Genomic DNA, 56,212 nt, shown 5'->3' on the forward strand with positions numbered 1-56,212 from the left:
TCCCGCGCCGTCGCCCGCGATCCAGACGTGCGGCACGCTGCTGCGGCCGCGCGCGTCGCATTGCGGCCGCCAGCATGCCGACCGTCCGTCCCATTCGTGTGCGCACCCGAGCGCGCGCGCGAGCTGCGTCGACGGAACGACGCCCTGATGCAGCAGCACGAGCGACGTGTCGAGCATGTGCACGACGCCTCGAGCATCGCGAAAGCGAATGCGTTCGGCGCGCTCGTCGCCGTCGATGCCGATATCGGTCGCACCGCGATAGACGGGAATCCCGGCGTGGCGTACCGCGCGCAGCATGCGCCAGCCCTTGAGCAGATAGTCGGCGCCGCGCAGCGCCGGCAGCGCATGCGGGAGCGCACGACGCCAGGCGTCGCGCGGTGTCGTGTCGATCAGCGCACGCACGCGCCGCCCCGCATTCAGCAATTGCGCGGCGAACAGCCACAGCAGCGGGCCGCTGCCCGCGAGCACGGCGTCGGCCGACGGCGCGAGGCCCGACGATTTCAGCAGCGTCTGCGCGGCGCCGACGCCCATCACGCCGGGCAGCGTCCAGCCGCGCACCGGCCACGGGCGCTCCTGCGCGCCGGTCGCGATCAGCACGGCGCGCGCGCCGACTTCGAGCGTGCCGCCGGACGGGCCGCCTTGCGTGAGCATCGCGACGGGTTCAGGTTCGAACGCGACCTGCCAGACGACGCTGCGCGGCAGGTAGTGCGCGCCGCTCGCGAGCAGGTCGTCGACGAGCGGCCGGCCGGCCGTGTAGTCGGTGCCGAGCCATTGCGCGAGCGGCGCCGGCGCATCGGCCACGTTGCGGTAGATCTGGCCGCCGGGCGCGCGGCCTTCGTCCGCGACGACGACCGACAGTCCGGCCGAGCGCGCGGCGGCAGCCGCCGCCATCCCGGCCGGCCCGGCGCCGACGATCAGCAGGTCGCACTGGCGGCGCGTCATGCGAGCCTCGCCTTGCCGTGCATCGCGCGCACCTGCATGCCGTCGGAAACGGGTGTCATGCAGCCTTGCACGTTGGGTACGCCATCGACTTCGACGAGACAGTCGAAGCACACGCCCATCATGCAGAACGGGCCGCGCGGCGCGCCGCTCACGGCGCTCGCGCGGCACGCGGCCGGACCGGTGGCGAGCAGCGCGGCCGCGACGCTGTAGTGCGCAGGCACCTCGTGCGGCGTGCCGTCGATATGGATGCGCACGCGTTCGACCGTCGCGGCGGCGGGAATGAGGGATTCAAACATGCCGGACTTCCGTGGGCGCGGCGAAGCGCGCGGTGGTAAAGGCGGACAGGTCGGCCGGCGCGGCGCCGCCCGCGATCCACGGCGCGACGAGATCGGCGTGGGCCGCCGCGAGCGTCACGCCGCTGTGGCAGATCGCGATGAACGCGCCGGGATGCGTGGCCGACGCCTCGTAGACGGGCAGCCCGTCGGGCGTCATGATGCGCAGCGCGCCCCACGCGCGCACGATGCGCGCATGCACGAGCGCCGGGAACGCGGTGCGCGCGCGGCGTGCGATGTCGACCATCGCGGGGCGCGTCTGGCCGTCGTCGAAGCCGACGTCTTCGGCCGAGTCACCGAGCAGCACCGTGCCTTCCGGCGTTTGACGGACGACGAGCGTCGGGTAGTCGAGAAACGGGGCGAGGCGCTCAGTGACCATGATCTGGCCGCGCAACGGCGCGATCGGCGCGAGCAGGTCGACCATCGGCGCGAGCCGTGCATTGTCGAGGCCGGCCGCGAGCACCACGCGCCCGGCGTCGAGCCGCGCGTCGCGCGTGTCGATCTCGAAACGCCCGGCGCGCGGGCGGATCTCGGTGACTTCGCTGCGCGGCAGATAGACGCCGCCGCACTGCTGGAATGCCTGCAGCATCGCGCGCAGCGTGTAGAGCGGATTCGCGTGGCCGTCGTTCGGCGACCACAGCGCGCCGGCCAGCGCTCGCGATGCCGATGGGATGCGCCGGCGCAGCGCCGCCGGATCGAGCACTTCGTACGACAGCGCCGCTTCCTGCCGGTGCAGCGATTCGAGCAGAGTCGTTGCGCTGTCGAGCTCGGCGCGATGCTCGAACAGCTCGATGCCGCCAGGGCGTTCGAAACCGCAGTTCACGCCCGTTGCGCGCTGCAACTGCGCGGCGAACGCGTGCCAGCGCTCGGACGATTCGCGCGACCAGCGCGCATACGGCAGGCAACGGCCGCCTTTGCCCTGTACCCACACGAGCCCGAAATTGCCGCGCGACGCGCGAAACGCGATGTCGTCGCCGTCGCAGACCGCGACGCGCTTGCCGAGACGCGCGACGCCCCACGCGATGGCCATGCCGACGAGGCCGCCGCCGGCCACCACGACGTCGAAGCGGCGCACGGTCATGCGCGGCTCCGGTGTCGTGGGCAAGACGGTTCCGTGTTATATCCCATGACGGCGCGGCTCCCTGCGTTCAATACGTTGTGGAACCGATGTTCGGGCAGGCAAAATGCACTGTCCAATACAGCTTGATCAATGCTCCATAATCCAGTGTTATGACCACGCCATCGCTGAGAATCCGTCAGATCGAAGCGTTCCGTGCGGTGATGCAGCGCCATACCGTCACGCGCGCCGCACGCGATCTCCATATCTCGCAGCCGGCCGTGAGCCGGCTGATCGCCGATCTCGAGGACCGGATCGGCTTCGTGTTGTTCGAGCGGCAGCAGGGGCGGTTCACGCCGACCGCGCAGGCGCGCGTGCTGTACGAGGAGGTCGAGCGCGCGTTCGTCGGGCTCGATCGCGTCGCGCAGGCCGCCGAACAGATCCGCGCGATGCGGCGCGGCACGCTGCGCGTGGCGGGCTCGCCGGCCGTCGCGCTCGACCTGCTGCCGGCGCTCGTCACGCGTTTCTCGCACGCGCATCCGGGCGTCGACGTCACGCTGCTCGCGCACAGCGCATCCACGGTCGTCGACAAGGTTGCGTCAGGGCAGTGCGATGTCGGGCTGATCGCCGAACCCGTCCCGCATCCGGCCGTGCGCGGCGAGCGGCTCGCGGAAAGCGCGATGTGCTGCATCGTGCCGCGCGGGCACCGGCTCGCGCGCAAGCGCATCGTGCAGCCGGCCGACCTGCGCGACGAATCGTTCATCTCGTTTCCGCCGAGCTTCGAGGCGCGCAGCGCGATCGACCGCGTGTTCGTCGAGGCCGGCGTGCCGCGCGTGCTGTCGATCGAGGCGCAACTGTCGCAGACGATCGTCGCGTTCGTCGCGAACGGCGCGGGCGTCGCGCTGATCGATCCGGTGACGGCCGCGTACGCGGGCCGGCGCGTGGCGGTCAAGCCGTTCGAGCCGGCCGTGCCCGATCACTTCTATCTGGTGACGTCTGCGTCGCAGCCGCTGTCGATGGTCGGCGACGCGTTCTGCGCGGATCTGCGCGACGCGTTCGTCAGGATGCGGGAGCGGGGCGGAGGATGATCCGTCACGACCGCGCCGGGTACCCCGGGGCACCGCGGCGCGTGATCGTTCAAGCGATTGCCGTGTCGGTGGCTTCCGCCGCGGCGCGAGCCGGGGCGGCGGCGCCCGCCAGCCGCCGGTAACGCGCGAGGGCCCACAGCGGGAAGTACGCGGTATAGCCGTGATACTTCAGGTAGAAGATGCGCGGGAAACCCGGCGCATTGTGCGAGCGGTGCCACCAGAAGCCGTCGTCCTGTTGCACCGACAGTAGGTACGCGATGCCGCGTTTCACCGAATCGGATTCGTGGTCGCCGAACGCCATCTGCGCGAGCAGCGCCCACGCGGTGAAGTTCGACGTGCTTTCGCCGCCGTTCGTGCCGCCCAGCTTCGGGTCGAGATAGCTGTCGTTGGTCTCGCCCCAGCCGCCGTCCGCATGCTGCCGGGCGCGCAGCCAGTCGATCGCGCGTGCGATATACGGCTGCGACTTGTCCTCGCCGGCGAGCGCGAGGCCGGCCAGCACGCTCCACGTGCCGTAGATGTAGTTCGTGCCCCAGCGGCCCCACCAGCTGCCGTCGGGTTGCTGCGTGCGCTTCACGTAGTCGATGCAGCGCGCGCGCGACGCGCGTTCTTCCGGGCGGTTCGTCACGCCGAAGCACAGCAGCACGCGGCCCGACACGTCCTCGGTCGGCGGATCGAGCAGCGCGCCGTGATCGGCGAACGGGATCGCGTTCAGGTACATGCGGTCGCAGTCGGCGTCGAATGCCGCGAAGCCGCCGTTGCGCGATTGCAGCCCGCGCATCCAGTCGAGCGCGCGTGCGACGCGCGGCGCGTGCGGGTTCGTGCCGTCCGCGTTGCGGTGCGTGCGGCCGCGGCGATCGAGCATCGCGGTGACGACCGCCGTGTCGTCGATGTCGGGGTAGTACGGGTTCGCGTACTGGAATGCCCAGCCGCCCGGTTCGACATCGGCCGGCGCGTTCTCGATCCAGTCGCCGCGCAGGTCGTCGACCTGACGCTCGGCCAGCCAGTCGTACGCGCGTGCGATGCGTGCGTCGAGTTCGCGCAGCGCGCCCGACGCCGTCTCGCCGGCGTCCGGCACGGCGACGCCGCGTGCCTGTTCGAGCGCCATCGTGCTCCACGCGGTGTCCCACACCGGCGACAGGCACGGCTGGCAATACATGCTGCCGTCCGGCCGCGTGACCAGCAGCTTTTCCAGCGCGTGTTCGCAATCGCGCCGCAGCGGATGGTCGTCCGGGTAGCCGAGCACCTGCATCATCTGGTAGCTGTACACGATCGGCGGGAAGATGCCGCCGAGCCCGTCCTCGCCGTTCATCCGTTCCGCGCACCAGGCTTCCGCGTGCCGGATCGCGCGCTGCCGCAGGCGCTTCGGCATCAGCGGCTCGACATGGCGGACCGTGCGGTCGAGCGCGAGGAATACCTTGCGCATGCCGCTCGCGGGCGGGAAGTACCGGCGCTCCTCGTCCGGCGGCGTGACGAACAGCTCGCGGATCGAGATGTTGCGCGGATTGCGCGCGCGGGCCTTCAGCGAGCACAGCACGAGCAGCGGCACCATCGTCGTGCGCGCCCAGTATGCGACCTTGTACATCGAGATCGGCACCCACTTCGGGAACAGCACGAATTCGATCGGCATGAACGGCGCCGCGCGCCACGGCACCTGGCCGAACGTCGCGAGCAGGATGCGCGTGAACACGTTCGCGCGCGCCGCGCCGCCGAGCGTCAGGATTGCCTCGCGCGCACGGATCATGTGCGGTGCGTGTTCGCTGTCGCCGGCCGCCTTCAGCGCGAAATACGCCTTCACGCTGCACGACACGTCCGGCGCGCCGTCGACGTACAGTGCCCAGGCGCCATGCGTGTCGAGCCGCTGGTTCGCGCGCAGGTAACGCGCCATCCTCTCCTGGCGGTCGTCGTCGATCTTGTCCATGAAATGCATCATCAGGATGTATTCCGCGGTGATCGTCGCGTCGGATTCGAGTTCGAAACACCAGCTGCCGTCGGGCTGCTGAAGGCGCGCGAGCGCATCGCGTCCACGGGCGATCGCGGTGTCGAGCGCGGACCAGGAAGAGGGGGCGGTTTTGTTCATGCGGCGGATCATACCATCCAGCCGGAATGTTTATATCGAGACACCCGGGTGCTACCATCCGCACCATGAAAAAACGTCTCGAACCCGCGCCGCACGATGTGTCCGCGCCCGTCGAACCGGCTGGAACGGCCGGTGCGCGGGCGTCTGAAGGATCGTCAGCGCCCGCCGCCGTCGCCGCCGGCGTGCGGCGAAAAAAAGCGCCGGATCAGGTGCGCGCGCAATTGCTGGCGGCCGCATCGGAAATCGCGACACATCACGGCGTGGCCGCGTTGACGCTCGATGCGGTGGCCGAGCGTGCCGGCGTGACGAAAGGCGCGTTGCAATATCACTTCGCGAACAAGCAGGGGCTGCTCGATGCGTTGTTCGGCCAGGCGACCGCGCGGTTCGGCGCGCAGATGGACGCGCGCATGGCGGCGGATCCGAGCGGCGACGGCGCGGCGGCGCGCGCTTATCTGCATGCGGTGCTCGATGCGGCCAATCCGGCCGCGAGTACCGACGTGCTGCGCGTGCTGGTCGCGTCGATGATTACCGAGCAGGACACGCGCGAACGATGGTCGGTGCCGATGCGCGAATGGACACGGCCCGATCCGGTGCCGCTCGAGCAGGCTGCGACACTGATGATCTGCCGGCTCGCGGCCGACGGGCTGTGGATTTCGGAATTGCTGGACAGCGTCGAGGTATCGGCCGAACTGCGCGCGGAGATCGTGCGCCAGCTCGATGCGATGAGCAGGGGCGTGTTTCCCAACGGCGGCTGAAGCAACCTGTATCACACCGGCTTGCCCGCGCCCGGACATGCCGCTCCAACGGCAAGCGGGCGTGGCCTGCGTTGCCGCGCAAGCGGGCGCGCGTCGCCCGTTCTTGCCGCCGCTGGAAAAACGAAAGCCCGGCGCGAAGCCGGGGTGACCGGCACGCGCCGATGCAATCGCTGTCAGGCCGACGATGCCGCCGACGCGTTGCCGTCCGCGCGGCGACGGTACAGCCCGAGCGTCGCGCACAAGCCGCAGAGCGCGGCGAAGCTCAGCCAGTAGCCGGGTGCGGCCTTGTCGTGCAGGACCTGAATCAGATACGTCGATACCGCCGGCGTAGCGCCGCCGAACAGCGCCGTCGCGAGACTGAACGCCAGCGAGAAACCCGCGACGCGCACTTCGACCGGCATCACTTCGGTGAGCGCGGCGACCATCGCGCCGTTATACATGCCGAAGAAGAACGAGAACCACAGCAGCACGATCAGCATGCGCGCAAAGCTCGGCGCATCGGCAAGCCAGGACAACGCCGGATAAGCCGTGAGGATCGCCAGCACGGAAATGGCGAGCAGCACCGGCTTGCGGCCGATGCGGTCGGAGATCGTGCCGCCGATCGGAAGCCAGATGAAATTCGATGCAGCCACGAGCAGCGTCACCATCAAGCTGTCGGAGGTGGACAGCTTCAGTACCGACTTGCCGAAGGTCGGCGTATAGACCGTGATGAGATAGAAGGTGGTGGTGGTCATGGCGGTCAGCAGCATGCCGCCGATCACGGTGCGCCAGTTGGCGAGCAGCATCGCGAAAATGTCGCGTGCCTGCGGATGATGCCGCCGCGCTTCGAACGCCGCGGTCTCCTGCAGCGAGCGGCGCAACACGAACAGGAACGGCACGATCGCGCAACCGATAAAGAACGGCACGCGCCAGCCCCATGCGGCGATCTGCTGTGCGGACAACCACGCGTTCAGGCTGTAACCGATGGCCGCCGCCACGACGATGGCCACCTGCTGGCTCGCCGACTGCCAGCTCGTGTAGAACCCTTTGTTGCCGGGCGTCGCCATTTCCGCGAGATAGACGGATACGCCGCCGAGTTCGGCGCCTGCCGAAAAGCCCTGCAACAGACGCCCGAGCAGCACGAGCGCCGGCGCGAGCAGGCCGATGGTCGCGTACCCGGGCACGCAGGCGATCAGAATGGTGCCGCTCGCCATGATCGACAGCGTAACGATCAGCCCGGTGCGCCGTCCGACCTTGTCGATGTACGCGCCGAGAAAGATCGCACCGAGCGGACGCATCAGAAAGCCCGCGCCGAACACCGCGAAGGTGAGCATCAGCGACGCGAACTCGCTGGTGGACGGGAAGAAGATCTTCGAGATCGACGTCGCGTAGAAGCCGAACAGAAAGAAATCGAACTGTTCGATGAAATTGCCGCTCGTCACACGCAACACGGCGGCGGCCCTTGTCGTGGGCGAAACGCCGGGTGTCGCGGCGATCGGTTCGGTACGGTTCATTGCGTCTCCTGCTTCTTGTCTGTAGTGATGGGCGCCCAACGGGCGCCCGGGTGACTGGCTAATCCGAACCGAGGCTCAGTGTGCTGCGTTGACGCTTCTCGATCGACGATTTGAGCAGCGCCGCCGAGCGGAAGATGCCGTGCGCGAACTTGCCGTAAGGCAGCGTGGCGAACAGCGCCATCACGATGCCGAGATGAATCGCGAGCAGCGACGGCATCGCCGAGGTCGTGCGGAGTGCGAGCAGCGCGAGACCGGACGTGCTCGTCAGAAGCAGGAGCGCGATGAAGCCGCGGTCCATCGGACGCTGACGGGCGTCGCCGCGCGCCGGAGCGCGTTTCAGGTTCAGCCACAGCAGTCCCGCCGGTCCGGCGATCAGTCCGATGCCGCCCGCGGTTCCCAGCAGCACCGGCACGCTCAGAAACGGATACGGCGCTTCCAGCCCGAAGGCGTAGTGATAGAGCGTCGCGACGGCGGTCGCCGCGAAGCACAGCATGAAGCCGTAGAACGTCAGGTGATGGAACCGGCGCCGCGCCAGCGTGAACGTATCGTTCTCCTCGTTGCAGCCGTCGCCGTGGCCGCCGTCCAGGTACTTGAGCGTCAGCGCGTTCCGGGCCGCTTCCGCGACGGCCGGCGCGCTCGCGCTCGCCGTTCCTGCCGACACGTCGCGCCAGAAGCGCGTGACGCCGATACCGAGCGCGAGCATGGCGAACAGGAAAACGATGCCGAACATCGCCGCGAGCAGGTTGTGCGGGAAGATCGCGTAGAAGTTCGCGGGCGCGACATCGCCGGGCAAGCCGCCGTGCAATGCCGTACCGAGCAGCAGAAACAGCGCGAGTCCGGCCGCCAGCGCGACCGACAGGGTCAGGCCGTTGCGCTTGTACAGCGCGCCGAACGACGCGGGAAACGCGTATTCGGTGTAGGTTTCGAGCCGGACTTCGGCCATCGCTTTCGGCACGTTCACGCCGAACTCGTGCGGCGGCGCATATTGGCACGCGTGATAGCACGCACCGCAGTTGTGGCAGAGATTCGCCAGATAGTTGACGTCCGCCTTGCCGAATTCCAGGCGGCGCGTCATGGCCGGGAACACGGCACAGAAGCCCTCGCAGTAGCGGCAGGCGTTGCAGATCTGCATCTGCCGGGCGACTTCGGTTTCGCCGGCGCTCATCGGCACAATGGGAATCACGCGCGCCGTGCTGTCGCGTGGCGTTTTTTTCGTCTCGACCGAAAAGGCCGTGCGCGTGTGTTCGGGCGCGAGCGGGTCAGACTGCTGCACGGGTTGCCTCCGTTGTTTTGAGTGCGGCGCGCGCGGCCTGCGTCCCGGCAATGCGCCCGAAGGCCGTGCCGATCGACATGCCGACGCCCGCTGTATAGCCCTTGCCGAGCACGTTGCCAGCCATCATTTCGCCGGCCACGAACAGGTTCTCGCTGGCGGTGCCGCCGAAGTGAACCTGCGCGTGGTCGTTGGTCTTCAGTCCGAGGTACGTGAACGTGATGCCCGGCCGCAGCGCATAACCGTAGAACGGCGGCGTCTCGATGCGGCGCGCCCAATGCGTCTTGGGCGGCGCGAGCCCTTCGGTGTGGCAGTCGTCGAGTGCGGTGTGATCGAAGGTGCCGTCGCGGCACGCATCGTTATAGCGCGTGAGCGTTTCCGTGAAGCGTGCTTCCGGCAGCCCGAGCTTGCGCGCGAGTTCCGGCAGCGTGTCGGCCTTTTCGCCCGGAAACACCGGCGGCATGAAGCGGCCGATGGCTTTCGAATCGATGATCGAATAGCCGATCTGCCCCGGCTGATGCGCAACGAGCCGTCCCCAGATTGCATAGCGCTTCGGCCAGAAATCCTCGCCTTCGTCGTAGAAGCGCTGGGCGTCGCGATTCACCACGACGCCCAGCGACACGCAGTCGATGCGCGTACAGATGCCGCCATCATATAGCGGAGCGCGTGCATCGATCGCGACGCAATGCGACTGCGACGGGTCGCCGATCATGTCGGCACCGGCGTCGGCCATATGCTTGATGAGCACGCCCTGGTTGAAGCGCGTGCCGCGAATCAGGAAGTTGTCGGCGGGCCATTCGCCGCGCGCGTTTTGCCCCCACGCTTCGCGCAGCCATTCGCGATTGGATTCGAAACCGCCGGCCGCCAGCACGCAGGCGCGTGCCTCGAAGCGCTGGCTGCCGCTGCGCGCCGCGATGAAGCGGCTGCCGTCGAGTTCGAGCGAATCGACGGGCGTTTCATAGCGGATATCGACGCCGAGCGCTTCGGCGCTGCGGTAATACGCGTTGACGAGCGCCTTGCCGCCACCCATGAAGAACGCATTGGTGCGGGCCACGTGCAGCGCACCGGACAGCGGCGGCTGGAACCGTACGCCGTGCTTCCGCATCCACGGCCGGCACGACGACGACGCGCGGATCGTCAGCCGCGCGAGATGCTCGTTCGTGATGCCGCCCGTGACTTTCAACAGGTCCTGCCAGAATTCCTCTTCCGGATAGGCATCGACGAGAACGTCCTGGGGGGCATCGTGCATGCAGCGCAGATTGCGCGTGTGTTGCGAGTTGCCGCCGCGCCATGCGCGCGGCGCGGATTCGAGAAGCAGGACCGAGGCGCCCGCTTCGCGCGCCATCAATGCGGCACACAGCGCGGCATTGCCTCCTCCGATTACGAGCACATCGACCATCAGACTTGCCTCCTTTTGGGCAAATCGTAAAGGCCTCGTGCACGCGCCGCTACCAGCCAGCCGTCAACGGGTGTTCACTTTTCGTGAAGGCTGAGGTTCCCGCAGCCGTGCGCCGGGCCAACGGCCTTCCCGCACCAGTTGACGGGCGACATCGGCGAGCACCACGCGCGCGGCGAGACCGGCGGGAGACAGTTCGTCATCGGAGATGCTGGCGAGCATGTTGGGCCGCGTGGCGTATTTCTCGGCGACGGGCACGCTCGTGAGTATCACGTTCTCGGGCCTTGCGAGCGCCGCGCCCGGCTGTATCGTCGCGCCGATGCCGGCGCGGACGAAGTCCATCAGGAGCGCGAGGCCGTCGACTTCGGCGACGATGTTCGGCTCGTACTCGGCGCGCCTGAATGCGGACAGCAGCAGCGAACGCAGCCCGTGCGTGCCGCTGGGGAGAATCAGCGGAAGCCTGCCGAGATGCTTGAGCCGGACGGATGCGCTCGTCGGCATGCCATCGAGATCGCCCGCGCCGATCAGGAACAGCCGCTCGTCCAGCAGCGGCAGCACGCTCCAGCGTTGCGCGGACTCCTCGCGGAACAGCACCGCGAGGTCGATCTGACGCGCGCTCAACATGGACGCCAGATAGCCGGAGAGACTTTCGACCATGTGCAACCGGACATCGGGATAGCGCGCGCGCATGGCCTGCATGAACGCGACACCCATCACGCTCGCCGTGCTCGGCGCCATGCCGACGCTGACGTGGCCCGACAGACGGGCTGAGCGTGCAGCTAGCGCGGCATCGTCGATGTGACGCAGCGCGAGTTGCGCCTGACGCCAGAACGCCAAACCTGCGTCGGTCGGGACGACGCCCGCCGAGGTGCGTTGCAGCAGACGCGTGGACAGCTCGCCTTCGAGGCGGCTGATCTGCTGACTCAATGCCGAGGTCACCACGCCGAGCTCCAGCGCTGCCTTGCCCATGCTTCCGTGTTCCACGACGCTGAGAAAATAGCGCAGTTGTCTGAGTTCCATTCCGCGATTGGTCAGAAGGATTAGGCGGATATTTTGACAGAAGGTCGTCGGACCATCCTCCGCTTCGAGGTCGGATGGTCATGGTCCGGCGCCGGCGACCGCTCCCGCGAAGAGTGCGGGCTTGCGCATGTCATGGCGCGCCACGCCCGCGTCACACGCTCCGCTATCGCGCGCTGAAAAACGTGGCAAGGATGTCGTTTTCCGGCGCCCCTTGCCGCGACACGGTGCGCTTTTCCGGCCGCCCGCGCGATCGAAGCGGACCCGAGCCGGCATGCGTTTCGCTTGACCGCACTCCCGTATAAACCGCGCGAGGCCTGATCAGGTCGGGATGTTCGCGCTGTTCGAGCCCGTGCGCGATCCAGCCGATCGAACGGCCCAGCGCGAACAGGCCGAACGCGGCGCCGACAGGCAGCCGCAAATGCCGGCGTAGCGCGACGAGCGCGAAATCCACCGAAGGCTTCTGGCCAACCAGCGAACTGCCCGCCTCGATCATCGTTTTCCATTGCGGATGGCGCGGCAGCATGCGCGACAACAGGGCCGCCGCCCGCACGTCGCCACCCGGATACAGCGAATGTCCGAACCCCGGCAGGTCGTCACCGCGGTGCAGGCGCTCGCGCATCGTGCGCGCGACGTCCCGGTTGCCGATTTCATCCCACATCGCCTCGACCCGCGCGGTGGTGGCGCCGTGCCGCCCGCCGGACAGAGCGGCGAGGCCGCCGATCACGACCGCTCGCAGGCTCGCATTCGTCGATGCCACGCATCGGCCCGTGAAACTCGATGCGTTGAGTTCGTGATCCGCGCACAGGACGAGCGCGATCCGGATGAGTTCCGCGCCCGCCGGCCCCACGCCCCATGCGCGCGCGCATTGCACGTGAACGGGCGCCGCATCGAACCCGGTGCGCAACAGGCACGCGGCGAGGATCCGTACCAGATCGCCGCAACCCTGCGCCCGGCTGTCGGCCGCTTGCTGCCACACCGCCGTCGGTGCGTCGTCGGTGGCGACGGCGAACAGCGGCAGGAGCGCTTGCTCCGCGCGTTGATCGCCGTAGTGCTTGAAGAGGGTGCGCAACACCGCGGGTGCGCGGGGAACGCGAGGACCGAACGCGGTGCGCTGGTCGCATTGCCAGAGCAGCGCGGCGACTTCCTCGAGACTCGCGTGGCCGGCGAGATCGAGCGCGTTCGCGCCGCGATAGAAAAGCTGGCCGCCCTCGATCAACGTGATGCTCGATTCGAGCACGGGCGCCCCCCAGTTCAGCGCGGCTTTCGCGACTTCCTTCGGTTTGCGGCCGCGCGCACGTTCGGCCGCGAGCCGGTCGACGTCCGCCGCGAAGTAGCGGCTTTCGCGCGGATTGCCCGAGGGCTCCGCGCGCAGCAGGCCGCGGCTGACGTAGGCGTAAAGCGTCTGCCGCGAGACGCCCAGCTTTGCGGCCGCTTCGATCGAATTCAGGTAGGGCGACATGGCATCAGGCTCGAATCGTTCGACAGGTTGATCAGGATAATCAACGTTGACAACAAATGCGAGCGAGCCGATCGTTGCGTCACCGAAACGATTCGAGACGAACATGCGTGCCGATCAAATTTCCCGTGTTGCGACGACGGCCGGCGAGGGGCCGATATCGCATCATCTGCAGGCGCTCTGGGCCGCGCTGGGCGGCGCGCCGCACCTTATCGAGCGTTGCCGCTTCAGCGGGTCGGGCGAACTGCCGTCCGCGTTTCGCGTGACCGACCTGGCCAGTGCGGCGATTGGCGCGGCAGGTGCGGCCGTTGCCGAACTGGTGTGCGAATCGACCGGCACATCGCCGGCCGTTCACGTCGACCGGCGCATGGCGTCGCTGTGGTTCGGCACGTCGCTGCGCCCGTCGGGATGGACGCTGCCGCCTCAGTGGGATCCGGTGGCCGGCAACTATCGGGCGCGCGATCGCTGGATCCGTCTGCACACCAACGCACCGCATCACCGGCAAGCCGCGTTGACGGTGCTCGGCTGCGCGGCGGATGCACAGGCAGTTGCCCGGGCGGTCGGCCGCTGGGACGCCGAGGCGCTCGAAGACGCGATCGTCGGGCGCGGCGGTTGCGCGGCGGTGATGTACTCGCGGGAGGAATGGGCCGCGCATCCGCAAGGCAAGGCCGTTGCTGCCGAACCGTTGCTGCACGTTCACGCCACGCAGGCGGTAGCGTCGCGCGACTGGCAGCCGGCGCGAGACCGGCCGTTGCGCGGCATTCGCGTGCTCGACCTGACGCGCATTCTCGCCGGTCCCGTCGCGACGCGATTTCTGGCAGGGCTCGGCGCCGACGTGCTGCGCATCGATCCGTATGGCTGGGAAGAGCCGGGCACGGTGCCCGACGTCGTTCTGGGCAAGCGCTGCGCCCGGCTTGACCTGAAGCAGCCCGCGGATCTCGCTACGCTCAAGCGGCTGCTGCGCGGCGCGGATATCGTCGTCCACGGCTACCGCTCCGACGCGCTCGCGCGTCTTGGTCTCGATGCCGCGCGACGGCGCGAGCTCAATCCCGCGCTCGTCGACGTATCGCTCGATGCATACGGCTGGAGTGGCGCCTGGCGTTGCCGGCGCGGCTTCGACAGCCTTATCCAGATGAGCACGGGAATCGCCGACGCTGGCATGCGCGCGGCGGGAAGCGACGCGCCGGTGAATCTGCCCGTCCAGGCGATCGACCATGCGACGGGTTACCTGATGGCGGCGTCGGCCGTACGCGGCCTGACGGCGCGACTGAAGGACGGTGCGGGCACCGAGGTTCGCGCTTCGCTGGCGCGTACGTCGGCCGTGTTGCAGCTGCGTTCCGAGCCGATGAGCGACGTGGTCGCGTTGGTTCCCGAGACGGAGCACGATCGCGCGAATCACGTCGAAGCGACGTCGTGGGGCCCCGCAACAAGGCTGCTCCCGCCGTTGCGGATCGAGGGGGTGCCGCTCGCGTGGTTCCATCCGGCACGCGCGTTGGGCGCGTATGAACCGCGGTGGCTGGATTCGAACGTCGGCCTTTGACGAGCGGAGAAGGGGGCGGACGGTATCTGATCAACCCTTCGGATTCCTTTGCAGGCTGCCGGTGCGCGGAGGACAATACCGCTGACGCACGCATCGGAGGTTGCGCACCATGGCCACATTCCAGCCCGGCGGATGGCATACCGTCACGCCACGGATCGTCGTACCGGATCCGGAAAACCTGATCGCATTCGTCCGGACGGTGTTCGACGCCCGCGGCGAATACCGTGCCGGCTTGCCGGCCGACATCCGCATCGGCGATTCGGTCGTGATGATCAGCGGCGGCGACGGTCTGCGCGATCCGATGCCGGCGTTCCTGTACGTGTACGTCGAGGATACCGACGCGATCCATCGGCGAGCGGTCGCGGCGCACGCGATTTCGCTGGAAGCGCCCGCCGACATGCCGTACGGCGACCGGCGCGCGATGGTGAAGGATCCGTGGGGAAACCTCTGGCAGATCGCCACGCATCGGCGCGACCTGTCGGCCGACGTGATCCGCGCAACGCTCGCCGGCGGGGAATAGCCGCAATTTTTGCTGCCTAGTCTGTCGCAATCGTCAAGATTCATGTCGCGTCCAGGTAAAACCTTCCCGTTCCCCACGCCGTTATCCGGTTCGTAGCCCCGCGCCGCGTGCTCACGAGCCGTGACGCGGCGCTCGTCGTTCGTGATCCGGAATCCACATCCGCCGCGGCCCGCACCCGGCCCGCGCAAGGGAACGTCATGCGAAAACAACTCACCATCCGCGGTGGACTCGTCGCGACCATCGCCGGTTATACCGTGCTGCTCGTGCTGGTGGTCGGCGCCTGTATCGCGGCCCTTTATATGGGCAACGATTCGCTCGAGGCGATGTACCGCGACGACACCGCTTCGCTGCTGCACCTGAAGACCAGCTCCGAGCGGATGCTCGTGTTGCGCGAACGCATGAGCGACGTGGCGCAGATCATCAGCGCGGGTCAATCGGGCAAGGAGGGCACCGCGCAGCTTCACACGCTCCTCAAGCAGAGCAATGACGAACTGGAGGCGTACACGCGCCTGCATGCGCGCGACGCGAACGAGCAGGCATTGTTCGACGCGCTGCAGAGCCGCCGGCGCGCGCTGCTCGATCGGGTGTTCCTGAAAGCGCTGTCGCAGCTCGACGGCGACGACGCGTTCAACTTCCTCGACACGCAGCGCACCGCGCCGCCGGCGCTGTTCGCCGCCTACCAGGATGCGATCGACGCGCTCGAATCGTTCCAGGTCGCGCGCCAGAAGGCCCGCTACGAGGCGGCCGGCGTGCGTTTCCACCGGATCGTGTGGGGGATGGCGGCGGTCGCCGGGCTGGCCCTCGTCGTCGGCTTTTTCGCGCAACGCCTGCTCGCGAAGGCGATCATCGAACCGATCCATCTCGCGGTCGGCCAGTTCGAGAAAATTTCGAAAGGCGACCTGACGGGCACCGTCGTCGTCGCGGGCGAAAACGAAATGGCCTACCTGCTGAATGCGCTGAAGCGGATGCAGGACGGTCTGGTCGACACCGTGAACCAGGTGCGCGCGAGCACCGAGACGATCGTCGGCGACGTCCGCACGATCGCGAGCGGCAACGTCGACCTGTCCGCGCGCACCGAGCAACAGGCCGTGTCGCTGCAGCAGGCGGCCGCGAGCGTCGAACAACTGACGGCGGCCGTGCGCCAGAATGCGGACAACGCGCGCGATGCGCGGACTTACGTCGAAGGGGCGGCCGGCATCGCGTCGCGCGGCGGCGAGGCGATGCAGCGCGTCGTCGAGACGATGTCCGCGATTTCGACCAGCTCCGCGCGGATTTCCGGCATCGTCGGCACGATCGAAAGCATCGCGTTCCAGACCAACATCCTCGCGTTGAACGCGGCGGTCGAAGCCGCGCGCGCGGGCGAGCAGGGGCGCGGGTTCGCGGTCGTCGCGACGGAGGTGCGCGGGCTCGCGCAGCGCTGCGCGTCGGCGGCCAAGGAAATTCGCGACCTGATCGGCAGTGCCGCGCGGCGGGTCGAAGACGGCAGCGGCCTCGTCACGCTGGCCGGCTCGGCGATGAGCGAGCTCGTCGCCGCGGTCGAGCGTGTCAACGCGATCATGGGGGAGACCAGCAATGCGTTCGAAGAGCAGTCGGCGGGGATCGAGCAGGTGAACGCCGCGGTCATCCAGATGGAGCAGACGATGCAGCGCAATGCGGCGCTGGTCGAGGAGGCCGCCGCCGCGGCGCTGTCGCTCGATGAACAGGGTTCGCGGCTGAGCGCGGCGGTCGCGCAATTCCGTCTGCGCGACGAGGCCGTCGCGTGAGGCGGGATCGTGTGGCGGTATCGCCGTGAGCGCCACACTGCGCGTTGCCGGGTAATGCATGACGGAAGCGGTACGCATGCCGGCCGTTGCCGATGGAGGCAGTTGTTTGCCTGATGCGCGGGCAGCGAGGCAACAGGATTCGACGTCGGGTCGTGAACGTGCCGAGCATGGGGGATAATCGGCGTCCCCTCTTCGACCCTCCGCGCCCGTGACGACTTCTGCGTTCGCCCCCTTTCAGGATCTGGCTCATACCTTGCTCGCTCAGTGGCCCGACGCTCATGGCGACGGCGCCCACGACACGTCGCATCTGCAGCGCGTGTGGAAGAATGCCGCCGCGATTCATGCCGAGGAGGGCGGCGACGCCGAAGTGCTGTGTGCGGCAACGCTGTTGCACGACTGCGTCGCGGTCGAGAAAGATTCCCCGTTGCGCGCACAGGCGTCGCGGCTGTCGGCGGAAAAGGCGCGGCGGGTGCTGAAGTCGCTTGGCTGGCCGGATGCGAAGATCGACGCCGTCGCGCACGCGGTCGAAGCGCACAGTTACTCTGCCCGTATCGCGCCGAGGACACTGGAAGCCAAGGTGCTGCAGGATGCCGACCGGCTCGATGCGATCGGCATGGTGGGCGTCGCGCGCTGCTTTTATGTCGCGGGCCGGATGGGCAGCGCGTTGTATGACCCGGCCGATCCGCATGCCGCGAATCGGGCGCTCGACGACACGCGATTCGCGATCGACCACTTCCGCACGAAGCTGCTGAAGCTGGCAACCGGTTTCCAGACCGTCACCGGTACGCGCATGGCGAACGTTCGTCGCGAGCGGTTGCAACGCTTTCTCGACGCGTTCTCCGACGAGATCTGAGGGCGCCGCTTCAATCGCCGACGGATCGATACAGCGCGTTCAGCTGCGACAACTCGTCGAGGAACCGGTCCTTGAGCGCCTGCGGCCCGAGGATCTTCACGTGCGCGCCGAAGCCCAGCAACTTGCGCGCGCCGTGCTCGATCGATTCGATGGGCATCAGGAATGCGTTCCATCCCGGCGGTACGTCCGCGTTGCCGGCCTCATGCCCGGCCGGCGCGGCCTCGATCCGCGCATTGGCCAGCCAGGTTGCGCCGCGCGGCGATAGGGCGACATGGGCGGTGAGCCGGTGGAGATCGGCTTCGACCCGGTTCATCGCGTCACGCCAGTGCGCGGCCAGGTCGAATCGCGCGGGGCGCCTGAAACGGCGGCGCGTCGTGTTGAATTCGCGGATGTTCGCGAGCCGGAAAGTGAGCGCGGCGGGTTTGCCGACTACCCTCGCGATCAGATACCAGGCCCCGCCCTTGAGCACGAGGCCGAGCGGTTCGAGCGCGCGGCGGGACACGCCGCGCCAGCTCTGGTACGTCACGTCGATGCAATATGCACCCCACACCGCATCGGCGGCTTCACGCAGGAACGCGGGCGTTTCCTGCGCGCGGTACCAGTCCACGGTGTCGACGTGCAGCCGGCTCGCGACGCGATCGGCCTGCTCGCGCGAGGCCGGCGGCAGGCTGGCGATCATCTTCAGCCGCGCGGAAGCCGCCATGCCGTCGAGCCCTAGTTCACTCGCCGGCCCGGGCAAGCCCGCGAGGATCAGCGCGCGCGCTTCGTGTTCGGTGAGCCCCGTCAGATCGGTGCGCCAGCCGTCGCGCAACTGAAATCCGCCGTTGCGGCCGCGCTCGCCCCAGATCGGCACACCGGCCGTCGAGAGCTGGTCGATATCGCGCAGGATCGTGCGCTCGGACACTTCCAGCGCTTCGGCAAGCGCCGGCGCGGTCATTCGGCCGCGCGCTTGCAGCATCATCATGATCGACAACAGGCGGCTCGCTTTCATACGCGACACGTTACCTCAAATACCTGACATGGGATGTCATGTTTTCAAGCATATGCTTCGTCGCATCACTGAACCCGTTCCACTGTAGCGGAGACGAACCATGAAGATCATTTCAGGACCGCTGAGCATGTTCGGCGCCAAGGTCGAGATTGCGGCGCACGAGAAAGGCATCGATTTCGAGCGGGTGATGGTGCCGTTCAGTCAACAGCGCGGCTACGAACCGAAGCATCCGGACGTCTTGCGTATCAACCCGAAGCGCCAGGTGCCCGTGCTGATCGACGGCAATCTGGAGATCTTCGATTCCACGCAAATCTTCGAGTATCTCGAGGACCTGAAGCCGCAGCCCGCGTTGTGGCCCGCGCAACCGGCGGCGCGCGCCGGGGCGCGTCAACTCGAACACGGCAGCGATGAAGTCTATTTCCCGCACGTCGTCCGGCTGATGGGGCTCGAGCGCACGCCGGACGACCCGGCGGCGCAGGCCGCGCGTGCCGAGGCGGCGCAATACTATCGACGCATGGAGCGCGTGCTCGCGGATCGGGATTTTCTGGCCGGCGCCTACTCCTATGCCGACATCGCGTTCTACATGGCGCAATTGTTCGGCGCACGCAAGGGCGCGCCGATGACCGACGACACGCCAAACCTGCTCGCGTGGCGCGAACGGATGACGGCTCGCCCCGCCGTGCGCAAGGTGGCCGGTGCGATGGCGGCGTATCTTGCGTCGATCGGGGAAGCCGTTCCCGGGTTTCTGCGCGAACTTTGGTAGCGGCTTTCGCACGACGGCCGCATGATCGCCCGGCGCGGCGCCGAGCGCCGGAGCGCCGCACGAACGAAGTCTGACGTGTTCCTCTATTCCGTGCCTTGACCTTGAAGTCGACTTAAAGCTTAGAGTGCTTGCTGACGACAGTGAATCAGCAGCGTCGGGTGTCGACTGCCGCGGTCGATCATCGACGAGAGGCGACGAGCATGGACAGGCGATTGACGCAGGTCGGGCTCGGTGCGTCGACGGTCATGCGGCTCGACGTGGTCAAGGATGCGCAACGGGTCCTGAACCTACAGACGCCCCTGAAAACCTTCGATGCCCCCGGAATGCCACGCTGACGATAGGGATGCGCGACGCGCGCGCACGCACCGGAGGAGCCACTCATGCAGCAACCCGCCTACGATCTCGTCGTATTTGGCGCCACCAGTTTTGTCGGGCAGATCCTGTCCCGCTATCTGTCCGACTACCTGCCGGACGCCGGCGAGACGCTGCGCTGGGCGATCGCCGGCCGCTCGGAGGCGAAGCTCACGCAAGTCAGGGAGGCGCTCGGCGCGGCCGGGCAGTCGGTGCCGATCATCGTTGCGGACGCGGCCGACGAAGCGCAGCTTCGGGCGCTGTGCGCGCAAACGCGGGTGGTCGTGTCGACCGTCGGGCCGTACGCCCTTTACGGGGAACCGCTCGTCAGGGTCTGTGCGCAAACCGGCACCGACTACTGCGACCTCACCGGCGAGACGCAGTGGATCAGGCGGATGATCGACCGGTACGAGCCCGCGGCCCGGCAATCGGGCGCGCGCATCGTGCATTGCTGCGGCTTCGATTCGGTGCCGTCGGACATGGGCGTTTTCTTCCTGCAGCAACACGCGCGGCGGCAGTGGGGCATGCCGGCCGGGCAGGTGAAGATGCGCGTCCGCACGCTGAAGGGCGGCGCGTCGGGCGGCACCGTGGCGAGCGTGATCAACGTCGTGCGGGAAGCGGCGGCCGATCCCGCGTTGCGCCGCGAATTGCTCGATCCTTATTCGCTGTGCCCGAAAGGGCATGGCTTTACGGCGCGGCAGCATGCGGTTCGGTCCGCCGAATTCGATCGCGATTGCGATGCGTGGATCGCCCCGCTCGTGATGGCGGCGATCAACGAGCGCGTCGTGCATCGCTCCAATGCGCTGGCCGGCAATGCGTACGGCAGCCGCTTCACCTATGACGAAGCCGTGATGACGGGCGCGGGCCTCAGGGGCCGCCTGACCGCACTGACGATCGTCGCGGGACTCGGCGCGTTCATGGTGGGCGTCCTCGTCAAGCCGGTGCGCAGCCTGATGGAGCGCTTCCTGCTGCCGAAGCCCGGCGAGGGACCGAGCGTCGAGGCCCAGCAGGCCGGCCGCTACGACTTGCGTTTCTTCGGTCGGGCCGACGACGGGCGGATCTTGCGCGTGAAAGTCACCGGCGATCGCGATCCGGGTTACGGGTCGACCGGCAAGATGCTCGGGCAGGCGGCCCTCAGCCTCGCGCTGGATGGCAGCGCCGACGGTGTCAAGCGCGGGCGCGGCGGCGGCTTCTGGACGCCCGCGACGATGTTCGACGAGCGCTATATCGAGCGCCTGGTTCGCCATGCCGGGTTGCGCTTCGAGGTGATCTGAGCGTAATCCACCTGCGATTGAAGAAGCAGGGTAAAGATCGCGCCGCTCACGACGCCCGGTCGCGTTTGCCGGCGCTCGTGCGGGCGGTCGTCTCGTCCAGGATCGTCGCGGCGAATTCGGCGGCGGCCGGCATCCGGGCGTCATGCATCATCACGAATGCCATGTCCGGCAGTGCCGGCAAACCCTCGGCCACGCCCAGCTCGCGGAGCGTGTCGTCGATCGCGCTGCGCGGCACCGGGGCGATCGCGACACCCGCTCGCGCGAAGGCCCGGATGCCGGTCACGCTCGGGCTTTCGCACGCGATCCGGTAGTCCATGCCGGCCAGCGCGAGTGCCTTGATCGCGGCGCCGCGGTAAGGGCACGGATCGGGGAAACATGCGAGCGGCACGTCGCCTTCCGGAAGCGGCTCGTGGCGCGCAAACGCCCAGGCCAGCGGCTCCTGCCACAACGTCGCGCCCTGACCGGCATGCGAGCACCGGCTGCCGATCACGAGATCGAACTCGCCGTTTGCGTACCGTTGGAACAAGCTGTCGCCGATGTCGACCACCAGATCCATCCGCAGGCCGCGCCGCGCGGCGCCATGGCGTCGCATCAGGTCCGGCAGCCAGCCTTCCGCGACATCCTCCGACACGCCGATCCGCAACTTGATGTCGACGGCGTCGCCTTTTCCCAGTTTCGCCCGCGCTTCCTCGCTCAGATTGAGCATCGCGCGTGCATAGCCGAGCAGTGTCTCGCCATGCGCGGTGGGCGTGACGCTGCGCGTATTGCGGACGAACAGGGCGCGGCCGACCTGCTCCTCGAGCCGAACGATCTGCGCGCTGACCGCGGACTGGCTGAGGTTCAGCCGATGACCGGCACCGGTAAAGCTTCGTATGTCGGCGACCGCAACAAACGTATGAAGCAATGCCGTGTCGAGGGGAGGATTCATTGATCATCAATCCAGGTTAATTTGATCAATTAATATCGTTTCCGGATTATAAGCCGACCCGATACGCTGCGAGTCGCAGTGGGCGATCGCGCATCCCGCGCGTCGCCGTCACTCGTCGCAAGGATTGGCTCCATGACACGCGTGCTCTATATCGAAGGCTCCCCCAACAAGGCATATTCGGCGTCCATCGACGTATGCAACGCATTTCTCGATGCGTACCGGCATGCGCATCCCGATCATGACATCCAGAAACTCGATATCTGGGACGTGGCGTTGCCCGAATTCGATGCGGCCGCGCTGGCCGCGAAGTATGCCGGACTGAGCGGCACGGCGCTGACGCCGGAACAGGCGGCGGCGTGGCAGCAGATCGAACGGCTCGCGGCGCCGTTCCACGAAGCGGACAAGTTCCTGTTCGGCGTGCCGCTGTGGAATTTCAGCATTCCGTACAAGCTCAAGCACCTGATCGACGTGATCTCGCAGAAAGACGTGCTGTTCACGTTCGACGGCACGGGTTTCAGCGGCAAGCTGGCCGGCAAGAAGGCGGCGGTCGTGTATGCGCGCGGGCTCAGCTATGAGGCGCCGGGTTCGTTTACGCCGGCCGCCGCGTTCGACCTGCAGCGTCCGTACATGGAAACGTGGCTCAAGTTCGTGGGCGTGACCGACCTCACCGGGATTGTCGTGGAGCGCACGTTGTTTGGCCCGGACGGGAAGATCGATCGCAGTCGCGCGCTCGACGAAGCCCGGACGATCGCGCGCACGTTCTGACGTTGCCGCATGGTCGGCGGTCAGGTCAGCGCCCGCCGCGCGCGATGGCGAGCGCGGCGCCGAATCCCACGAGCAGGCAACCGAAGGTGCGGTCGATCCAGTGGCGCAAGGACAGCAGGCGATCGCGGACGGTCGTCGCCGAAAAGCAGACGGCCACCAGGCTGAACCAGCCGGCATGCGCGACCGCGATGAACGCGCCATAGCCGATCTGTACGATCAGCGGCGTGTCGGGCCGCACGGCCTGCATGAACAGGCTGACGATGAACACCGTGGTTTTGGGGTTCAGCGCGTTGGTCAGGAAACCAGTGCGTAATGCGGCGAGATCGGACAGCGGGGCCGCCGGCGTGTCGGGTTGCCTGGCGTGGGCCTTGGCCATGAGCATCTTGACGCCCAGGTAGACCAGGTAGATCGCGCCGATCAGCTTGATGGCGTTGAAGAGCCACAGCGATTGACGGATCAGCAGCCCGATGCCCAGCAGCGTGTAGCTCACGTGAACCGTGACGCCCAGCCCGATTCCGAGCGCGGTGAGCACGCCGGCGCGGCGCGACAGCATGAGGCTGTTGCGCGTGACCATCGCGAAGTCCGGGCCCGGGCTGATGACGGCCAGCAACGTGATGGTGACTACAACTATCAATTCGGTCATCGCTTTTCCTTTCGGTTGGAGTCTTGATGGCACAATCGTAGCCACCGTATTCCATCAGGAAAAACGATGATTTCTGACGACGATCGTGAGTTTGACTCACAATCGACCCGTGCGAACCTGCCGTCGCTGATGGCGCTGCGCTGTTTCGAGGCGGCGGCGCGTCACGAGAATTTCAGCCGTGCGGCGGACGAGCTGTGCGTGACCCACGGCGCGGTCAGCCGCGCGGTGCGTCTGCTCGAGGAGGATCTCGGCGTGGCGCTTTTTCTGCGGCGCAGTCGTCGCGTATTCCTGACCGATGCAGGACGCAAGCTGGCGCAGGCCGTTCACGACGGCCTCGGCCTGATGCGTCGTGCCACGCAGGAATTGCGTAGCGAGGCTGAGCGTGCCCGGCGGTGGGTACTGTCGTGCGAGCCGACGCTGCTGATGCGCTGGCTGATCCCGCGCTGGCCGGATTTCCAGGCGCGACAGGCGGATGTCGATATCCACCTGGTTGCCGCGGGCGGGCCGTTTTCGTTCGACAGCGGGATCGACATGGCGATTCGCCGCAACGATTTCACGTGGCCGGCGGGGTATCACGCGGAGCCGTTGTTCGCCGAGCAGGTGGGACCGGTTTGTCGACCGGACAAAGCCGGTGCGTGGTTTGCCGCGCGCCGCGGCCAGCGTTCGTTGAAGCAGGAGGCGCCGCTCCTGCATACGCGGACCCGGCCGAATGCGTGGAAGGAGTGGGCGGTGGCGGCCGGTCTGCCGGCCGCGAGCAGGCGCGGGCAGACGTTCGATCATTTCTATTTCAGCCTGCAGGCGGCCGTTGCGGGGCTGGGGGTGGCGATCGGGCCGTGGCATCTCGTGCGCGACGACATCGAAAGCGGTGTGCTGGTCGCGCCGATGGGATTCGTCGAGGATGGCTCGCATTATTGCCTGCTGACGCCGGCGCCGGTGGTGGACGGGAGCGTACCGGGGGCGTTGTTGAGGTGGTTGCGGGCGGTAGTGTGATGGGGGGAGTTGGGGAGCGGAAATGGGCCGTGCGTGGCGAACTCGATCGGGGGTGTCGATCCATTCCGGCCCTGACGGCAGGGTCCGAGGTCAAACGGTCGTTCCGTCTCGTCCCGGAACGCCGGCTGCTCGGCGGGGCTCCAGCGTGCGCGGAAGTGCGACTTCATGCGGAGCAGCCCACCGCACGCGCCAGCCGTCGGGATCGGCCGACATCGATTCGGCTACGCGTATTTGTCGCCGACCGTACTGCGAATCGGATGGGTGTCGTAGACGATGATCATCCGTTCGATGCGCCCCGCGGTGTCGAACTCGAACACGTCGACGCACTCGAAGTGCGCCACCGAGCCGTCTTTCAGCGCCCAGTCGTAGATGAAGTAGCCTGTCGCACGTCGCGCCCCGCTCGTGCTGACGCAGATATCGATCGGTGTAATCTTGCTTGCTCCCGACGCGGCGGCAACCTTGGAAAAGAAGCGCTCTGGGTGCATCCAGCCGAGAAATGGCGAGAAAATCTGCGCGTCCGGCGTAAAGAGCGCGCAGATGGCATCGACATCGCCTCGCTCCAGTTCCCGAAGGTAAGCGCGAACCTGTTCCGTATATAGTGAGGCCGACGTTGAGTCCAAGATTATCCTCCGATCATTCGTTGACAACCCCGTTCATTCGCGTGAACGGGGCATCCGGTAGACGCACGATAGCGACGCACCGATGACTGGACAATCGAAAAATTTGCAAGCCGGGTATGCGGCGCATGCATACCCGCTGGCCGACCTGACGCGGCCCCTGCCGCCGTTGGCGGCGATTCAGTCGTTCGTCGCCGCGGCGCAGCTCGGCAGCGTCAGCAAGGCCGCGGATCACCTGTGCCGTACGCAAGGCGCGGTGAGCCGCCAGATACAGCAACTGGAAACGCATTATCGATGCGCACTCTTCGTGCGCCATGTATCGGGCCTCACGTTGACGGCGGAAGGAAGCGAGCTGCTGACGGTCGCGGTCAACGTGCTCACGCAACTGGTTCAGCACGCGGACGTGCATGCACGGGCGACCTCGGTGCTCACGTTGAAGTTGCCGTCCACGTTCGCCATTCGCTGGCTGCTCCCGCGGCTGCCGGACATTCATCGCGCGATGAGCGGTACGGAACTTCGTATTTCGACATCCGCGGACGATACGCCGGATTTCACGACGCCCGACGTCGATGCCGTCATTGTGCGCGGCACGGGGCAGTGGACCGGCATGGAAGCGGTACCGCTCTTTTCCGAGATGCTCACGCCGATGTGCGCGCCCGCATTGGCCGCATCGCTTCAATCCGTTGCCGACCTTGCGCAGGTCGATTTGCTTCATCCCGGGCCCAGCCACGCGGAGTGGCGATGCTGGCTCGATCATGTCGGGGCGCGCCAGATCGATGCGGGACGCGGACTGGTATTCGATACCCTCGAATTGACGCTCGCGGCATCGGTGGAAGGGCACGGCGTGGCCATCGGCGACCCGCGAATGGCACGAGACCGACTCCGTGCCGGATCGCTGGTGACGCCGTTTGCGGACGTGGTTCCGGACGGCCTGTCCTACTTCCTCGTCTATCCGCCTCAACGTGCGGCACAACCGAAAATTCGCGCCCTCGCCGACACCTTGCTGCGACTTGCGCGAGAAGACTGATTGACAGGCGAGCGTCCGATGCGGCGCGGTAACGGCTGGACTGCAGTGAACATTTCGCGGCGCCTTTCAACCCGCTTCCTTCATCGGAAGGACAATCACGAGGTCGAGCGATGCAACTTCAAACCGGTAACCTGTTCAGTGTCGAAGGGCAACGCGGCGGCGACGAGCGGATCGATCTCCTCGTCAGGGCACAGCACCTGAATGTCGAGCGGATCGTGTCGATGGGACACACGAGCCCCGATGGATTCTGGTATGACGACGCGCGTGCCGAATGGGTCGTCTTGCTGTCGGGCGCGGCCGTGCTCGAATTCGAAGAAGGTTCGACGCGGCACGAGATGCATCCGGGCGACTATGTGCTGATCGAACCGCATTGCCGCCATCGTGTTGCGTGGACGCATGAAGAAACGCAAACCGTCTGGCTTGCGATTTATTACGAACGATGAGGAAGGAATTGGCGTGCGGCGGGCCGAATGAGACAAATGGGTATTAACCCGGAGCGGTCTTTGAATCCCGCCGGTATCGATGCCCCACTCGCCGGACAGCGCGCTGAACCGCGCGCCGGTACGCGCCGAAAATCTTATTCCTGGATCAGGAATCGATTGCGGTTCTTCGCATCCTTGATCCATGCCGGCGCGCGACCGCGGCCCGACCAGGTTGCACCGGTCTTCGGGTCGCGATACTTCGCCTGCACGGGCGCCGCTGCCTGCTTGGCCGGCCGACCACGACGCGTGCCGAAAATGTCCTTTTCGGTAATGCCGTATTCCGCGACCTTGGCACGGATGTCGTCGACGATCGCCTGGAATTCGGCGATGCGCGCGGCTTCGGCCTTTTCGGCCAAAGCGTCCATTTGGGCTTTCAGTTCCTTGTAAGTCGCCATATATCGCTCATCAGGTTGTGTGTTCACATGATAGCGGTTTCAACCGGAAATGATGAAAAAAATCTCGCCGACTACGAATTACGGTGTCGATATCGCGCGCGGGACTGCTTCGAACACCTGATAAGTGTGTCAATTGCGTCATTTTCGGCGGATGGGTGCCTTCGGGACAAGATTCGGGGACTCAATTATTCTTTATCTTTTTTATGAAGGATCGGGGAATTCACGGATGAACAGAGACGATAAGCTGAAACAGATCGCGGCCGATTTCGGATTCGATCCGGACGCGGAAATCAGGATCGGCGGAAAGTACACGCCCGTTCTGGTCGATGGAAGGACGGCCTATATCTCAGGCCAGATTCCGCGAATCGGGGAAGTCGTGCATTTCGTCGGTATCGTCGGCGAATCCGTTTCGCTGGACGACGGCCGCCGTGCGGCCGGCATATCGGCGCTGCGTGCGCTGTCGTTGATTCGCAAGCATTGCGGCACGCTCGATGCGATCGCGACGGTGCCGCGCATCACCGTTTATCTGCGCAGTGCACCCGGCTTCACGATGCAAAGCGAAGTGGCCGACGGCGCGTCCGACGTCCTGTACGCCGTGCTCGGCGATGCCGGCGTCCACACGCGTTCGTCGGTCGGCGTGGTGCAGTTGCCCAAAGGCGCGGCGGTGGAAGCCGATTTCATTTTCGGGCTGAACCGCGACGACGCCACACGCTGATCGCCCGCCGGTCCAACGATGGGGCAACCTTGTGCGTCAGCGTGGCATCGTCCGCGAGCGTGCGGCGTCGGGGGTCATGCCGGTCCATTCGTTGAACGCGCGGAAGAACGAGTTCGGATCCTGGTAGCCGAGCAGGAACGCGATCTGGCTGTAGGGGAGTTCCGAGCGATCGAGGTAGTGCCACGCGAGCTTCTCGCGGACATCGGCCAGGATGGTCTTGAAGGTCGCGCCGTCGTCGCCGAGCCGGCGTTGCAGCGTGCGCTTGCTGATCGCAAGCGTCCGTGCGACGTCGTCCGCGGTGGCGAGGCCGCCCGGGATCAATTCGAGCAGTGCCGCGCGCACGCGTTCGACGATACCCGCGCCCGCCGACAGCGCGTCGAGGCGGCGGCGCAGATCGGGTTCGAAGATTGCCCACATCGCATGGTTGGCCGTCACGAACGGACGCCGCGCGTCCTGCAGCGCGAAGCTCACGGCGGGCGCGTCGCCGTATTGCGGTGCCACGCCGAAAAAACGCGCATAGCCGGGATGCGGCGCGAGGCCGCGCGGCAGCGTGACGGCGCGGGCGGGCAATGCGGTGCGGGTTGCCAGCCGCGCCAGCTTCACGAAGAAGCCCAGTTCGGCCGCGAGCAGCATGCCGGGCGGCGGCACCTCGCGTTCGAGGAAGTCGACGGCGAGCACGAGCGCGTCGGCATCGTGCGTGACGTGCACGCGCATCGGGCCGATCAGCGGCTTGAACTGGCCGATGCGCCGGATGGCGACCTCCAGGTCCGGACTGCACAGCGCGGCGAACAACAGCGGGTCGAAGGCCTCGACGGAGAGCAGGTCGAGGAGGCGCAGCGCGACGGCCGGCACGCCGGCCAGCTCCTCCACCGCCTGCCACATGCGGAAGTACTCGCGGGTGGTCAGCCCGTTCCCGGGCCGCGCGAACAGATCGGCGGGCAATTGCGCGCGCCGCAGCAGTTCGTCGGTACGCAGGCCGAGGTCGGCCATCACGATCTGGTAGCCCGGTAAAATCGCGAAGCGGTTCATCGCCGCAATTGCCCGGTTTCGACGAACTGCTGAAAGAAGTCGTTCATCGACTCGGCGAGCGGGCGATAGCGCAGGCCGAGTTCGTTGCGACTGCGGCTGTTGTCGCCGCGCCAGGGAAGCCCGACGTTGCGCGCGATCACGCGGCGCGTCACGCCTTTGTTCGCGAGCGGACCGACCAGCCACACGAGCCATTTGGGCAGGATGCGCCGCGGAATCGGGTAGTCGGCGCCATACCGCTCGAGCAGCGTGGCGGCCATCGCCGGCAGGCTGGTATCGTGACCGGACACGATGTAGCGGCCGTTGGCGCTCGCCAGAAACGCGGCCCGGACGTGCGCATCGGCGACGTCGCGCACGTCGACCGCGCCCAGGCCGAGATTCGGCACGCCCGCTTTCATCGTGCCGTTGCCCATCTGCCGCACGATCTCGAAGCTTTCCGACGTGGCGTACGGATTGATGCCGGGGCCGATCACGAGCGACGGATTGATGGTCACGAGATCCCAGCGGTGCTGCGCGCCGGCGATTTTCCACGCTTCGCGCTCCGCCACGGTCTTCGAATACGAATACGGCTGATGGGCGAGCGACGAGCTGGTGTTCCAGATCGCCTCGGTGAACACGCCGTTCGGCGTCGCGGCGAGATCGGCGTTGTCGCCGTAGATCGCCGCGCAGCTGCTGGTCAGCACGACGCGCCGCACCGACGGTGTGCGGTTGGCCGTTTCGAGCACGTTGCGCGTGCCGAGCAGCGCCGGATCGACGAGTTCCTTCTGCGGGTCGCGAACGGTGACCGTGAACGGCGACGCGGTGTGGAACACGATGCCGCAACCGGCCATCGCAGCCGCGTACGAGCCGGGTTCGAGCAGATCGGCGCGGAAAAAACGGATCGTGCCGGGTGTGCCCGCCGCGATGCGCTGGAGGTGCTTCAGCTTGTCCGGGCTGTCGGGGTCGCGGACGGCCGCGTGGACTGTCAGGCCGGCCTCGAGAAGCCGTTGCACGAGCCGGCCCGCGACGTATCCGGTGGCGCCGGTCACCATCACGGGGAGGTCGGTATCGATATTCATGGGCGTGGGTTCCGTGGCAGAGGCGATGCGTCATGATGCCGCCTTTTACGCGCCAATTCACTTGCAAAGCGCGCCAATCGACATGCAAGGTGCGACAGGCGGCGCGTGCCCGCTGCCCGCGTCGACATGGACAGTGGCGCGCTGGACCGGCTCCATGCGCTGTCTGACGTGCCGCCGGCTCCACGACGGACGGTCGCCGATCGCCGTCGCGGACGGCCCGCGGCAGACCTGGCATCAGGCGTTGCGGACGCAACCGGTGCCCGGAACCTGACATGCCGCGACGGTGCAAGGCAAACGCGTCCGAATTGCGGGCCGCATCGCGCCTGAACCCCGATCCGGTCGAATTCGCACCGCCGTCTTATCGGCGGGAGGTGCCCCGCCTCCGGCATTTCCGTAACCCGTCGCGCAAACGATATCGGCCGGCATCCCCATTTTTGGGGATGCCGGCGCGGGCCGGTGCGCCTACGATTGACGACAGTGCACCGGGGAGCGGATGTAACGAAAACAAACGAGCAGGCCTGCCATTCCGTGTCGATTGCATGCGATCGTCCGCGCGGTTGAACGACACGGCCGTTGCATGCGACGACGCACGGCGTGGGCGGTGCATCGTTGGCATCGCGGCACGATGGCGTTGACGACGGAAGGCCTGATGTCGTATTTCGGGGAATGGCAATCAATATGCTGGCAAGAGACTACGTGGAACGAGAGCTTTCTCACATCCAGAGAATGGTGGCTCTCCTGGACAGCGATGCGATCGCTGACGACGTATCGATGTCGGGCGCGGCGCGCGTCAGGCATCCGAGCTACTGGCGCGGGCGCATCGAGGAACTGCTGTCGGCGCCCGACGTGCCGCGTCACGTCAGGAAGCTCAGCGAAGCCGTGCTCGCGAAGATCGACGAACTGGAATCGCGGCTCGCGACGATGAAGTAAGCACCCCATTGCTTATTCGCGCGCCATCACGTCGAGCAGCGCCGCGCGAAACGCAGCCATCTCCAGAGCGGTGCCGATCGAGACGCGCAGGTACTCGGGCGGCCCGGACTCGCGAATCAGGACACCGTGACGCAGGAGTCCGCTCCAGATCCGGTGGCGATCCGCAAACTTGCCGAACATCACGAAGTTCGCGTCCGAATCGGCGACCGCGAGGCCCCGGCCGCGCAGCCAGCACACGGTCGCGTCGCGTTCGACCTTGATCGCGTCGACCTGCGACAGCATTTCGTCACGCGCGGCGAGCGCCGCGCAGGCCGCCGCCTGCGTCAACGCGGACAGGTGATACGGCAGGCGAACCCGCTTCAGCGCGTCCACGATCGCCGGCGCGCATGCGCAATACCCGATGCGGCCCCCCGCGAACTTGAATGCCTTGCTCAACGTACGCGTCACGATCAGCCGCGGATGGTCGGGCAGCAGCGTCACCGCGCTGCGGACGCCGTGACGACGGAATTCCGCATACGCTTCGTCGACGACGACCACACCCGGCGCGAGGTCGAGAATCGCGCGGATGTCGTCGATCGGCAGCGCGGTTCCCGTCGGGTTGTTCGGTGACGTGAGCAGGATCACGCTCGGCCGGTGTTCGCGGATGCCGTCGAGCGCCCGATCGAGGTCCAGCGAGAAATCCTCGTCGCGCGGCAACGTGTGCAGGCGCGTGAAGGTCGTCCGGCAGTATTCGTCATACATCGGATACGCGGGCGTAAAGGCCAGCACCGAGCGCCCCGGGCCGCCGAATGCCTGCAGGATCTGCTGGATCACCTCGTTCGACCCGTTGGCCGCCCAGACGCGGTTCGCGTCGACCGGCACGCCGGTGTCGTGCGTCAGGTAGGCAGCGAGATGCGATCGCAGTTCGGCGAAGTCGCGATCGGGATAGCGGTTCGCGTCGCGCGCCGCATCGGCCACCGCGGTCGCGATGCGTTCGACGAGCGCCGGCGATGGCGGATACGGATTCTCGTTGACGTTCAGGCGGACCGGCACGTCGAGCTGCGGCGCGCCGTACGCATGCCGCAACGTCAGATCGTCCCGCAGCGGCAAATCCGACAGGGCAATGTCTTTCCACGGTTGTTGCATTGAAAACACTCCGGACGTTATCGATGGGGCGGCGCAGCGGGCTTTTTCGGCGGCAAAAAACAAAAAAGGCGCCGGAGGCGCCTTGGTTGTCGTGTTGACCGGGGAGCTACCCGATCGATGACTGGATGCGAAACGACCCACGGCGCAATGGAGGGCGGCCGTGGTGATGGTGCAGCGAGGACGTGGCGTTTCGGATCGTCATGCGCTGCATCATGGCATACCCTGATCCGGATGAAAAGCCGGCCGCGGCGCGGTTCGTGCCGGCGTCGGCCGCGCTGTCTTGCCAGGATTGCCAATACATCAGACGAGAAACGGTAATAAACGTGGTATTTCAGACCAAACGTACCCGGTTAATTTGAACGATCTCGTTCATTGAGTAAGATGCGCTGAAGACGTTCGACAGAAACGCACGGCGCGGGGTAGCCAGATGCAACTGAACGGATTGATTCAATCGGCGTGGATCGACGACATCTACGCGGCGGCACTGGGCGATCAACGATGGGAAGCGGTGCTGGACGGGCTGCGATCGTCGGTCGGTGTGCGCATGGCCACGCTGCTGTCGTTCGACGACAAGGCGAGGGTGCCGGCGATCGAGCAGGCGGCCGGCGACGACGCGTCGTGGGTCGCCGCGTGCTACCACAGCTACAACACCGAGTTCTACCTGTACGACCCGGTCGTGCCGATCGCCGCGGACTGGCCGACGGGGCGCTGGTTCGAGGACGTCAAGCACCTGTCCGCGCACCAGCGCGCGCACAGCGTGTTCTATCAGGAATTCATGCACCCGTTCGGGCTCGGCAGCATCTCGGGCCTGTACATCCATCGCGGCGAAGGCTCGGGCGCGTTCCTCAGCGTGCAGGGCGGCCCCGAATCGCAGGGGCTGTCCGACGATCAGCGCCGCATGATCGAAATCATGGGCGCGCACATCAGCCGCGCGCTGCGGATTCAGGCGCGCATCGGCGAACTCGAAGCGCGCGTGGCCGCCGCGGAATCGGCGCTCGACGCGATTCCGGTGCCGGTGTTCCTGCTCGGCGCGCGGCGCGAACTGCGCTACACGAACCGTGCGGCCGATCAACTGATCGCCGCCGAACCGGCGCTGCGGGTCGTGAATGGGCGTTTCGCGCCGGAAGGATGCGTCGACGACGCGCAATGGCGGCATGCGTTCGCGCGCGGCGGGCTGCTGCTGCGGCGGACGACGGGCGAGCCGCTGCCGCTGGCGTTGATCCCCGTTCCCGAACAGTCGCACCTCGCGCGCGAACGGCCGGGCGTGACGGCATTGATGACCGCCGCGGACCTGCGCTCGCCGTCGGCGCGCGCGCAGCGATTGCGCGTGTTCTACGGGCTGTCGTCGGCCGAAGCCGACCTCGCGGTGCTGCTGTGCTGCGACGGGCGCTCGCCGCAGGAATGCGCGGCGCTGCGCGGCGTGTCGATCGGTACGGTCCGCGCGCAGATCAAGTCGATCTACACGAAGACGGACGTGGCGCGCGCGGCGCAGCTGACGTCGCTGGTCATGCAGACGTGACGATGCGTGACGGCCGGCCCGACCCTGCGGTGCGCGGCAGGCCGTCGCGTCCGGCCGGATTCACTCGAGCCCGCCTTGGCACAGGTATTTGATCGACAGGTAATCGTCGAGGCCGTAGCGCGAGCCTTCGCGGCCGTAGCCCGATTCCTTCACCCCGCCGAACGGCGCGGCCTCGCTCGCGAGCGCGCCTTCGTTGATGCCGACGATGCCCGTTTCGAGCCGTGCCGACACGCGCGCGATGCGCCGCACGTCCTGCGTGTAGAAATACGCGGCGAGCCCGAACGGCGTATCGTTCGCTGCGCCGACGGCCTCGTCCTCGGTATCGAAGCGGAACAGCGCCGCGATCGGGCCGAACGTTTCCTCGCAGTTCAGTTGCATGTCGGCGGTCGCGTCGGCGAGCACCGTCGGGGCGTAGAAGTTCGGGCCGAGTTCGGCCAGACGCTTGCCGCCGGCGAGCACGCGCGCACCGCGTTCGACAGCGTCGCCGACGTGGCGGGCGATCTTGTCGACCGCGCGCGCGTTGATCATCGGGCCGATCTGCGCGGCCGGGTCGGTTGCCGGCGCGACCTTCAGCGCGGCGACGCGTGCCGCGAGCTTCGCGGCGAACGCGTCGTAGACGCCGCGCTGCACATACACGCGATTCGGCGACACGCAGGTCTGGCCGCCGTTGCGGAACTTGGACGCCATCAGCCCGTCGACCGCGCTATCGAGCTCGGCATCGTCGAACACGATGAACGGCGCATTGCCGCCGAGCTCCAGCGACAGCTTCTTCAGCGTCGCCGCCGATTCGCGTGCGAGCAGCTTGCCGACGGGTGTCGATCCGGTGAACGTGATCTTGCGCACGCGGCCGTCCGCGAGCCAGTCGGCCACGGCAGCGACCCCGCGCTCGCGCGAGGCGGCGATCAGGTTCAGCACGCCGGGCGGCACGCCGGCTTCCTGCGCGAGGAAGGCGAGCGCGAGCGCGGTCAGCGGCGTGTCTTCCGCCGGCTTCGCGACGACCGTGCAGCCGGCCGCGAGGGCGGGCGCGATCTTGCGCGCGATCATCGCGAGCGGGAAATTCCACGGCGTGATCGCGGCGACGATGCCGATCGGTTCCTTGACCGCGCTCAGCCGTTTGCCGCGCTGCTGCTGCGGAATCAGGTCGCCGTACGTGCGCGTCGCTTCCTCGGCAAACCACAGCACGTACGACGCGCCGTAGGCGACTTCGCCGCGCGCTTCGGCGAGCGGCTTGCCCTGTTCGCGCGACATCAGCTTCGCGAGATCGTCGGTGTGCGCGATGATCGCCGCGTGCCACGCGCGCAGGATCGCGGCGCGTTCGCGAGCGGGCGTCGCGCGCCATGCGGGCAGCGCGCGTGCCGCCGCGTCGGTCGCGGCGCGCGCGTCGGCGGCTCCGCTGTCGGGTGCGTGGGCAACGGTCTCGAGCGTCGCCGGATCGGTGACGTCGAAGCGCGCGCCGTCGAGCGCATCGCGCCAGGTACCGTCGATCAGGTTGGCGGTACGCAGCAGTTCGGTTCGGGACAGCGTAAGCGGCATGACAGGTCCTTGGATGAAGCGGTTCGGCGGCGGCGCGGGCGCGCGACTACCCCGCGCGGACAGCACGCTGCCGCGTTCGAGGCAGGCGGGCACCGTGCGTCAGTGCCGGTCGCCGAACAGCGATTCGAGCGGATAGTGCCGTTTGACGAACGGCGACTTGATGATCACGTAACTGAAATACTTTTCGATGCCGATGTTCTGCTCGAGCAGCCCCTCGACGATCGTCTGGTAATGGCTCACGCTGCGCGTGATGAACTTCAGCAGGTAGTCGTAGCCGCCGCTCGCGAGATGGCACTCGACGATCTCGTCGACGTTGCGGATCGCCGCGACGAAGCGGTCGAAGTCCTCGCGCCGGTGGTCGGCCAGCGTGACCTCGGTGAACACGACCTGCACGTCGCCGAGTTTCTCGAGCTGGATGTGCGCGCCGTAGCCGCCGATGTAGCCGGCCTTCTCGAGCCGCTTCACGCGGATCAGGCAAGGACTGGGCGACAGCCCGACCGCATCGGCCAGCTCGACGTTGGTCATGCGGCCGCGCTTCTGCAACTGGGAGAGGATGCGCAGGTCGATGCGATCCAGCTTGCTGTCCGTCATGTTCACGTGAGAGGCGAAAAAATGGAATGTCCGGTTACTTTAGAGTCGAACGAGGGCCGCCACAAGCCCGGCTTTCCCTTGACCGGTCAGGCCGGCTGCGCGTGCGCGGCGTCGAGCGCGCGCTGCACGCCGGCATCGCCCAGCACGTCGTCGAGCGTCTTGCGCACGCGTTCGAACAACAGGTCGAACTCGCCCGCGGTGAAGCTCAGCGCCGGCGCGAAGCCGAGCACGCCGTCGCCGAACGCGCGGAACACCACGCCGTTCGCGTAAGCGGCCGCCGCGATCTTGTCGGGCACGTTCAGCGCCGGGTCGAAGCGCGTCTTGCGGGCCTTGTCGGTCACCAGTTCGAGCGCACCGAGCAGGCCGACGGAACGCGCATCGCCGACGAGCGGATGCGCGCGCAGCGCGTCGAGGCCCGCCGCGAAGCGCGGCGCCAGCGCCTGGCCGTTCGCGAGCAGCCCGCCTTCGTGATAGAGCTTCAGCACCTCGAGGCCGATCGCCGCGCTGACCGGATGCGCGGAATACGTATGGCCGTGGCCGACCACGGCCGATTCGGCGCGGCTGCCCGCGATCCCTTCATAGATTTCATCGGACATCAGCACCGCGCCCATCGGCGCATAACCGGCGGTCAGTCCCTTCGCGACGGTCATCAGGTCCGGATCGACCTGTTCGGTCTCGCACGCGAACAGCGGCCCCGTGCGGCCGAAGCCGGTGATCACCTCGTCGGCGACGAACAGGATGCCGAGGCGACGGCAGGCGTCGCGCATCGCCTTCAGCCAGCCGGCCGGCGGCACGATCACGCCGCCGGAACCCTGCACGGGCTCGCAGAAGAAGGCGGCCACGTTGTCCGCGCCGAGTTCGGCGACCTTCGCTTCGAGCGCGGCGACCGACGCGGCGATCAGCGCCTGCGGATCGTCGCCGAGCGGATGGCGATACGGGTAGGGCGACGGGATGTGATGCTGGTCCGCGCGCGGCAGGTCGAAGTGACGGTGGAACGCCGGCAGCGCGGTGAGGCCGGCGCCGATCGACGACGAGCCGTGATAACCGCGCTCGAGCGCGATCATCTGCTTTTTCGACGGACGGCCGGTCGCGTTGAAATAGTGCGTGATGAAGCGCACTGCGGAGTCGACCGCATCCGAGCCGCCGAGCGTGAAGTACACGTGGTTCAGCGACGGCGGCGCGAGCGCGGCGAGCCGTTCGGCCAGCTCGATCGCCGGCTGCGAGCCGAAATGGAAATAGCCGGTCGCGTAGGGCAGCTTCGCCATCTGGTCGGCGGCCGCTTTCACGATGCTGTCGCGGCCGTAGCCGACGTTCACGCACCACAGGCCCGAGAACGCGTCGAGCAGCGTGTGGCCGTCGGCGTCGCGCAGGAACACGCCGTCCGCGGATTCGAGCACGGTGGCGCCGCGCGCCTCGTGTGCGCGATAGTTGACGACGGGGTGGATCAGATGCTGACGATCGGCTTCGATCAGCGCAGCGTGGTCGGCGTGGTTCATGGCAGGGCAGGACTCTCGTCAGGTGTCAGCGGTGAGTTCATGCTACCGGGCGAACGATCCGCATGCGCTTTCAATTTGCGCCCCGAAACGTATGGGCGCGGCGTTTGCACGGGGCGCTTCGGCATTTTCTGCTGCGCGCCCCGCCGTGCCGGACGCGTGCGTCAGTAGCCGCGTGTGCGGTCGACGATGCCGATCATCGGTTGTCCTGCACGATGGCGCGCGAGATTCGCGAGCACGGCGTCCACGGCGGTGTCGGGCCGCGTGGCGCTCGCGATGTGCGGCGTGATCCGGATGCGCGGATGCGCCCAGAACGGATGACCGGCCGGCAACGGTTCGGGGTCGGTTACATCGAGGATCGCGCTGTCGAGCCGGCCGCTGTCGAGCGCGGCGAGCAGCGCGGCCGCATCGAGCTGCGGCCCGCGCCCGACCTGCACGAGCGACGCGCCGGCCGGCAGCGCATCGAACACGCGTGTGCCGAGCAGCCCGCGCGTGCCGTCGGTCAGCGGCAGCAGGCAGATCAGGATGTCGGTGCGGGCGAGGAACGGTTCGAGCGCGTCGTCGCCGGCGTAGCACGCGATGCCGTCGAGCGTGCGCGGCGTGCGGCTCCAGCCCGCGCACGGGAAGCCGAAGCGCCGGAGCATGTCGAGCACCGCCTGGCCGAGCGTGCCGAGCCCGAGGACGCCGATCCGCGTCGACGCGGCGGCGCGCACCGGTTTCTCGTGCCACACCTGCGCGCGTTGTTGCGCCGCGTAGTCGAACAGGTCGCGGTGAATCGTCAGCACCGCCTGCGTCACGTATTCGACCATGCCCTCGACGATGCCCGGCTCGATCATCCGCACGACGGGGATGTGCGGCGGCACGCGCGACAGGTCGAACTGATCGATGCCGGCCCCGACCGAGAACACGACCTCGAGATTCGGGAGCAGCGCGGCCGGATCGTCCGGCGGCTGCCACGCGGCGAGATAGCGGACCGCCTCCGGGTCGCCGATGTCCGGCCAGATCCGGAACGCGAGATCGGGTGCGCGCTGCGCGAAGCGCTGTGCCCATTGCGCGCCGCGCACCGGGTCGGCCTTGTACAGGAAGCTCATCTTCGTTCCGCTCAGCCGAGTGCCTGGTTCACGATCGCGTACGCGCGCAGCGCCGGATCGCGCTCGGGCGCGGCGCCGCGTGCCATCGCGACGACGGTATCGACGCGCGGCAGCCCGAGCCCCTGCAGCCAGTCGGACAGCCCGCTGTCGCCCGGCACGTCGAGCCGCACGAACATGCCCTCGTGCAGGGCGAGCCAGTGACTGATCAGCGCCTGCGCGCGCTGCGCGTCCGGTGCGACCACCGGGCCGATCGCGTGGCCGCGGCCGAAGCGGCGGAACAGCGCGAAGCCGAGCAGCTCGCCGTCGCGATCGAGCGCGATGCCGTTCGCGACGTCGAGCAGCGCGCCGATCACTTCGTCGCGCTGATAGCCCGCGGCGCGCGACGCGAGCGCGGCAAGGCGCGGGCCGTCGTTCGCGCCGATCGGCCGCAGGCGCTCGCCGGGCGGCAGCGATATCAGCGGCGGCTGGAAGGCGGCGCCCTGGTGTTGATCGATCGTGCCGATCGCTTCGAACCCGAATTTCGCGTACAGCGGCTCGCCGGCCGGCGTCGCGTGCAGGAACACGGTCCGCGGGCCGAAGCTGTCGACCAGGCGGGCGAGCAACTCGCGCCCGATGCCGCGGCCCTGGCGCTCGGGCGACACGATGACCATGCCGAGCGACGCGTGCGATTCGCCGAAGCGCCAGCCGAGCGCGGTGCCGACGACGCCGGTTTCGTCTTCGGCGACGAAGCCGCCGCCGAGCTGGAACACGAAGCGCCAGTCGTCGAGCCGGTGCGGCCACTTGACGGCTTCCGACAGCCGGTGCGCGGCGGGCAGGTCGGTTTCGGCGAACGGGCGATAGGTAAGCGTGCTGGAAGGATTGAGGTCGGACACGCCGGACTCCGGAGGGGTGGGAATGACGCATCACTGTGCCAGCGAGGCCGCGGGGCGGATAGGACGATTCGCCTGTTTTCCGGCGGCGGCGGGCGCGCCCGCGAATTCGATGCAAACCGGCTCGATCGGCGCGAACGAACGCCCGGATCGTGCTGGCGAGACGGGTCAATCCGGCCACGCGTGCTGTGGAATACCACTACGATCAATGGCACGGCGGCACTGCCGCCTGCCGAAGGGCCGCATCGGCAGACGGGCCCGCCGCGGTAGCGCGGCGCCCATCGGCGCCCGCCGCCCGCGCCGCGCCCGATCGTGCCGCAGATCGTGCTGCATGTGGCGGGCAACACGCGGCGATTCTGCGTTTTGAGCGGCGCCGAACGATGCGCGGACGACTTTTTGCCCTGATTCAATTTCGTTAAATCCAGCCCGTCCCCGGCCCTGCCGGGGCTTCACACCGACAGGACGTCACCATGATCCAGTTTGAACCGAAGTACATCACCTTCGACTGCTACGGCACGCTGACCCATTTCCGGATGGCCGAGACGGCGCGCGAAATCTATGCGGACCGGCTGTCGCCGGCCGCGATGGAGGCATTCGTGCGCGCGTTCGCCGCCTATCGGCTCGACGAGGTGCTCGGCGCGTGGAAGCCGTACCGCGACGTCGTCGTCAACGCGGTCCGCCGCACCTGCGCGCGGCTCGGCGTGAAGTTCGACGAGGCCGAGGCCGAGCTTTTCTATCATGCGGTGCCGACGTGGGGCCCGCATCCGGACGTGCCGGCCGGGCTGTCGCGGCTGGCGTCGAAGTACAAGCTGGTGATCCTGTCGAATGCGATGGACGAGCAGATCATGAGCAACGTCGACAAGCTGGGCGCGCCGTTCCACGCCGTGTTCACCGCGCAGCAGGCGCAATCGTACAAGCCGCGGATGCAGGGCTTCGAATACATGTTCGACAAGCTCGGCTGCAAGCCCGAGGACGTGCTGCACGTGTCGTCGAGCCTGCGCTACGACCTCATGACGGCCGAGGATCTCGGCATCAAGCACAAGGCATTCGTGAACCGCGGCCACGAGCCGGGCACGCCGTTCTACAACTATTACGAAGTGTCGGACATCGGTCAGCTCGCGACGCAACTCGGGCTGTAAGCCGGCCGCGCCGGCCGATTCGTCGAGCGCAGGGGCGCGGCCGTGATGCCGTCGCGTCCCGGCGCGTTCGGTCAGCGCACGAAATGAGGGTAATTACCGATATTGAGTCGTTCAAGGCGGGGCCGCCCGGGCCGATATATGTACCGAACGGTTAATATTTCGAGGCCCCCGCATGAAGTTGTCCACCAAACTGCTGATGCTCGTCGCCGCGGCGCTGCTCGGCGTCGTCCTGCTGGCCGCGTTGTCGCTGCACACGCTGCGCGACGCGCTGATCGACAGCCGCCGCGAAGAGGTCGTCATTCTGCTGACCAAGGCCGAGCATCTGGTCGATTCGTATCGCGCGATGCAGACGAGCGGCACGCTCACGCAGGAGCAGGCGCAGCAGCAGGCCAAGGCCGCGCTGGCGGCGCTCAACGCGAATTCGAAGAGCTACTTCTGGGTCACGACGTCCGACGGCGTCAACCTCGTGCACCCGAACGCGAAATTCATCGGCACGCGCGCGAAAGGCAACCGCACGACCAGCGGCATGACCGACAGCGAGGCGTACCGCGCGGGGATGGCGCAGGCGCATTTCGCGCTCGTCGACGTGCTGGTCAAGCGCAGCCCCGACGCGGACCTGGAGCCGAAGCTGCAGGGCGTGGTCGCGATTCCGGACTGGAACTGGTGGATCGGCACGGGATTTTTCTACGACGACATCAACGCGGCGTTTGCCCGGCTCGCGATGGTGCTGGGCGCCGTCGCGCTCGTCATCGCCGCGGCGCTCGCGGCCATCGCATGGGGCGTGCTGCGCAGCGTCAGGCGCACGCTGGGCGGGGAACCCGCGCATGCGACGCAGATCGCCGCCCGCATCGCCGCCGGCGAACTGGACGTGCAGTTCGATACGGCGCACGCCGCGCCCGGCAGCCTGCTCGTCGCGCTGGGCGACATGAAGGCGCGGCTGACCGACACCATCGCCGAGATCCAGACCACGACCCACTCGATCGCCACCGGCACCGGCGAGATCGCGCAAGGCAACCTGGATCTGTCGCAGCGCACGGAGCAGCAGGCCGCGTCGCTGCAGGAAACGGCGGCGAGCATGGAGCAGATCACGTCCACGGTCAAACAGAACGCCGACAACGCGCGCCAGGCGAATGCGCTCGTGGCCCAGGCCAAGGATGCGACCGAGCTTGGCGGCGCCGCCGTGCACGCGGTCGTCGAAACGATGCGGCAGATTTCGGACGGATCGGTGCGGATCGCCGACATTACCGTCGTCATCGAAAGCATCGCATTCCAGACCAACATTCTCGCGCTCAACGCCGCGGTGGAAGCCGCGCGGGCCGGCGAGGAGGGGCGGGGGTTCGCCGTCGTCGCATCGGAAGTCCGCTCGCTCGCGCAGCGCAGCGCGGCGGCCGCGAAGGACATCAAGGGATTGATCGACGCGTCGGTCGAGCGGGCCGGCAGCGGCAGCCGGCTCGTCGAGACGGCCGGCGAGCGTATGACCGAGATCGTCCGGTCGATCGACCGGGTGGCGGACATCATGGGCGAGATTTCCGCGGCATCGGCGGAGCAAAGCACCGGCATCGAACAAATCGGGCTGGCAGTCGCGCAAATGGATGAAGTCACCCAGCAGAACGCCGCGCTCGTCGAGCAGGCAGCGGCCGCCGCCTCGTCGCTGGACGAGCAGGCGGCGCGCTTGCGGGCCGCCGTATCGGTATTCCGGCTCGCTGCGTGACGGCTTCGCGCCGTCCGCTCGCGGGGGCGCATCATCCTGCCGCCTGGGCGCCGTGCCGGCGCCCGCCCGGCGAGCGCGCCGACATGCCCGGTGACGCATGCATCGCCGCTCGCGGCCGCGGCGCCTGACGGCTGCACGGGCCCGGTTTCCGGGCAGTCGCGTCATCTTCCCGTCTTCCCGCCAAGCCGTTCCGATCGAGCGGCATTCTTCCGAACTTTCCTGCGCGACGTCCCGTCGCGATCCCCATCGTCGCCGCTCGTGCGTGCGGCGATCCGCCGCAACGTGCCGCTCGTTTCGACCGTCTTGGGCACGCACACACACATTCGACACAAACGTGCGGTTTGCGTGAGTCAAACGCGCGCCGGATGCCGAACGGGCAATTTTGTCGGCGCAATCTGCGGCGGCTGCGGCCTTACGATTTCCTGTATCGACACGGGTCGGGCAGCCGCCGCGACACGCCGCCGGGCGCACGACGACACATGCGCGCACGCAGCAATTCATGCTGCGCGGGCGGCTCAAAACGGTCGATTCGTATCGTGCGGGCCGCCCGAATCGCGACAAACCGCATTTTGGCGATGCTTAAATGAACTGCATGTGTACAACGTCGCGCCCGCCACCAGCAAGCGGGCGCGGCGGGATTGAACAACCACGCTGGACCCTTGGACCCACTTCCCACAGTCAGGAGCAGTTCGGATGAGCGACGATATCGACAATGACGGCAAGGGCGGCTTCACGCGCCGCGACATGATGCGGGTCATGGCGGCGAGCGGCATGATGGCCGTCGGCGGCGGCGGGCTGCTGATGGATGCGCAGTCGGCATTCGCCGCGCCCGCGCCGAAGCGCGGCGGCAAGATCCGGGTCGCGAACGAAGCCGGCTCGACGGCCGATACGCTCGATCCGGCCAAGGGCTCGACGGGCGCGGACTACACCCGTTTCTTCATGTTCTACAGCGGTCTCACGCAGCTCGATGCGAGCCTCACGCCGCAGATGAACCTCGCCGAGTCGCTGCAGACGACCGATGCGAAGACGTGGATCATCAAGCTGCGCAAGGGCGTCACGTTCCACGACGGCAAGCCCGTCGGCCCGGCCGACGTGGTGTTTTCGCTGATGCGCCACAAGAACCCGGCCACCGCGTCGAAGGTCAAGCCGCTCGCCGAACAGTTCGCGGATGCGAAGGCGACCGGCCCCGACGAAGTCACGCTGACGCTCGTGAGCGCGAACGCCGATCTGCCGGTGATCCTCGCGACGCCGCAGCTCGTGATCGTCAAGGACGGCACGACCGACTTCAGCACCGGTATCGGCTGCGGCCCGTACAAGCTGAAGTCGTTCAAGCCGGGCGTGGCGACCATCGGCGTGCGCAACGACAGCTACTTCAAGCCGGGCAGGCCGTATCTCGACGAGATCGAGCTGATCGGCATCGGCGACAGCGCTGCGCGCCTGAACGCGCTGCTGTCGGGCGACGTGCACCTGATCAACGCGATCGATCCGCGCTCGACGCAGCGGGTCTCGTCGACGCCGGGCTACGCGCTGAAGGAAACCAAGTCGGGCCTCTATACCGACCTGATCATGCGCAGCGACAACCCGATCGTCTCGAATCCCGATTTCGTCGAAGGGATGAAGTACCTGTTCGATCGCGAGCAGATCCGCACGGCGGTGTTCCGCGGCTACTCGGTGATCGGCAACGACCAGCCGATCCCGCCGGGGCATCGCTACTTCAACGCGTCGCTGCCGCAGCGGGCGCACGATCCGGACAAGGCGAAATTCCTGCTCCAGAAGGCGGGCGCGCTCGGCACCACGCTGCCGCCGATCTATGCGACGTCCGACGCGAACGGGTCGATCGAAATGGCCGTGCTGCTGCAGCAGGCCGGCCAGAAGATCGGGCTGAACCTGCAGGTCAACCGCGCGTCGCCCGACGGCTACTGGTCGAACCACTGGATGAAGCACCCGCTCACGTTCGGCAACATCAACCCGCGTTCGAGCGCCGACGTGCTGTTCACGCAGTTCTTCAAGTCGGATGCGCCGTGGAACGAATCGGGCTGGAAGAACGCGAAGTTCGACCAGTTGCTGCTCGCCGCGCGTTCGGAAACCGACGACGCGAAGCGCAAGCAGATGTACGGCGACATGCAGGTGATCGTGGCGCAGCAGGGTCGGGTCGGCATTCCGGCGTTCATCAGCTTCCTCGACGGGTACGACAAGCGGCTCGCGGGCCTCGGTTCGATCCCGACCGGCGGGATGATGGGCTTCATGTTCGCCGAGAACGTGTGGTGGAACGCGTGACGTCGTGGCTGGCCGCCGTCGCGCGGCCGGTGCGGGCCCCCGCGCCGACCACGCACGGTTTTTTCGGGAGTGCTGCTCCATGAACCGAATTCTCATCGGGCTGATCGGCCGGCGCATCGCGGTCACCGCGCTGACGCTGCTGATCGTGTCCGCGATCATCTTCACGATCACGAACCTGCTGCCGGGCGACGCCGCGCAGGCCGCGCTCGGCCAGTCGGCGACGCCGGAGACGGTCGCCGCGCTGCGCCAGCAGTTCGGTCTCGACATGCCGGCGCACGTCCGTTACGTGCACTGGCTCGCCGGGCTGTTGCACGGCGATTTCGGCCGGTCGCTGTCCGGCGACATGCCGGTGTCGGAGCTGATCGGCGGCCGCCTGCCGAAGTCGCTCGCGCTTGCGGCGATCACGACCGCCGTGTCGGTGCCGATCGCGCTGCTGCTCGGCATCCTCGCGGCGGTCAAGCGCGAGACGGTGGTCGACCGCGTGATCAGCCTCGGCACGCTGTCGCTCGTCGCGACGCCGGAATTCCTGATCGCGACGGTCGCCGTGCTCGTGTTCGCGGTGAAGCTGCACTGGCTGTCCGCGCTGTCGTACAGCGGCCCGATCGAGAGCCTGCACGATTTCCTGCGTGCGTATGCGATGCCGGTGTTGACGCTGTGCGCGGTCGTGATCGCGCAGATGGCGCGCATGACGCGCGCCGCGGTGATCGAGCAACTGAGCGCGTCGTACGTCGAGATGGCCACGTTGAAGGGCGCAAGCCCCGCGCGCGTCGTGCTGCGCCATGCGCTGCCGAACGCGATCGGCCCGATCGCCAATGCAATCGCGCTGAGCCTGTCGTATCTGCTCGGCGGCGTGATCGTCGTCGAGACGATCTTCAACTATCCGGGCCTCGCGAGCCTGATGGTCGACGCCGTCAGCAACCGCGATTTCCCGTTGGTCCAGGCGTGCACGCTGATCTTCTGCGTCGCTTACCTGACGCTCGTGCTGTTCGCCGACCTGTGCTCGATCGTGTCGAACCCGCGACTGCGCACCTGAGTGTTTCGTCTTCCTTCCGAGATGCCGCCCATGCAACCGATCGAACCCGTACAACGCAGCAGCCCGCTGCCGCCATCCGACGACCCGCCCCTGGGGCGGGGCAGCATGCCGCCGGCCGCGCCTGCCCCCGACCAGCCGCGCAAGCGCCGCACCGCGCGCATCGCCTTGACGACCGGCGGCCGCGTCGGTCTGGCGATGGTCGGCCTGATGCTGTTCATCGCCGTGTTCGCGCCGCTGCTCGCGCCGCACGACGTCGGCGCGATCGTCACGCCGGACGTGTTCGCGCCGTTCAGCGCGAAGCTGCCGTTCGGCTCCGACTTCCTCGGCCGCGACATGCTGAGCCGGATCCTGTACGGCGCGCGGCTGACCGTGCTGCTCGCGCTGGCCGCGGTGCTGCTCGCCGCCGTGACCGGCACGACGCTCGGGTTGCTCGCGACCGTGTCGGGCCGCGCGGTCGACGAGACGATGAGCCGGCTGCTCGACGCGCTCACGTCGATTCCGTCGAAGATGTTCGCGCTGATGTTCGTCGCCGCGTTCGGCTCGTCGCTGCCGCTGCTGGTCCTTACCGCCGCGGTCAGCTACATGCCCGGCTCGTACCGGATCGCGCGCGCGCTCGCCGTCAACATCAGCACGCTGGAATTCGTGCAGGTCGCGCGCGCACGCGGCGAAAGCGCGCTGTACATCGCGTGCGTCGAGATGCTGCCGAACATGATCCACCCGATGCTGGCGGACACCGGGCTGCGCTTCACGTTCGTCGTGCTGCTGCTGAGCGGCCTGAGCTTTCTCGGGCTCGGCGTGCAACCGCCGTACGCGGACCTCGGCTCGCTCGTGCGCGAGAACATCGCGAGCCTCGGCGACGGCTCGGCCGTCGCGATCGTGCCCGCGGTCGCGATCGCGATCCTGACGGTGGGCGTCAACCTGATGATCGACGGCCTGCCGCATCGCGGCCGCCGCAAGGGCGCGGCCGGCGCCGCCGGAGGACACTGATGCGACACGAATCGAACCCGCTCGTCGAGGTGCGCGGGCTGCGCGTGGTCGGCGGCCGGCCGGGCGGCGAGGAAACGACAATCGTCCACGGTGTCGACTTCGACATCGCGCGCGGCGAGGTGCTCGCGCTGATCGGCGAATCGGGCTCCGGCAAGACGACGATCGCGCTGTCGCTGATGGGCCATGCGCGCGCCGGATGCCGGATCGCCGGCGGCTCGGTGAAGCTCGACGGCACCGACGTGTGCACGCTTTCCGCAGCGGCGCTGACCGCGCTGCGCGGCCGCAAGGTCGCGTATATCGCGCAGAGCGCGGCCGCCGCGTTCAACCCGTCGCGCACGATTCTCGACCAGGTGATCGAGAGCGCGCTGATCCACAAGACGATGACGAAGCACGACGCGCAGGCGAAGGCGATCGAGCTGTTTCGCGCGCTCGCGCTGCCGGAGCCGGAGACGATCGGCAAGCGCTATCCGCACCAGGTATCGGGCGGTCAACTGCAGCGGCTGATGGCCGCGATGGCGCTGATCACGGATCCGGAGCTGGTGATCCTCGACGAGCCGACCACCGCGCTCGACGTGACCACGCAGATCGACGTGCTGCAGGCGTTCAAGAGCGTGATCCGGCGCTACGGGATGAGTGCGGTGTACGTGTCCCACGACCTGGCCGTGGTCGCGCAGATGGCCGACCGGATCGTCGTGCTGAGCGACGGTGTGATCCGCGAGGCGGGCGACACCGAACAGATCCTGCATGCGCCGACGCACCCGTACACGCAGAGCCTGATCGCGGCGGTCACGCCGAACGATGCCGAACGCGACGCGCAGGGGCAAGCACCGGAGCCGGCCGCGCCGACGCCGCTGCTCGACGTGCGCGGCGCGATCGCCGGCTACGGCGGCCGTACCGCCAAAGGCTGGCCCGCGAAGGTGATCCTGCACGAAGTCGACCTGCGCATCGGGCGCGGCCAGACGGTCGGCGTGATCGGCGAATCGGGCTCCGGCAAGACCACGCTCGCGAAGGTGATCGCGGGCCTCGTGCCGGCGACGGGCGGCAAGATCCTGCTCGACGGCGAGCCGCTCGCGCTCGATATCGTCAAGCGCACCAAGGAGCAGCACCGCCGCGTGCAGATCGTGTTCCAGAACGCCGATACCGCGCTCAACCCGGTGCATACCGTCGAGCGCACGCTCGCACGGCCGCTCGCGTTCTATCACGGCATCAAGGGCGCGCGTGCGCGGCAGCGCGTCGCGGAGCTGCTCGAACTCGTGCGGCTACCGCCGGCGGTGGCCTCGCGGCGTACCGGCGAGCTGTCGGGCGGCCAGAAGCAGCGCGTGAACCTCGCGCGCGCGCTCGCGGCCGAGCCCGACCTGATCCTGTGCGACGAGGTCACGTCGGCGCTCGACACCGTGGTCGGCGCCGCGATCATCGAGCTGCTGCGCGACCTGCAGGCGAAGCTCGGCGTGTCGTACGTGTTCATCACGCACGACATCGCGAAGGTGCGCGCGATCAGCGACGACATCGTCGTGCTGTATGCGGGCCGCCGCGTGGAGACGGGCAGCCGCGACGCGCTGTGCGCGCCGCCTTATCACCCGTATTCGCACTTGCTGGTGTCGTCCGCGCCGGAGTTGCGCGCGGGCTGGCTCGACGATGCGGCCGAGCGTTGCCACCGGCCGCTGGTGCCGATCGGCGAGCGCGAGAACGAGGCCGAGCTGTGTCCGTTCCTGTCGCGCTGCGCGATGCGTGTGGACGGCGTGTGCAACCGCACGGCCCCGTCGCTGCGCACGCTCGGGAACGGCGCGCAGGTGCTGTGCCATCGCAGCGAGGAAGATCTCGCGCGCTTCCAGGCGGAGCCGATTTCCGCTGGCGTCGCGCCGGTACAGCTGTAGTGCGAGGCGCGCGAACCGTTCATCGCGCGGTGCGGTGGACGGCCCGCCGCATAGTCTGCTGCGGCGGTCGCGCAAAACGGCAATTTGCACGCGTGCCGCGCGCGAATACGCGGCAACTGCGGTTTTTGACGGTGATTAAATGATTCTCATTGAACGTTCGCCGATCGACATTGCCGGCATGCACAAGAAGGATCCAATGAAACTGGAATCGTACTGGCTGGATACCCGCCCCGCGTTTCGCGCCGGAAGCGTTGGTCCCGTCGAAGGGCGGGCCGACGTCGTCGTGATCGGCGGCGGTTTCACCGGCTTGTCGGCGGCGCTCGCGCTCGCGCAGCGCGGCGTGTCGGTGGTCGTGCTCGAAGCCGCGCAGGTGGCCGGCGAGGCGTCCGGCCGCAACGGCGGCCAGTGCAATACGGGCGTCGCGCAGGACTACGCGTCGCTGGCCGCGCGCATTGGCGCCACGCAGGCGAAGCAGTTTTATCTCGCGTACGAAAGCGCGGTGAAGAGCGTCGAGACGATCGTGACCGAACAGGCGATCGATTGCGATTTCCGGCGCGCCGGCAAGCTGAAGCTCGCCGCGAAGCCGCAGCACTTCGCCGGGCTCGAAAAGACCTTCGATGCGTTGCGCCGCGACGTCGATCCCGACATCGAGCTGATCGAGCCGTCGCGGATCCGCGATGAAATCGCATCCGACGGTTTCTACGGCGGGCTCCTGCAGCGCAACGGCGCGCAGATGCACATGGGCAAGTTCGGCGTCGGCCTCGCGCAAGCGGCCGTGCGTGCCGGCGCACGCGTGTACGAGCAGGCAGCCGTCACGCAGCTCGACCGGCTCGACGGCGAGCGTCACTCGATCACCAGCACCCGCGGCACGATCGTCGCCGATCGCGTGCTGGTCGCGACCGGCGCATCGCAGCACGGCCCGTTCGCGTGGTTCCGGCGGCGCATCGCGCCGGTCGGCAGCTTCATCGTCGTCACCGAGCCGCTGGCCGACGCGCAACTGAACCGGCTGTTCCCGCATCGCCGCGCGTACGTGACGTCGCGCCAGATCGGCAACTACTTCCGCGTGACGCCCGACAACCGGCTGCTGTTCGGCGGCCGCGCGCGTTTCGCGATGTCGAGCCCGCGCTCGGATACGAAAAGCGGCGACGTCCTGCGCGCCGGCATGGCCGGCTACTTTCCGGAACTGGCCGACGTGCGGCTCGACTACTGCTGGGGCGGCCTCGTCGACATCACCGCCGACCGGCTGCCGCGCGCGGGCCAGCACGACGGGCTCTATTACTCGATGGGCTACAGCGGCCACGGCGTGCAGATGTCGGTGCACATGGGCCGCGTGATGGCCGACGTGCTGTATGGCGCAGCCGCGTCGAACCCGTGGCGCGAGCTCGAATGGCCGGCGATACCGGGCCATTTCGGGCACGCGTGGTTCCTGCCGCTCGTCGGCGCGTATTACCGGATGCAGGATTTCCTGCACTGAAGCGAGCGCCCGGGAGGATACGACATGACAGTGCAACTCGTTGGCTCGTCTCGTGTCGCGCGGCCCGTCTCGCCGGCGATCGGCGACGTGCTGCGCGCGATCGATGCATCGTTCGCGCAGCCGCTGAACCTCGACACGCTCGCGGCGGTGGCCGGATTGAGCGTGTCGCGTTTCACCGCGCGCTTTCGCAGCGAAACCGGCTTGTCGCCGCACCGGTATCTGTGCCTGGTGCGGGTACGCCGTGCGCAGGACCTGTTGCGCGCCGGTCTCGCGCCGTCGGTCGTCGCGACCGACGTCGGTTTCTTCGATCAGAGCCATCTGTGCCGGCATTTCCGGCGGGTGCTCGGGATCACGCCGCGCGATTACGTGGTCGCGCGGGCAGGCGGTGCGACGGCGCGCACGTCTTCGACGCGCAGGCATGCCGAGCGCCGCGAAGCGTCATGTCACGCGGCGTAGGCGCACACACGCACGGTTCGCATGCCGGGGAGGTCCGGCTGCAGAGCCGGCGAACGACGATTTCCGATATCGCGCGGCGGCGTTCAACCGCACCGCCGCGCGCCGCACAGGAGCAGATATGACCGCAGTTTTCGTGTTGCACCGCGCCGATGGCGCGCCTTCGTCAACCGTATTTCGCCAGCAGGCGTTCGGCGCGAACGATCCTTTCGCGCAAGCCCGGGAGATCGCGTGGGAAGGTCCCGACGCGATGGCCGCCGGACGTGTCGCGTTCGCCGGCGAACTCGACGTGGCGAGCTTTCCGCACATCGAAACCATCGCGATCATCGAGGGCGAGCTGACGCTCGAAGCGGCCGGCGCCGCGCCGCTGGTGCTGGGCCCGGGAGACGGGGCCGTGATCGGCGGCGGCACGGCGCTGCGCGTGACCGCGGCATCGCGCGTGCTGTTCACGTTCTGCGCCGCCGCGTGCGCGGCACCGACCCGGCGCGGCGTGTTCGCGCTGCGAGCCGATGCCGATTTCAAGCCGTCGGCCACGCTGCCGGCGGAGGTGCTGCTCGGCCCGGCGCCGCAGTGCCGCAGCGACAACGTGTTCGTCGACGACGGCGCCGCGTTCTGCGCGGGCACGTGGGATTCGACGCCCTATCACCGGATCGTCCGGCCGCATCGCGTGAACGAATTCATGTTCCTGCTGGACGGCGACGTACGGTTCGCCGCGCCGGACGGCAGCGTGCTGTCGCTCGGCGCCGGCGATGCGCTGTTCGTGCCGCAGGGCACGCCGATCGGGTGGGAAAGCAGCGAACGCGTGGCGAAGTTCTACGTCGTGCAGACCGTCAACGCATCCACCGAGCGAGCCTGAGCATGACTCCTCCGCTACGCCATATCGAAACCCCGGCCACGCTGCCGGCTTCGGCCGATGTCGTCGTGATCGGCGGCGGCATCATCGGCGTCTTCACCGCCTACTATCTGGCCCGGCGCGGCGTATCGGTCGCGCTCGTCGAGAAGGGGCGCATCGGCGCCGAGCAGTCGAGCCGCAACTGGGGCTGGTGCCGGCAGCAGAACCGCGATGCGCGCGAGTTGCCGATGGCAAGCAAGAGCATCGACCTGTGGGAACGATTCGCGATCGAATCGGGCGAGGACACGGGTTTTCATCGCTGCGGCCTGTTGTACCTGAGCAATGACGAGGCCGAGCTGGCCCGTTGGGCCAGCTGGGGCGAGTTCGCGAAGACGGCGGGCGTGGCGACGTACATGCTCGACGGCAAGCAGGCCACCGAGCGCGGGCACGCGACCGGGCGGCCGTGGAAAGGCGGCGTGTTTTCGCCGACCGACGGCACGGCCGACCCGGAAAAGGCCGCGCCGGCCGTCGCCGCCGCGCTGATGAAGCTCGGCGGCAGTGTCCACCAGTACTGCGCGGCGCGCGGCATCGAACGCGAGGGCGGACGCGTGAGCGCCGTCGTCACGGAGTCCGGCGTGATCAAGACCAAGACCGTCGTGCTCGCGGGCGGCGCCTGGGCGTCGTCGTTCTGCCGCCAGCTCGGCATCCGTTTTCCGCAGGCGTCGATCCGTCAGTCGATCCTGAGCGTGTCGCCGGTCGAGCATCCGCTGCCGGATGCGATGTACACGTCCGGCGTGTCCGTGACGCGCCGCAGCGACGGCCGTTACGCGCTGGCGATCAGCGGCCGCGCTCGGGTGGACCTGACGCCGCAGTTCCTGCGATTCGCGCCGCAATTCGTGCCGATGTTCGCGAAGCGCTGGCGCAATCTGCTGCCGGGCGGGCTCGAAGGGCTGCGCGGCGGCCATGAAACGCTGAAGCGCTGGCGCCTCGATGCGCCGACGCCGATGGAGGCGGTCCGCATCCTGGATCCGAAGCCGGACATGTCGACGGTCCACGAAACCTACCGCCGCGCCGTCGAACTGATGCCCGAACTTCGCGACGCGAAGATCACGCACGCGTGGGCCGGGTTCGTCGACAGCACGCCGGACGGCGTGCCGGGCATCGGCGAAGTGCCGGGCGTGCCGGGGCTGATCCTCGCGGCGGGCTTTTCCGGCCACGGCTTCGGGATCGGGCCGGGCGCCGGGCACCTGATCGCGGATCTTGCGACGGGCGCGCCGCCGCTGGTCGATCCGGTGCCGTACCAGCCGGCCCGGTTCAGCGATTCCGCATGGGGCAAGGTCGCCGATTTCTGATGCAAGGCCGCGACGCTCGCACGCGAGCGGCCGGACCGGCGCGGCGAACCTTCGCCGGCCTGACCGTCCGGCGCGGCCACCTGGGAGTGACGGATGCGTTTCGGTTCCTACTGGCTCGATACGTCGGAGCCATTTGCGAGCAACTCGCCGGCGTTGCGCGACGGCAGTTGCGACGTGCTGGTGGTGGGCGGCGGGATCACCGGCTCGGCGGCCGCACTGGCGCTGGCCAGGAAAGGGGCGCGCGTGATCGTCTGCGAGGCGGGCACCGTCGGGCAGGCGGCATCGGGACGCAACGGCGGTATGTGCAACAACGGCTTCGCGCAGGATTACGCGGCGCTATCGCAGCGCATCGGCACGGAACTGGCCAATCGGCTCTATCGCGCGTTCGACGCAGGCGTCGACACGGTCGAGCGGCTGGTCAGGGAGGAGTCGATCGATTGCGATTTCGTGCGCCGCGGCAAGCTCAAGCTCGCGGCGAAACCTGAGCATTACGACAAGCTCGCGCGAAGTCAGGCACTGCTCGCGGCGAGCGTGGATCCCGACACGCGCATGGTGACGAAAGCCGAGCTGCGTGACGAGATCGGCTCGGACCGTTATCACGGCGGCCTGCTGTTCGGCAAGAGTGCCGGGATGCACGTCGGCCGTTACGTGCGCGGCCTGGCACGCGCCGCGCAAGCGCGCGGCGCGCACGTCCTCGAGCATGCGCCGGTGCTCGGGCTGAAGCGGCAAGCGGGCGGCGCTTACGCGGCGCGTACGCCGCTCGGCGAGATCCGTGCGCGCCAGGTGCTGCTCGCGAGCGGCATTTCGCAGGTCGGCCCGTTCGGCTGGATTCGCCGCAGGATCGTGCCGGTCGGTGCGTTCATCATCGTCACCGAGCCGTTGCCGGACGACCTGCTCGACCGGCTGTTGCCGACGCGCCGGATGGTCACCGACACGAAGAACTTCGTCAATTTCTTTCGCGTCACGCCCGACAACCGGATGCTGTTCGGCGGCCGCGCGCGGTTCGCCGCGTCGAACCCGCGTTCGGACGAAAAGAGCGGGGCGATCCTGCGGCGGCAGCTGGCCGCCGTGTTTCCCGAACTGGCCGGCGTACGCATCGACTACTGTTGGGGCGGGATGGTCGACATGACCGCCAACCGACTACCGCGCGCGGGCGAGCGCGACGGCGTGTACTACGCGATGGGCTATAGCGGCCACGGCACGCACATGGCAACGCTGATGGGCACGCTGATGGCGGAGATCATGGACGGGCGCGCGGATCTCAACCCCTGGAAAGACTTCGACTGGCCGGCCATTCCCGGGCACTTCGGCAAACCCTGGTTCCTGCCGTTCGTCGGTGCCTGGTATCGACTCAAGGACACGCTGCAATGAATTCACCTGTTGTTCACCTGATGCAAAACGGAAGGCTCGATCGCCTCTTCATCGACGGCGACTGGGTCGTGCCCGACGGCGGCGACCGGTTCGTGGTCGTCAGCCCGTCCACCGAAGACGGACTGTGCGAGATCCCGCTCGGCAACGCGCGCGACGCCGACCGGGCCGTCAGCGCCGCGCGCAGGGCCTTCGAACCGTGGGCGGCCACGTCGCCGCAGGCGCGCGCCGCGCTGCTCGATCGCGTGCATGCGTTGATGCTGGAGCGCGCGGAGCTGTTCGCCGCGGCGCTGGCCACGGAAATGGGCGCGCCGATCAGCTATGCGCGCGCCGCGCACGTGCCGCTCGCGGCCGAGCATATCCGCGTCGCGCGCGACAATCTCGCGCGTTATCCGTTCGTCTCGCGGCGGGGAACGACCGCGATCGTGCGCGAGCCGATCGGCGTGTGCGCGCTGATCACGCCGTGGAACTGGCCGATCTACCAGATCACGGCGAAGGTCGGCCCGGCGCTCGCGGCCGGCTGTACGGTCGTGCTGAAACCCAGCGAGCTGTCGCCGCTCAGCGCGCTGCTGTTCGCGGAAGTGATCGCCGATGCGGGCGTGCCCGCGGGCGTATTCAACCTGGTGAGCGGCGACGGCGCGGTGGTGGGCGCCGCGCTGTCTTCGCACCCGGAAGTCGACATGGTGTCGATCACCGGCTCGACGCGTGCCGGCGTGCTGGTGGCGCAGGCGGCGGCGCCGACCGTCAAGCGCGTCGCGCAGGAACTGGGCGGCAAGTCGCCGAACATCGTCTTGCCGGATGCGGACCTGCAGCGGGCCATTGCGCCCGGCGTGGCCGCCGCGTTCCGGAACATGGGTCAGTCGTGCAGCGCGCCGACCCGCATGATCGTGCCGCGCAACCTGCTCGGCACGGTCGAGGCGCTGGCTCGCGCGGCCGCGCAGAAACTGGTGGTCGGCGATCCGTTCGCGGAGACGACGACGCACGGGCCGCTTGCCAATCGCGCGCAATTCGGCCGGGTCGCGCAGATGATCGACGCGGGCCTCGACGAACGGGCGAAGCTGATCGCCGGCGGTCCCGGCCGGCCGGAAGGGTTCGACAAGGGCTTTTATGCGCGGCCGACGATTTTCTCCGACGTCCGCACCGACATGACGATCGCGCAGCAGGAGATCTTCGGTCCGGTGCTCGCGATTCTTCCCTACGATACCGTGGACGAGGCGATCGCCATTGCGAACGACACGGTCTACGGGCTGGGCGCGCATGTGCAGGGCACCGACAAGGCGCAGGCGCGCGCGGTGGCCGCGCGCATCCGGGCCGGCCAGGTACACCTGAACTACCCGGCGTGGGATCCGCAGGCGCCGTTCGGCGGATACAAGCAGTCGGGCAACGGCCGCGAGTACGGGATCGAAGGGATGGAGGAATACATGGAAATCAAGTCGATCCTCGGATTCGACGACTGAAGCTGTCGCCGCACGCGATGCGGCGGCGGTCCCGATTTGAACCGGTTTGCCTGGCAGAGGTGCCGACTTGGAAAATATCGTCATCCCCGACACGTCGCTGGACCTGCATCACGCGCACTGGGCGACATTGCGCCGCGATCTGCATGCGCACCCCGAACTGCGATTCGAGGAACACCGGACGGCCGACGTCGTCGCCCGCGAGCTCGAGGCGCTCGGCTACGCGGTGTCGCGCGGGCTCGGCGGCACGGGCGTCGTCGCGAGCCTGCCCGGCGCGGACCCGCGCCGCGGCATCGTGCTGCGCGCGGATCTGGATGCATTGCCGATTCACGAAGCGAACGACTTCGCGCATGCGTCGTGCACGCACGGAATCATGCATGCGTGCGGGCACGACGGCCATACCGTCATGCTGCTCGGCGCCGCGCGCATCCTGAAGGACTTGCCGCAGCTGCCGGGCGCCGTGCATTTCGTGTTTCAGCCCGGGGAAGAGGGCGGTGCGGGCGCGCGCAAGATGATCGACGACGGGCTGTTCGATCGCTACCCGACGGAAGCCGTATTCGGCATGCACAACTGGCCCGGCCTGCCGGCCGGGCATTTCGGGATGCGCACCGGCCCGATCATGGCCGCGGGTTCCCGTTTCCGGATCACGGTCACCGGCAAGGGCGCGCACGCGGCTCAACCGCACCTGGGCATCGATCCGGTGCCGCTCGCGTGCGCGATGGTGCTGCAGTGCCAGACCATCGCCGCGCGGCACAAGGATCCGGTCGATCCGGCCGTCATTTCCGTCTGCATGTTCCAGGCGGGCACGACGGACAACGTCATTCCGGACAGCGCGGAGCTGCGCGGGACGATTCGCACGCTGTCGTCCGAATTGCAGCAACGGCTGCAGCGCGATGTCCGGCTCGTATGCGAAGGGCTGGCCGCCGCGCATGGGGCGCAGGTCGACGTCGAGTTCTTCCAGTACTATCCGGCGACCGTCAACACGCCGGCCGAGACGGCGCTGTGCGAAACGGTCGTTCGCGATACGTTCGGCGACGACCGCCTGTTGCGCGACGTGCCGCCGAACATGACGTCCGAAGACTTCGGCTTCATGCTGGAAGAGCGGCCCGGCGCTTACGTGCTGATCGGCAATGCGCCGGCCGGAACGGATGCCCCGTCGCTGCATCACCCGAAATACGACTTCAACGACGACATCATTCCGGCGGGCGTCCGCTATTGGGTCGCGCTGGCGCAGCATTATTTCAGGCGCTCGCCGTGACGGCAGGCGCGAGGTCGAGGCAGTCGACAGCCCGATCACGTTGAAGGGGTGTTCGCCAACCGGGCATTGACGCCCGGTTGGCGCGCGGCGGGCGCTCGAATCGCCGCCGCCGCACGCGGTGAGTGCCGCCGCCGTCGCGGGCAAGGCGGCAAGCCGGCCGAGCACGCTCGGACTTGGTCGGCAAAGTGCGTCGACGTGGTCGCACTGTGGTCAGTCATCCTATAACAAGGCGGGGCACTACGAAAGAAGGCGATTAGCCGTC

At 67.8% G+C, this 56,212-nt stretch carries 50 protein-coding genes and 1 pseudogene; 29 read left to right on the forward strand and 22 right to left on the reverse strand.

Annotated elements, in window-relative coordinates; translation table 11 throughout:
• From G3N62_RS06460 to G3N62_RS06470, 3 genes are all read right to left on the reverse strand, one after another.
• Window positions 1-942: FAD-dependent oxidoreductase (locus G3N62_RS06460; protein WP_206141213.1), on the reverse strand; the 942-nt coding region annotated here is incomplete at its 3' end.
• A complete protein-coding gene (locus tag G3N62_RS06465; RefSeq protein ID WP_034191904.1) occupies window positions 939-1,238 on the reverse strand; it encodes a (2Fe-2S)-binding protein in 300 nt (99 codons plus the stop codon). The genes G3N62_RS06465 and G3N62_RS06460, both read right to left, overlap by 4 nt.
• On the reverse strand, window positions 1,231-2,355 hold the full coding sequence (locus G3N62_RS06470) for an FAD-dependent oxidoreductase (RefSeq protein ID WP_124670042.1): 1,125 nt from the start codon (window positions 2,353-2,355) through the stop codon (window positions 1,231-1,233). The genes G3N62_RS06465 and G3N62_RS06470 overlap by 8 nt, the downstream gene beginning before the upstream one ends.
• Window positions 2,356-2,504: 149 nt before the next feature.
• On the opposite strand from G3N62_RS06470, the gene G3N62_RS06475 reads away from it, so the two are divergent.
• Window positions 2,505-3,419, forward strand: a complete 915-nt coding sequence (locus G3N62_RS06475; protein ID WP_124670041.1) for a LysR substrate-binding domain-containing protein — start codon at window positions 2,505-2,507, stop codon at window positions 3,417-3,419.
• 49 nt (window positions 3,420-3,468) lie between these two features.
• On the opposite strand, the gene shc is transcribed toward G3N62_RS06475, so the two are convergent.
• Window positions 3,469-5,508: a squalene--hopene cyclase gene (gene shc / locus G3N62_RS06480; protein ID WP_059562426.1), complete on the reverse strand. Its 2,040-nt coding sequence runs from the start codon at window positions 5,506-5,508 to the stop codon at window positions 3,469-3,471.
• 53 nt (window positions 5,509-5,561) lie between these two features.
• Between shc and G3N62_RS06485 the strand changes: the two genes are divergently transcribed.
• Window positions 5,562-6,251, forward strand: coding sequence for a TetR/AcrR family transcriptional regulator (locus G3N62_RS06485; protein WP_059562429.1), 690 nt, complete (start codon window positions 5,562-5,564; stop codon window positions 6,249-6,251).
• A gap of 173 nt (window positions 6,252-6,424) precedes the next feature.
• Here the strand turns inward: G3N62_RS06485 and G3N62_RS06490 are convergent, their stop codons facing one another.
• The 5 genes from G3N62_RS06490 to G3N62_RS06510 all read right to left on the reverse strand — a co-directional run bounded on the left by G3N62_RS06490 (window position 6,425) and on the right by G3N62_RS06510 (window position 12,889).
• On the reverse strand, window positions 6,425-7,744 hold the full coding sequence (locus G3N62_RS06490) for an MFS transporter (RefSeq protein WP_124670040.1): 1,320 nt from the start codon (window positions 7,742-7,744) through the stop codon (window positions 6,425-6,427).
• A 58-nt stretch (window positions 7,745-7,802) separates the two neighbouring features.
• Complete coding sequence (gene tcuB / locus G3N62_RS06495) at window positions 7,803-9,017, reverse strand: tricarballylate utilization 4Fe-4S protein TcuB (protein ID WP_124608756.1); 1,215 nt, start codon at window positions 9,015-9,017, stop codon at window positions 7,803-7,805.
• On the reverse strand, window positions 9,004-10,413 hold the full coding sequence (tcuA, locus tag G3N62_RS06500) for an FAD-dependent tricarballylate dehydrogenase TcuA (protein WP_124670039.1): 1,410 nt from the start codon (window positions 10,411-10,413) through the stop codon (window positions 9,004-9,006). Before tcuA ends, tcuB begins: the two co-directional genes overlap by 14 nt.
• A gap of 63 nt (window positions 10,414-10,476) precedes the next feature.
• Window positions 10,477-11,430 (reverse strand): LysR family transcriptional regulator, encoded by a 954-nt coding sequence (locus G3N62_RS06505; RefSeq protein WP_034191896.1) that lies wholly within the window; start codon window positions 11,428-11,430, stop codon window positions 10,477-10,479.
• Window positions 11,431-11,593: 163 nt separating this feature from the next.
• Window positions 11,594-12,889, reverse strand: coding sequence for a citrate synthase family protein (locus G3N62_RS06510; protein WP_049035759.1), 1,296 nt, complete (start codon window positions 12,887-12,889; stop codon window positions 11,594-11,596).
• Window positions 12,890-12,992: 103 nt separating this feature from the next.
• Between G3N62_RS06510 and G3N62_RS06515 the strand changes: the two genes are divergently transcribed.
• The 4 genes from G3N62_RS06515 to G3N62_RS06530 all read left to right on the forward strand — a co-directional run bounded on the left by G3N62_RS06515 (window position 12,993) and on the right by G3N62_RS06530 (window position 17,562).
• A complete protein-coding gene (locus tag G3N62_RS06515) occupies window positions 12,993-14,426 on the forward strand; it encodes a CoA transferase (protein ID WP_124670038.1) in 1,434 nt (477 codons plus the stop codon).
• Between the two features lie 109 nt (window positions 14,427-14,535).
• Window positions 14,536-14,946, forward strand: a complete 411-nt coding sequence (locus G3N62_RS06520) for a VOC family protein (protein WP_124670037.1) — start codon at window positions 14,536-14,538, stop codon at window positions 14,944-14,946.
• 197 nt (window positions 14,947-15,143) lie between these two features.
• Complete coding sequence (locus G3N62_RS06525) at window positions 15,144-16,709, forward strand: methyl-accepting chemotaxis protein (RefSeq protein WP_034191892.1); 1,566 nt, start codon at window positions 15,144-15,146, stop codon at window positions 16,707-16,709.
• A 253-nt stretch (window positions 16,710-16,962) separates the two neighbouring features.
• Window positions 16,963-17,562: an HD domain-containing protein gene (locus G3N62_RS06530; protein WP_241012959.1), complete on the forward strand. Its 600-nt coding sequence runs from the start codon at window positions 16,963-16,965 to the stop codon at window positions 17,560-17,562.
• Window positions 17,563-17,572: 10 nt separating this feature from the next.
• Here G3N62_RS06530 and G3N62_RS06535 read toward each other — a convergent pair whose 3' ends face one another.
• Window positions 17,573-18,553: a YafY family protein gene (locus tag G3N62_RS06535; protein WP_124670036.1), complete on the reverse strand. Its 981-nt coding sequence runs from the start codon at window positions 18,551-18,553 to the stop codon at window positions 17,573-17,575.
• Between the two features lie 100 nt (window positions 18,554-18,653).
• Between G3N62_RS06535 and G3N62_RS06540 the strand changes: the two genes are divergently transcribed.
• The 3 genes and pseudogenes from G3N62_RS06540 (at window position 18,654) to G3N62_RS06545 (ending at window position 20,941) form a co-directional block, all read left to right on the forward strand.
• Entirely contained in the window at window positions 18,654-19,316 is a 663-nt protein-coding gene (locus G3N62_RS06540; RefSeq protein WP_124670035.1) for a glutathione S-transferase family protein, read from the forward strand.
• 224 nt (window positions 19,317-19,540) lie between these two features.
• A pseudogene (locus G3N62_RS35890) lies at window positions 19,541-19,651 on the forward strand (acetoacetate decarboxylase); the annotation flags it as partial.
• Between the two features lie 45 nt (window positions 19,652-19,696).
• Window positions 19,697-20,941, forward strand: a complete 1,245-nt coding sequence (locus tag G3N62_RS06545) for a saccharopine dehydrogenase NADP-binding domain-containing protein (RefSeq protein WP_124670034.1) — start codon at window positions 19,697-19,699, stop codon at window positions 20,939-20,941.
• Between the two features lie 46 nt (window positions 20,942-20,987).
• On the opposite strand, the gene G3N62_RS06550 is transcribed toward G3N62_RS06545, so the two are convergent.
• A complete protein-coding gene (locus tag G3N62_RS06550; protein ID WP_124670033.1) occupies window positions 20,988-21,869 on the reverse strand; it encodes a LysR substrate-binding domain-containing protein in 882 nt (293 codons plus the stop codon).
• A 132-nt stretch (window positions 21,870-22,001) separates the two neighbouring features.
• Here G3N62_RS06550 and G3N62_RS06555 point away from each other — a divergent pair, with 132 nt between their 5' ends.
• Complete coding sequence (locus G3N62_RS06555) at window positions 22,002-22,634, forward strand: NAD(P)H-dependent oxidoreductase (protein ID WP_034191886.1); 633 nt, start codon at window positions 22,002-22,004, stop codon at window positions 22,632-22,634.
• A 25-nt stretch (window positions 22,635-22,659) separates the two neighbouring features.
• On the opposite strand, the gene G3N62_RS06560 is transcribed toward G3N62_RS06555, so the two are convergent.
• Window positions 22,660-23,277 carry a LysE family transporter gene (locus tag G3N62_RS06560; protein ID WP_124670082.1) on the reverse strand — a complete coding sequence of 206 codons (618 nt, stop codon included), beginning with the start codon at window positions 23,275-23,277 and terminating at the stop codon, window positions 22,660-22,662.
• Between the two features lie 66 nt (window positions 23,278-23,343).
• On the opposite strand from G3N62_RS06560, the gene G3N62_RS06565 reads away from it, so the two are divergent.
• Complete coding sequence (locus G3N62_RS06565; RefSeq protein WP_124670032.1) at window positions 23,344-24,267, forward strand: LysR family transcriptional regulator; 924 nt, start codon at window positions 23,344-23,346, stop codon at window positions 24,265-24,267.
• 221 nt (window positions 24,268-24,488) lie between these two features.
• Here the strand turns inward: G3N62_RS06565 and G3N62_RS06570 are convergent, their stop codons facing one another.
• Window positions 24,489-24,887, reverse strand: coding sequence for a nuclear transport factor 2 family protein (locus tag G3N62_RS06570; RefSeq protein WP_176730025.1), 399 nt, complete (start codon window positions 24,885-24,887; stop codon window positions 24,489-24,491).
• An 82-nt stretch (window positions 24,888-24,969) separates the two neighbouring features.
• Between G3N62_RS06570 and G3N62_RS06575 the strand changes: the two genes are divergently transcribed.
• The gene (locus G3N62_RS06575) at window positions 24,970-25,911 is read left to right on the forward strand and encodes a LysR substrate-binding domain-containing protein (RefSeq protein ID WP_124670031.1); all 942 of its coding nucleotides are present in this window, start codon (window positions 24,970-24,972) and stop codon (window positions 25,909-25,911) included.
• A 110-nt stretch (window positions 25,912-26,021) separates the two neighbouring features.
• Entirely contained in the window at window positions 26,022-26,354 is a 333-nt protein-coding gene (locus G3N62_RS06580) for a cupin domain-containing protein (RefSeq protein ID WP_049036215.1), read from the forward strand.
• Window positions 26,355-26,488: 134 nt separating this feature from the next.
• Here the strand turns inward: G3N62_RS06580 and G3N62_RS06585 are convergent, their stop codons facing one another.
• Window positions 26,489-26,788 (reverse strand): H-NS histone family protein, encoded by a 300-nt coding sequence (locus G3N62_RS06585; protein WP_034191881.1) that lies wholly within the window; start codon window positions 26,786-26,788, stop codon window positions 26,489-26,491.
• A 226-nt stretch (window positions 26,789-27,014) separates the two neighbouring features.
• On the opposite strand from G3N62_RS06585, the gene G3N62_RS06590 reads away from it, so the two are divergent.
• Window positions 27,015-27,503, forward strand: coding sequence for a RidA family protein (locus G3N62_RS06590; protein WP_124670081.1), 489 nt, complete (start codon window positions 27,015-27,017; stop codon window positions 27,501-27,503).
• Window positions 27,504-27,539: 36 nt separating this feature from the next.
• Here G3N62_RS06590 and G3N62_RS06595 read toward each other — a convergent pair whose 3' ends face one another.
• Complete coding sequence (locus tag G3N62_RS06595; RefSeq protein ID WP_059562473.1) at window positions 27,540-28,532, reverse strand: AraC family transcriptional regulator; 993 nt, start codon at window positions 28,530-28,532, stop codon at window positions 27,540-27,542.
• Window positions 28,529-29,587, reverse strand: a complete 1,059-nt coding sequence (locus G3N62_RS06600) for an NAD-dependent epimerase/dehydratase family protein (protein WP_034191878.1) — start codon at window positions 29,585-29,587, stop codon at window positions 28,529-28,531. Before G3N62_RS06600 ends, G3N62_RS06595 begins: the two co-directional genes overlap by 4 nt.
• A gap of 678 nt (window positions 29,588-30,265) precedes the next feature.
• On the opposite strand from G3N62_RS06600, the gene G3N62_RS06605 reads away from it, so the two are divergent.
• Window positions 30,266-30,517, forward strand: coding sequence for a hypothetical protein (locus G3N62_RS06605; RefSeq protein WP_034191877.1), 252 nt, complete (start codon window positions 30,266-30,268; stop codon window positions 30,515-30,517).
• A gap of 12 nt (window positions 30,518-30,529) precedes the next feature.
• Here the strand turns inward: G3N62_RS06605 and G3N62_RS06610 are convergent, their stop codons facing one another.
• Complete coding sequence (locus G3N62_RS06610; protein WP_206141214.1) at window positions 30,530-31,642, reverse strand: histidinol-phosphate transaminase; 1,113 nt, start codon at window positions 31,640-31,642, stop codon at window positions 30,530-30,532.
• A gap of 427 nt (window positions 31,643-32,069) precedes the next feature.
• Between G3N62_RS06610 and G3N62_RS06615 the strand changes: the two genes are divergently transcribed.
• Window positions 32,070-33,161 carry a helix-turn-helix transcriptional regulator gene (locus tag G3N62_RS06615; protein ID WP_034191875.1) on the forward strand — a complete coding sequence of 364 codons (1,092 nt, stop codon included), beginning with the start codon at window positions 32,070-32,072 and terminating at the stop codon, window positions 33,159-33,161.
• A 60-nt stretch (window positions 33,162-33,221) separates the two neighbouring features.
• Here G3N62_RS06615 and G3N62_RS06620 read toward each other — a convergent pair whose 3' ends face one another.
• The 5 genes from G3N62_RS06620 to G3N62_RS06640 all read right to left on the reverse strand — a co-directional run bounded on the left by G3N62_RS06620 (window position 33,222) and on the right by G3N62_RS06640 (window position 38,741).
• Window positions 33,222-34,694 (reverse strand): NAD-dependent succinate-semialdehyde dehydrogenase, encoded by a 1,473-nt coding sequence (locus tag G3N62_RS06620; protein WP_034191874.1) that lies wholly within the window; start codon window positions 34,692-34,694, stop codon window positions 33,222-33,224.
• A 99-nt stretch (window positions 34,695-34,793) separates the two neighbouring features.
• Complete coding sequence (locus G3N62_RS06625; RefSeq protein WP_034191873.1) at window positions 34,794-35,285, reverse strand: winged helix-turn-helix transcriptional regulator; 492 nt, start codon at window positions 35,283-35,285, stop codon at window positions 34,794-34,796.
• Between the two features lie 86 nt (window positions 35,286-35,371).
• A complete protein-coding gene (locus tag G3N62_RS06630; protein ID WP_069704873.1) occupies window positions 35,372-36,781 on the reverse strand; it encodes an aspartate aminotransferase family protein in 1,410 nt (469 codons plus the stop codon).
• 161 nt (window positions 36,782-36,942) lie between these two features.
• Complete coding sequence (locus G3N62_RS06635) at window positions 36,943-37,869, reverse strand: glyoxylate/hydroxypyruvate reductase A (RefSeq protein WP_069704872.1); 927 nt, start codon at window positions 37,867-37,869, stop codon at window positions 36,943-36,945.
• A gap of 11 nt (window positions 37,870-37,880) precedes the next feature.
• A complete protein-coding gene (locus G3N62_RS06640; protein ID WP_049031037.1) occupies window positions 37,881-38,741 on the reverse strand; it encodes a GNAT family N-acetyltransferase in 861 nt (286 codons plus the stop codon).
• Between the two features lie 467 nt (window positions 38,742-39,208).
• Here G3N62_RS06640 and G3N62_RS06645 point away from each other — a divergent pair, with 467 nt between their 5' ends.
• The 13 genes from G3N62_RS06645 (at window position 39,209) to G3N62_RS06705 (ending at window position 55,950) form a co-directional block, all read left to right on the forward strand.
• Window positions 39,209-39,877, forward strand: coding sequence for a haloacid dehalogenase type II (locus G3N62_RS06645; RefSeq protein ID WP_034191869.1), 669 nt, complete (start codon window positions 39,209-39,211; stop codon window positions 39,875-39,877).
• 172 nt (window positions 39,878-40,049) lie between these two features.
• Complete coding sequence (locus tag G3N62_RS06650) at window positions 40,050-41,588, forward strand: methyl-accepting chemotaxis protein (protein ID WP_059562491.1); 1,539 nt, start codon at window positions 40,050-40,052, stop codon at window positions 41,586-41,588.
• A 693-nt stretch (window positions 41,589-42,281) separates the two neighbouring features.
• On the forward strand, window positions 42,282-43,865 hold the full coding sequence (locus tag G3N62_RS06655) for an ABC transporter substrate-binding protein (RefSeq protein ID WP_034191867.1): 1,584 nt from the start codon (window positions 42,282-42,284) through the stop codon (window positions 43,863-43,865).
• A 79-nt stretch (window positions 43,866-43,944) separates the two neighbouring features.
• Window positions 43,945-44,898, forward strand: a complete 954-nt coding sequence (locus G3N62_RS06660) for an ABC transporter permease (RefSeq protein WP_034191866.1) — start codon at window positions 43,945-43,947, stop codon at window positions 44,896-44,898.
• A gap of 30 nt (window positions 44,899-44,928) precedes the next feature.
• Window positions 44,929-45,885 carry an ABC transporter permease gene (locus tag G3N62_RS06665; RefSeq protein ID WP_034191865.1) on the forward strand — a complete coding sequence of 319 codons (957 nt, stop codon included), beginning with the start codon at window positions 44,929-44,931 and terminating at the stop codon, window positions 45,883-45,885.
• Window positions 45,885-47,759 carry an ABC transporter ATP-binding protein gene (locus G3N62_RS06670; RefSeq protein ID WP_124670030.1) on the forward strand — a complete coding sequence of 625 codons (1,875 nt, stop codon included), beginning with the start codon at window positions 45,885-45,887 and terminating at the stop codon, window positions 47,757-47,759. Before G3N62_RS06665 ends, G3N62_RS06670 begins: the two co-directional genes overlap by 1 nt.
• Window positions 47,760-47,898: 139 nt before the next feature.
• Window positions 47,899-49,233, forward strand: a complete 1,335-nt coding sequence (locus G3N62_RS06675; RefSeq protein WP_080288025.1) for an FAD-binding oxidoreductase — start codon at window positions 47,899-47,901, stop codon at window positions 49,231-49,233.
• 24 nt (window positions 49,234-49,257) lie between these two features.
• Window positions 49,258-49,689, forward strand: coding sequence for an AraC family transcriptional regulator (locus G3N62_RS06680; protein WP_027791940.1), 432 nt, complete (start codon window positions 49,258-49,260; stop codon window positions 49,687-49,689).
• Between the two features lie 118 nt (window positions 49,690-49,807).
• The gene (locus G3N62_RS06685) at window positions 49,808-50,542 is read left to right on the forward strand and encodes a cupin domain-containing protein (protein ID WP_124670029.1); all 735 of its coding nucleotides are present in this window, start codon (window positions 49,808-49,810) and stop codon (window positions 50,540-50,542) included.
• A 2-nt stretch (window positions 50,543-50,544) separates the two neighbouring features.
• Window positions 50,545-51,870 carry an FAD-binding oxidoreductase gene (locus G3N62_RS06690; protein ID WP_027791938.1) on the forward strand — a complete coding sequence of 442 codons (1,326 nt, stop codon included), beginning with the start codon at window positions 50,545-50,547 and terminating at the stop codon, window positions 51,868-51,870.
• Window positions 51,871-51,963: 93 nt separating this feature from the next.
• Window positions 51,964-53,241 carry an FAD-binding oxidoreductase gene (locus tag G3N62_RS06695; protein WP_034191862.1) on the forward strand — a complete coding sequence of 426 codons (1,278 nt, stop codon included), beginning with the start codon at window positions 51,964-51,966 and terminating at the stop codon, window positions 53,239-53,241.
• Window positions 53,238-54,695, forward strand: a complete 1,458-nt coding sequence (locus tag G3N62_RS06700; protein WP_124670028.1) for an aldehyde dehydrogenase family protein — start codon at window positions 53,238-53,240, stop codon at window positions 54,693-54,695. The genes G3N62_RS06695 and G3N62_RS06700 overlap by 4 nt, the downstream gene beginning before the upstream one ends.
• 67 nt (window positions 54,696-54,762) lie before the next feature.
• Window positions 54,763-55,950 carry a M20 aminoacylase family protein gene (locus tag G3N62_RS06705; protein ID WP_034191860.1) on the forward strand — a complete coding sequence of 396 codons (1,188 nt, stop codon included), beginning with the start codon at window positions 54,763-54,765 and terminating at the stop codon, window positions 55,948-55,950.
• Window positions 55,951-56,212: the final 262 nt, after the last annotated feature.

Source organism: Burkholderia sp. Tr-20355 (assembly GCF_017104685.1).
Classification (GTDB): domain Bacteria; phylum Pseudomonadota; class Gammaproteobacteria; order Burkholderiales; family Burkholderiaceae; genus Burkholderia; species Burkholderia seminalis.

What these genes read in the sequence shown, in the direction of transcription:
- G3N62_RS06465 (WP_034191904.1), bottom strand. Translation starts at nt 1,238, where the DNA reads ATGTTTGAATCCCTCATTCCCGCCGCCGCGACGGTCGAACGCGTGCGC.
- G3N62_RS06470 (WP_124670042.1), bottom strand. Translation starts at nt 2,355, where the DNA reads ATGACCGTGCGCCGCTTCGACGTCGTGGTGGCCGGCGGCGGCCTCGTC.
- G3N62_RS06475 (WP_124670041.1), top strand. Translation starts at nt 2,505, where the DNA reads ATGACCACGCCATCGCTGAGAATCCGTCAGATCGAAGCGTTCCGTGCG.
- shc (WP_059562426.1), bottom strand. Translation starts at nt 5,508, where the DNA reads ATGATCCGCCGCATGAACAAAACCGCCCCCTCTTCCTGGTCCGCGCTC.
- G3N62_RS06485 (WP_059562429.1), top strand. Translation starts at nt 5,562, where the DNA reads ATGAAAAAACGTCTCGAACCCGCGCCGCACGATGTGTCCGCGCCCGTC.
- G3N62_RS06490 (WP_124670040.1), bottom strand. Translation starts at nt 7,744, where the DNA reads ATGAACCGTACCGAACCGATCGCCGCGACACCCGGCGTTTCGCCCACG.
- tcuA (WP_124670039.1), bottom strand. Translation starts at nt 10,413, where the DNA reads ATGGTCGATGTGCTCGTAATCGGAGGAGGCAATGCCGCGCTGTGTGCC.
- G3N62_RS06505 (WP_034191896.1), bottom strand. Translation starts at nt 11,430, where the DNA reads ATGGAACTCAGACAACTGCGCTATTTTCTCAGCGTCGTGGAACACGGA.
- G3N62_RS06510 (WP_049035759.1), bottom strand. Translation starts at nt 12,889, where the DNA reads ATGTCGCCCTACCTGAATTCGATCGAAGCGGCCGCAAAGCTGGGCGTC.
- G3N62_RS06515 (WP_124670038.1), top strand. Translation starts at nt 12,993, where the DNA reads ATGCGTGCCGATCAAATTTCCCGTGTTGCGACGACGGCCGGCGAGGGG.
- G3N62_RS06520 (WP_124670037.1), top strand. Translation starts at nt 14,536, where the DNA reads ATGGCCACATTCCAGCCCGGCGGATGGCATACCGTCACGCCACGGATC.
- G3N62_RS06525 (WP_034191892.1), top strand. Translation starts at nt 15,144, where the DNA reads ATGCGAAAACAACTCACCATCCGCGGTGGACTCGTCGCGACCATCGCC.
- G3N62_RS06535 (WP_124670036.1), bottom strand. Translation starts at nt 18,553, where the DNA reads ATGAAAGCGAGCCGCCTGTTGTCGATCATGATGATGCTGCAAGCGCGC.
- G3N62_RS06540 (WP_124670035.1), top strand. Translation starts at nt 18,654, where the DNA reads ATGAAGATCATTTCAGGACCGCTGAGCATGTTCGGCGCCAAGGTCGAG.
- G3N62_RS06545 (WP_124670034.1), top strand. Translation starts at nt 19,697, where the DNA reads ATGCAGCAACCCGCCTACGATCTCGTCGTATTTGGCGCCACCAGTTTT.
- G3N62_RS06550 (WP_124670033.1), bottom strand. Translation starts at nt 21,869, where the DNA reads ATGAATCCTCCCCTCGACACGGCATTGCTTCATACGTTTGTTGCGGTC.
- G3N62_RS06555 (WP_034191886.1), top strand. Translation starts at nt 22,002, where the DNA reads ATGACACGCGTGCTCTATATCGAAGGCTCCCCCAACAAGGCATATTCG.
- G3N62_RS06560 (WP_124670082.1), bottom strand. Translation starts at nt 23,277, where the DNA reads ATGACCGAATTGATAGTTGTAGTCACCATCACGTTGCTGGCCGTCATC.
- G3N62_RS06565 (WP_124670032.1), top strand. Translation starts at nt 23,344, where the DNA reads ATGATTTCTGACGACGATCGTGAGTTTGACTCACAATCGACCCGTGCG.
- G3N62_RS06575 (WP_124670031.1), top strand. Translation starts at nt 24,970, where the DNA reads ATGACTGGACAATCGAAAAATTTGCAAGCCGGGTATGCGGCGCATGCA.
- G3N62_RS06580 (WP_049036215.1), top strand. Translation starts at nt 26,022, where the DNA reads ATGCAACTTCAAACCGGTAACCTGTTCAGTGTCGAAGGGCAACGCGGC.
- G3N62_RS06585 (WP_034191881.1), bottom strand. Translation starts at nt 26,788, where the DNA reads ATGGCGACTTACAAGGAACTGAAAGCCCAAATGGACGCTTTGGCCGAA.
- G3N62_RS06590 (WP_124670081.1), top strand. Translation starts at nt 27,015, where the DNA reads ATGAACAGAGACGATAAGCTGAAACAGATCGCGGCCGATTTCGGATTC.
- G3N62_RS06595 (WP_059562473.1), bottom strand. Translation starts at nt 28,532, where the DNA reads ATGAACCGCTTCGCGATTTTACCGGGCTACCAGATCGTGATGGCCGAC.
- G3N62_RS06600 (WP_034191878.1), bottom strand. Translation starts at nt 29,587, where the DNA reads ATGAATATCGATACCGACCTCCCCGTGATGGTGACCGGCGCCACCGGA.
- G3N62_RS06605 (WP_034191877.1), top strand. Translation starts at nt 30,266, where the DNA reads ATGCTGGCAAGAGACTACGTGGAACGAGAGCTTTCTCACATCCAGAGA.
- G3N62_RS06610 (WP_206141214.1), bottom strand. Translation starts at nt 31,642, where the DNA reads ATGCAACAACCGTGGAAAGACATTGCCCTGTCGGATTTGCCGCTGCGG.
- G3N62_RS06615 (WP_034191875.1), top strand. Translation starts at nt 32,070, where the DNA reads ATGCAACTGAACGGATTGATTCAATCGGCGTGGATCGACGACATCTAC.
- G3N62_RS06620 (WP_034191874.1), bottom strand. Translation starts at nt 34,694, where the DNA reads ATGCCGCTTACGCTGTCCCGAACCGAACTGCTGCGTACCGCCAACCTG.
- G3N62_RS06625 (WP_034191873.1), bottom strand. Translation starts at nt 35,285, where the DNA reads ATGACGGACAGCAAGCTGGATCGCATCGACCTGCGCATCCTCTCCCAG.
- G3N62_RS06630 (WP_069704873.1), bottom strand. Translation starts at nt 36,781, where the DNA reads ATGAACCACGCCGACCACGCTGCGCTGATCGAAGCCGATCGTCAGCAT.
- G3N62_RS06635 (WP_069704872.1), bottom strand. Translation starts at nt 37,869, where the DNA reads ATGAGCTTCCTGTACAAGGCCGACCCGGTGCGCGGCGCGCAATGGGCA.
- G3N62_RS06645 (WP_034191869.1), top strand. Translation starts at nt 39,209, where the DNA reads ATGATCCAGTTTGAACCGAAGTACATCACCTTCGACTGCTACGGCACG.
- G3N62_RS06650 (WP_059562491.1), top strand. Translation starts at nt 40,050, where the DNA reads ATGAAGTTGTCCACCAAACTGCTGATGCTCGTCGCCGCGGCGCTGCTC.
- G3N62_RS06655 (WP_034191867.1), top strand. Translation starts at nt 42,282, where the DNA reads ATGAGCGACGATATCGACAATGACGGCAAGGGCGGCTTCACGCGCCGC.
- G3N62_RS06660 (WP_034191866.1), top strand. Translation starts at nt 43,945, where the DNA reads ATGAACCGAATTCTCATCGGGCTGATCGGCCGGCGCATCGCGGTCACC.
- G3N62_RS06665 (WP_034191865.1), top strand. Translation starts at nt 44,929, where the DNA reads ATGCAACCGATCGAACCCGTACAACGCAGCAGCCCGCTGCCGCCATCC.
- G3N62_RS06670 (WP_124670030.1), top strand. Translation starts at nt 45,885, where the DNA reads ATGCGACACGAATCGAACCCGCTCGTCGAGGTGCGCGGGCTGCGCGTG.
- G3N62_RS06675 (WP_080288025.1), top strand. Translation starts at nt 47,899, where the DNA reads ATGATTCTCATTGAACGTTCGCCGATCGACATTGCCGGCATGCACAAG.
- G3N62_RS06680 (WP_027791940.1), top strand. Translation starts at nt 49,258, where the DNA reads ATGACAGTGCAACTCGTTGGCTCGTCTCGTGTCGCGCGGCCCGTCTCG.
- G3N62_RS06685 (WP_124670029.1), top strand. Translation starts at nt 49,808, where the DNA reads ATGACCGCAGTTTTCGTGTTGCACCGCGCCGATGGCGCGCCTTCGTCA.
- G3N62_RS06690 (WP_027791938.1), top strand. Translation starts at nt 50,545, where the DNA reads ATGACTCCTCCGCTACGCCATATCGAAACCCCGGCCACGCTGCCGGCT.
- G3N62_RS06695 (WP_034191862.1), top strand. Translation starts at nt 51,964, where the DNA reads ATGCGTTTCGGTTCCTACTGGCTCGATACGTCGGAGCCATTTGCGAGC.
- G3N62_RS06700 (WP_124670028.1), top strand. Translation starts at nt 53,238, where the DNA reads ATGAATTCACCTGTTGTTCACCTGATGCAAAACGGAAGGCTCGATCGC.